This window comes from Ulvibacterium sp. (genome assembly GCF_028285715.1).
Taxonomy (GTDB): Bacteria; Bacteroidota; Bacteroidia; order Flavobacteriales; family Flavobacteriaceae; genus Ulvibacterium.
The window spans coordinates 230,687-288,357 of record NZ_JANQOO010000035.1 but is presented as its reverse complement, the minus strand read 5'-3'; the positions used below and the strand labels follow the sequence as shown (position 1 = coordinate 288,357).

The 57,671-nt window shown below is 42.4% G+C and carries 57 protein-coding genes (2 of these 57 running past the window's edge); 40 read left to right on the top strand and 17 right to left on the bottom strand.

The window, feature by feature from the left end; genetic code table 11:
- A protein-coding gene (locus tag Q0993_RS19145) for a heme-binding domain-containing protein (protein ID WP_299536243.1) crosses the window boundary here: on the bottom strand, nucleotides 1-52 show its beginning. 422 nt of this gene lie to the left of the window's left edge; 52 of the gene's 474 nt are visible here — the first part of the coding sequence; it begins with the start codon at nucleotides 50-52; its stop codon lies beyond the left edge, outside the window.
- Between the two features lie 37 nt (nucleotides 53-89).
- Between Q0993_RS19145 and Q0993_RS19140 the strand changes: the two genes are divergently transcribed.
- Complete coding sequence (locus tag Q0993_RS19140) at nucleotides 90-650, top strand: adenylosuccinate lyase (RefSeq protein WP_299536241.1); 561 nt, start codon at nucleotides 90-92, stop codon at nucleotides 648-650.
- 162 nt (nucleotides 651-812) lie between these two features.
- Entirely contained in the window at nucleotides 813-2,156 is a 1,344-nt protein-coding gene (gene purB, locus Q0993_RS19135) for an adenylosuccinate lyase (RefSeq protein WP_299536239.1), read from the top strand.
- A gap of 58 nt (nucleotides 2,157-2,214) precedes the next feature.
- Here the strand turns inward: purB and Q0993_RS19130 are convergent, their stop codons facing one another.
- The 6 genes from Q0993_RS19130 to Q0993_RS19105 form a co-directional block, all read right to left on the bottom strand.
- On the bottom strand, nucleotides 2,215-3,030 hold the full coding sequence (locus Q0993_RS19130) for a mechanosensitive ion channel domain-containing protein (RefSeq protein WP_299536236.1): 816 nt from the start codon (nucleotides 3,028-3,030) through the stop codon (nucleotides 2,215-2,217).
- Nucleotides 3,031-3,191: 161 nt separating this feature from the next.
- Complete coding sequence (locus tag Q0993_RS19125) at nucleotides 3,192-3,731, bottom strand: DUF4252 domain-containing protein (protein ID WP_299536234.1); 540 nt, start codon at nucleotides 3,729-3,731, stop codon at nucleotides 3,192-3,194.
- 49 nt (nucleotides 3,732-3,780) lie between these two features.
- The gene (locus Q0993_RS19120) at nucleotides 3,781-4,323 is read right to left on the bottom strand and encodes a DUF4252 domain-containing protein (protein WP_299536231.1); all 543 of its coding nucleotides are present in this window, start codon (nucleotides 4,321-4,323) and stop codon (nucleotides 3,781-3,783) included.
- Between the two features lie 31 nt (nucleotides 4,324-4,354).
- Nucleotides 4,355-4,921, bottom strand: coding sequence for a DUF4252 domain-containing protein (locus tag Q0993_RS19115; RefSeq protein ID WP_299536229.1), 567 nt, complete (start codon nucleotides 4,919-4,921; stop codon nucleotides 4,355-4,357).
- Between the two features lie 10 nt (nucleotides 4,922-4,931).
- Entirely contained in the window at nucleotides 4,932-5,363 is a 432-nt protein-coding gene (locus Q0993_RS19110) for a hypothetical protein (protein ID WP_299536227.1), read from the bottom strand.
- Complete coding sequence (locus Q0993_RS19105) at nucleotides 5,350-5,859, bottom strand: RNA polymerase sigma factor (RefSeq protein WP_299536225.1); 510 nt, start codon at nucleotides 5,857-5,859, stop codon at nucleotides 5,350-5,352. The genes Q0993_RS19110 and Q0993_RS19105 overlap by 14 nt, the downstream gene beginning before the upstream one ends.
- A 227-nt stretch (nucleotides 5,860-6,086) precedes the next feature.
- Here Q0993_RS19105 and Q0993_RS19100 point away from each other — a divergent pair, with 227 nt between their 5' ends.
- The 5 genes from Q0993_RS19100 to Q0993_RS19080 all read left to right on the top strand — a co-directional run bounded on the left by Q0993_RS19100 (nucleotide 6,087) and on the right by Q0993_RS19080 (nucleotide 11,847).
- Entirely contained in the window at nucleotides 6,087-7,598 is a 1,512-nt protein-coding gene (locus Q0993_RS19100) for a S41 family peptidase (RefSeq protein ID WP_299536222.1), read from the top strand.
- 18 nt (nucleotides 7,599-7,616) lie between these two features.
- A complete protein-coding gene (locus tag Q0993_RS19095) occupies nucleotides 7,617-9,161 on the top strand; it encodes a S41 family peptidase (RefSeq protein ID WP_299536219.1) in 1,545 nt (514 codons plus the stop codon).
- Nucleotides 9,162-9,524: 363 nt separating this feature from the next.
- The gene (gene rmuC / locus Q0993_RS19090) at nucleotides 9,525-10,868 is read left to right on the top strand and encodes a DNA recombination protein RmuC (RefSeq protein ID WP_299536217.1); all 1,344 of its coding nucleotides are present in this window, start codon (nucleotides 9,525-9,527) and stop codon (nucleotides 10,866-10,868) included.
- Between the two features lie 26 nt (nucleotides 10,869-10,894).
- The gene (locus Q0993_RS19085) at nucleotides 10,895-11,260 is read left to right on the top strand and encodes a 6-phosphogluconate dehydrogenase (protein WP_299536215.1); all 366 of its coding nucleotides are present in this window, start codon (nucleotides 10,895-10,897) and stop codon (nucleotides 11,258-11,260) included.
- 41 nt (nucleotides 11,261-11,301) lie between these two features.
- Complete coding sequence (locus Q0993_RS19080; protein WP_299536214.1) at nucleotides 11,302-11,847, top strand: acyl-CoA thioesterase; 546 nt, start codon at nucleotides 11,302-11,304, stop codon at nucleotides 11,845-11,847.
- Here the strand turns inward: Q0993_RS19080 and pgl are convergent.
- Both pgl and zwf read right to left on the bottom strand, forming a co-directional pair.
- Nucleotides 11,828-12,553 carry a 6-phosphogluconolactonase gene (pgl, locus tag Q0993_RS19075; RefSeq protein ID WP_299536212.1) on the bottom strand — a complete coding sequence of 242 codons (726 nt, stop codon included), beginning with the start codon at nucleotides 12,551-12,553 and terminating at the stop codon, nucleotides 11,828-11,830. The genes Q0993_RS19080 and pgl overlap by 20 nt on opposite strands.
- Nucleotides 12,554-12,613: 60 nt before the next feature.
- The gene (zwf, locus tag Q0993_RS19070) at nucleotides 12,614-14,146 is read right to left on the bottom strand and encodes a glucose-6-phosphate dehydrogenase (RefSeq protein WP_299536210.1); all 1,533 of its coding nucleotides are present in this window, start codon (nucleotides 14,144-14,146) and stop codon (nucleotides 12,614-12,616) included.
- Between the two features lie 295 nt (nucleotides 14,147-14,441).
- Here zwf and gndA point away from each other — a divergent pair, with 295 nt between their 5' ends.
- The 15 genes from gndA (at nucleotide 14,442) to Q0993_RS18995 (ending at nucleotide 27,588) form a co-directional block, all read left to right on the top strand.
- The gene (gene gndA / locus Q0993_RS19065; RefSeq protein WP_299536208.1) at nucleotides 14,442-15,851 is read left to right on the top strand and encodes an NADP-dependent phosphogluconate dehydrogenase; all 1,410 of its coding nucleotides are present in this window, start codon (nucleotides 14,442-14,444) and stop codon (nucleotides 15,849-15,851) included.
- 64 nt (nucleotides 15,852-15,915) lie between these two features.
- Entirely contained in the window at nucleotides 15,916-16,575 is a 660-nt protein-coding gene (locus Q0993_RS19060; RefSeq protein WP_299536206.1) for a DUF5041 domain-containing protein, read from the top strand.
- 188 nt (nucleotides 16,576-16,763) lie between these two features.
- Nucleotides 16,764-17,378, top strand: coding sequence for a DUF1643 domain-containing protein (locus Q0993_RS19055; protein WP_299536204.1), 615 nt, complete (start codon nucleotides 16,764-16,766; stop codon nucleotides 17,376-17,378).
- Between the two features lie 123 nt (nucleotides 17,379-17,501).
- Complete coding sequence (locus Q0993_RS19050) at nucleotides 17,502-18,251, top strand: sialate O-acetylesterase (RefSeq protein WP_299536201.1); 750 nt, start codon at nucleotides 17,502-17,504, stop codon at nucleotides 18,249-18,251.
- An 11-nt stretch (nucleotides 18,252-18,262) separates the two neighbouring features.
- The gene (locus tag Q0993_RS19045) at nucleotides 18,263-19,222 is read left to right on the top strand and encodes an NAD(P)-dependent alcohol dehydrogenase (protein ID WP_299536199.1); all 960 of its coding nucleotides are present in this window, start codon (nucleotides 18,263-18,265) and stop codon (nucleotides 19,220-19,222) included.
- Nucleotides 19,223-19,244: 22 nt separating this feature from the next.
- The gene (locus Q0993_RS19040; RefSeq protein ID WP_299536197.1) at nucleotides 19,245-19,595 is read left to right on the top strand and encodes a ribose-5-phosphate isomerase; all 351 of its coding nucleotides are present in this window, start codon (nucleotides 19,245-19,247) and stop codon (nucleotides 19,593-19,595) included.
- Nucleotides 19,596-19,652: 57 nt separating this feature from the next.
- On the top strand, nucleotides 19,653-21,128 hold the full coding sequence (locus Q0993_RS19035; protein ID WP_299536195.1) for a pyridoxal-dependent decarboxylase: 1,476 nt from the start codon (nucleotides 19,653-19,655) through the stop codon (nucleotides 21,126-21,128).
- Nucleotides 21,129-21,209: 81 nt separating this feature from the next.
- Nucleotides 21,210-22,055, top strand: a complete 846-nt coding sequence (locus Q0993_RS19030; protein ID WP_299536193.1) for an ATP-binding cassette domain-containing protein — start codon at nucleotides 21,210-21,212, stop codon at nucleotides 22,053-22,055.
- The gene (locus Q0993_RS19025; protein WP_299536191.1) at nucleotides 22,045-22,791 is read left to right on the top strand and encodes a hypothetical protein; all 747 of its coding nucleotides are present in this window, start codon (nucleotides 22,045-22,047) and stop codon (nucleotides 22,789-22,791) included. Before Q0993_RS19030 ends, Q0993_RS19025 begins: the two co-directional genes overlap by 11 nt.
- 2 nt (nucleotides 22,792-22,793) lie before the next feature.
- On the top strand, nucleotides 22,794-23,174 hold the full coding sequence (locus Q0993_RS19020) for a GntR family transcriptional regulator (protein ID WP_299536189.1): 381 nt from the start codon (nucleotides 22,794-22,796) through the stop codon (nucleotides 23,172-23,174).
- Entirely contained in the window at nucleotides 23,161-23,703 is a 543-nt protein-coding gene (locus tag Q0993_RS19015; protein ID WP_299536187.1) for a DUF2807 domain-containing protein, read from the top strand. Before Q0993_RS19020 ends, Q0993_RS19015 begins: the two co-directional genes overlap by 14 nt.
- Before the next feature lie 108 nt (nucleotides 23,704-23,811).
- On the top strand, nucleotides 23,812-24,498 hold the full coding sequence (locus Q0993_RS19010) for a DUF4386 domain-containing protein (RefSeq protein WP_299536185.1): 687 nt from the start codon (nucleotides 23,812-23,814) through the stop codon (nucleotides 24,496-24,498).
- Nucleotides 24,499-24,559: 61 nt separating this feature from the next.
- Nucleotides 24,560-25,390: a DUF2306 domain-containing protein gene (locus Q0993_RS19005; RefSeq protein WP_299536182.1), complete on the top strand. Its 831-nt coding sequence runs from the start codon at nucleotides 24,560-24,562 to the stop codon at nucleotides 25,388-25,390.
- A gap of 80 nt (nucleotides 25,391-25,470) precedes the next feature.
- Nucleotides 25,471-26,619, top strand: coding sequence for an acyl-CoA dehydrogenase family protein (locus Q0993_RS19000; protein ID WP_299536179.1), 1,149 nt, complete (start codon nucleotides 25,471-25,473; stop codon nucleotides 26,617-26,619).
- The gene (locus Q0993_RS18995; protein WP_299536177.1) at nucleotides 26,620-27,588 is read left to right on the top strand and encodes an NAD(P)-dependent alcohol dehydrogenase; all 969 of its coding nucleotides are present in this window, start codon (nucleotides 26,620-26,622) and stop codon (nucleotides 27,586-27,588) included.
- 52 nt (nucleotides 27,589-27,640) lie between these two features.
- Here Q0993_RS18995 and carB read toward each other — a convergent pair whose 3' ends face one another.
- Together carB and rpmH are read right to left on the bottom strand one after the other, a co-directional pair.
- A complete protein-coding gene (gene carB / locus Q0993_RS18990; protein WP_299536175.1) occupies nucleotides 27,641-30,493 on the bottom strand; it encodes a carbamoyl-phosphate synthase large subunit in 2,853 nt (950 codons plus the stop codon).
- A gap of 109 nt (nucleotides 30,494-30,602) precedes the next feature.
- Complete coding sequence (rpmH, locus tag Q0993_RS18985; RefSeq protein ID WP_120711769.1) at nucleotides 30,603-30,761, bottom strand: 50S ribosomal protein L34; 159 nt, start codon at nucleotides 30,759-30,761, stop codon at nucleotides 30,603-30,605.
- A 166-nt stretch (nucleotides 30,762-30,927) separates the two neighbouring features.
- Here rpmH and Q0993_RS18980 point away from each other — a divergent pair, with 166 nt between their 5' ends.
- Nucleotides 30,928-31,812 (top strand): DUF6263 family protein, encoded by an 885-nt coding sequence (locus Q0993_RS18980; RefSeq protein ID WP_299536161.1) that lies wholly within the window; start codon nucleotides 30,928-30,930, stop codon nucleotides 31,810-31,812.
- An 8-nt stretch (nucleotides 31,813-31,820) separates the two neighbouring features.
- The gene (locus tag Q0993_RS18975) at nucleotides 31,821-32,336 is read left to right on the top strand and encodes a DUF2892 domain-containing protein (protein ID WP_299536158.1); all 516 of its coding nucleotides are present in this window, start codon (nucleotides 31,821-31,823) and stop codon (nucleotides 32,334-32,336) included.
- Here the strand turns inward: Q0993_RS18975 and Q0993_RS18970 are convergent.
- Complete coding sequence (locus Q0993_RS18970; protein ID WP_299536155.1) at nucleotides 32,333-33,298, bottom strand: lytic transglycosylase domain-containing protein; 966 nt, start codon at nucleotides 33,296-33,298, stop codon at nucleotides 32,333-32,335. The two genes, Q0993_RS18975 and Q0993_RS18970, sit on opposite strands and share 4 nt — an antisense overlap.
- A 43-nt stretch (nucleotides 33,299-33,341) precedes the next feature.
- On the bottom strand, nucleotides 33,342-34,004 hold the full coding sequence (locus Q0993_RS18965) for an alpha/beta hydrolase (protein ID WP_299536152.1): 663 nt from the start codon (nucleotides 34,002-34,004) through the stop codon (nucleotides 33,342-33,344).
- Between the two features lie 166 nt (nucleotides 34,005-34,170).
- On the opposite strand from Q0993_RS18965, the gene Q0993_RS18960 reads away from it, so the two are divergent.
- Complete coding sequence (locus Q0993_RS18960; RefSeq protein ID WP_299536149.1) at nucleotides 34,171-34,464, top strand: GNAT family N-acetyltransferase; 294 nt, start codon at nucleotides 34,171-34,173, stop codon at nucleotides 34,462-34,464.
- A gap of 31 nt (nucleotides 34,465-34,495) precedes the next feature.
- Here Q0993_RS18960 and mtaB read toward each other — a convergent pair whose 3' ends face one another.
- The 3 genes from mtaB to Q0993_RS18945 form a co-directional block, all read right to left on the bottom strand.
- Nucleotides 34,496-35,842 (bottom strand): tRNA (N(6)-L-threonylcarbamoyladenosine(37)-C(2))-methylthiotransferase MtaB, encoded by a 1,347-nt coding sequence (mtaB, locus tag Q0993_RS18955; RefSeq protein WP_299536146.1) that lies wholly within the window; start codon nucleotides 35,840-35,842, stop codon nucleotides 34,496-34,498.
- A 106-nt stretch (nucleotides 35,843-35,948) separates the two neighbouring features.
- Nucleotides 35,949-37,124: a GlmU family protein gene (locus Q0993_RS18950; RefSeq protein WP_299536143.1), complete on the bottom strand. Its 1,176-nt coding sequence runs from the start codon at nucleotides 37,122-37,124 to the stop codon at nucleotides 35,949-35,951.
- An 88-nt stretch (nucleotides 37,125-37,212) separates the two neighbouring features.
- Nucleotides 37,213-37,506 (bottom strand): type B 50S ribosomal protein L31, encoded by a 294-nt coding sequence (locus Q0993_RS18945; RefSeq protein WP_299536140.1) that lies wholly within the window; start codon nucleotides 37,504-37,506, stop codon nucleotides 37,213-37,215.
- A gap of 168 nt (nucleotides 37,507-37,674) precedes the next feature.
- On the opposite strand from Q0993_RS18945, the gene Q0993_RS18940 reads away from it, so the two are divergent.
- The 8 genes from Q0993_RS18940 to Q0993_RS18905 all read left to right on the top strand — a co-directional run bounded on the left by Q0993_RS18940 (nucleotide 37,675) and on the right by Q0993_RS18905 (nucleotide 44,909).
- Entirely contained in the window at nucleotides 37,675-38,196 is a 522-nt protein-coding gene (locus tag Q0993_RS18940; protein WP_299536137.1) for a DUF4199 domain-containing protein, read from the top strand.
- 41 nt (nucleotides 38,197-38,237) lie between these two features.
- On the top strand, nucleotides 38,238-39,212 hold the full coding sequence (locus Q0993_RS18935; RefSeq protein ID WP_299536134.1) for a glycosyltransferase family 2 protein: 975 nt from the start codon (nucleotides 38,238-38,240) through the stop codon (nucleotides 39,210-39,212).
- A gap of 27 nt (nucleotides 39,213-39,239) precedes the next feature.
- Entirely contained in the window at nucleotides 39,240-40,949 is a 1,710-nt protein-coding gene (locus tag Q0993_RS18930) for a phospho-sugar mutase (protein WP_299536131.1), read from the top strand.
- The gene (locus Q0993_RS18925; protein ID WP_299536128.1) at nucleotides 40,949-42,775 is read left to right on the top strand and encodes an ABC transporter ATP-binding protein; all 1,827 of its coding nucleotides are present in this window, start codon (nucleotides 40,949-40,951) and stop codon (nucleotides 42,773-42,775) included. Before Q0993_RS18930 ends, Q0993_RS18925 begins: the two co-directional genes overlap by 1 nt.
- 113 nt (nucleotides 42,776-42,888) lie before the next feature.
- Complete coding sequence (locus tag Q0993_RS18920; protein WP_299536126.1) at nucleotides 42,889-43,431, top strand: RNA polymerase sigma factor; 543 nt, start codon at nucleotides 42,889-42,891, stop codon at nucleotides 43,429-43,431.
- 32 nt (nucleotides 43,432-43,463) lie between these two features.
- Nucleotides 43,464-43,985: a hypothetical protein gene (locus tag Q0993_RS18915; protein ID WP_299536124.1), complete on the top strand. Its 522-nt coding sequence runs from the start codon at nucleotides 43,464-43,466 to the stop codon at nucleotides 43,983-43,985.
- Nucleotides 43,969-44,421, top strand: coding sequence for a hypothetical protein (locus Q0993_RS18910; RefSeq protein ID WP_299536122.1), 453 nt, complete (start codon nucleotides 43,969-43,971; stop codon nucleotides 44,419-44,421). Before Q0993_RS18915 ends, Q0993_RS18910 begins: the two co-directional genes overlap by 17 nt.
- Before the next feature lie 137 nt (nucleotides 44,422-44,558).
- On the top strand, nucleotides 44,559-44,909 hold the full coding sequence (locus Q0993_RS18905; protein ID WP_299536120.1) for a DUF6515 family protein: 351 nt from the start codon (nucleotides 44,559-44,561) through the stop codon (nucleotides 44,907-44,909).
- 49 nt (nucleotides 44,910-44,958) lie between these two features.
- Here Q0993_RS18905 and Q0993_RS18900 read toward each other — a convergent pair whose 3' ends face one another.
- Nucleotides 44,959-45,993: an oxidoreductase gene (locus Q0993_RS18900; RefSeq protein ID WP_299536118.1), complete on the bottom strand. Its 1,035-nt coding sequence runs from the start codon at nucleotides 45,991-45,993 to the stop codon at nucleotides 44,959-44,961.
- Between the two features lie 70 nt (nucleotides 45,994-46,063).
- On the opposite strand from Q0993_RS18900, the gene Q0993_RS18895 reads away from it, so the two are divergent.
- The 7 genes from Q0993_RS18895 to Q0993_RS18865 all read left to right on the top strand — a co-directional run.
- Complete coding sequence (locus Q0993_RS18895) at nucleotides 46,064-47,275, top strand: RsmB/NOP family class I SAM-dependent RNA methyltransferase (protein WP_299536116.1); 1,212 nt, start codon at nucleotides 46,064-46,066, stop codon at nucleotides 47,273-47,275.
- A gap of 124 nt (nucleotides 47,276-47,399) precedes the next feature.
- A complete protein-coding gene (gene purL / locus Q0993_RS18890; protein ID WP_299536114.1) occupies nucleotides 47,400-51,080 on the top strand; it encodes a phosphoribosylformylglycinamidine synthase in 3,681 nt (1,226 codons plus the stop codon).
- A gap of 7 nt (nucleotides 51,081-51,087) precedes the next feature.
- Nucleotides 51,088-51,543 carry a GNAT family N-acetyltransferase gene (locus tag Q0993_RS18885; RefSeq protein WP_299536111.1) on the top strand — a complete coding sequence of 152 codons (456 nt, stop codon included), beginning with the start codon at nucleotides 51,088-51,090 and terminating at the stop codon, nucleotides 51,541-51,543.
- A gap of 147 nt (nucleotides 51,544-51,690) precedes the next feature.
- The gene (locus Q0993_RS18880; protein ID WP_299536108.1) at nucleotides 51,691-53,463 is read left to right on the top strand and encodes a long-chain fatty acid--CoA ligase; all 1,773 of its coding nucleotides are present in this window, start codon (nucleotides 51,691-51,693) and stop codon (nucleotides 53,461-53,463) included.
- 235 nt (nucleotides 53,464-53,698) lie between these two features.
- Nucleotides 53,699-54,151, top strand: coding sequence for a MarR family transcriptional regulator (locus Q0993_RS18875; protein WP_299536106.1), 453 nt, complete (start codon nucleotides 53,699-53,701; stop codon nucleotides 54,149-54,151).
- Nucleotides 54,152-54,163: 12 nt separating this feature from the next.
- Nucleotides 54,164-56,569: a 3-hydroxyacyl-CoA dehydrogenase/enoyl-CoA hydratase family protein gene (locus Q0993_RS18870; RefSeq protein ID WP_299536104.1), complete on the top strand. Its 2,406-nt coding sequence runs from the start codon at nucleotides 54,164-54,166 to the stop codon at nucleotides 56,567-56,569.
- Between the two features lie 79 nt (nucleotides 56,570-56,648).
- Nucleotides 56,649-57,671: the 5' portion of an acetyl-CoA C-acyltransferase gene (locus Q0993_RS18865; RefSeq protein ID WP_299536102.1), read on the top strand. It continues 168 nt past the right edge of the window; 1,023 of the gene's 1,191 nt are visible here — the first part of the coding sequence; it begins with the start codon at nucleotides 56,649-56,651; its stop codon lies off the right edge, out of view.

Genomic DNA, 57,671 nt, shown 5'->3' with positions numbered 1-57,671 from the left:
TGGCTACAAAAATGACCAATAGCACTAAGGAAATTTTTTTTAACGTTTTCATGATTTTATATTTGAGGTAAAACGAAAATACAATTTTTGTGACCAAAACGGAATTATATCGATCTTTGGACTATGTAGATGCCACAAGGGAAAAACGTACCCGGATGGCATCACTGATTTTGATTGACCCTGGCTTAATCCATCCATTGCTCGAAATTATTTTTGAAGACGAGAATCCTGTTTCTCCCAGAGCTTCTTGGGTACTTGAGTTTACGCTCAAAAAAAAACTGCACTACATTTACCCCCATTTGAACTTTTTCACTACCCATGTAAGCGATGTTCGCCTTGACTCTTCCGTAAGACCCTTGGCCAAAATTTGTGAATTCCTTACAAAAGCCTATTTTTCAAAAATGAAGAACGAAGCGCAAGATGTAATGCGAGAGAAGCACTTGAAGGCCATTACTGCTGCGTGCTTTGATTGGCTTATCGGAGAGCACAAAGTAGCGGCAAAGGCTTACTCAATGACCTCTTTGCTTTTAATGGGGCAAAAATTCGATTGGATACATCCCGAACTAAAAATGATTCTGGAGCAGAACTATTCGGATGGAAGTGCCGCGTATCAGGCCCGGGCCAGAATGACGTTGGCCAAAATAAAATAAGAGCTCCCAAATAGTACTATGGCAAAAAAGAACTTCCAGGATTTACGGAACAAAATGTAAACCCTGCCCTTTGAATAATTTAACTTATAAAGTATAAACTTTTAAACTCCCTCGCATATAAGTATCTTTGCAACTTCCTTTAAACCACCAATTTTAGAATAGATGTCCTTGAATCCTTTAAACGCAATTTCACCTATAGATGGTCGGTATAGGGCCAAAACGGACGCTTTGGCCCGTTTTTTTTCTGAAGAAGCCTTAATAAAATACCGTGTACGGGTAGAAATTGAATACTTCATTGCTCTTTGTGAGATTCCCTTACCCCAGCTACGATCGTTCGACGTTTCCAAATTTGATAATCTAAGGGAAATCTATCAAAATTTTGAAACGGCCCACGCCGCCGATATTAAAGAGATTGAAAAAATCACCAATCATGATGTAAAGGCCGTTGAGTATTTTATCAAAAAGCAATTTGACTCCCTTGGATTGCAAGAATATAAGGAATTCATCCATTTTGGACTCACTTCCCAGGATATCAATAATACGGCTATTCCATTATCCATAAAGGAGGCCTTAAACGATGTATACGTGCCGCACTACCTGGAAGTATTTGAAAAGCTAAAGGAATTGGCCGAAGAATGGAAAACAATTCCCATGTTGGCACGGACGCATGGTCAACCCGCTTCCCCTACCCGACTCGGAAAGGAAATAGCGGTCTATGTAGAGCGATTAAAAGAACAGTTTAACCTGCTTAACGACATTCCCAGTGCTTCCAAATTTGGCGGTGCCACCGGAAACTTCAATGCCCATAAGGTGGCCTATCCCAAAATGGACTGGAAATTATTTGGAAAAGAATTTGTGCAGAACAAACTGGGGTTGCACTATTCCTTTCCCACCACACAAATAGAACACTATGATCACATGGCGGCTCTTTTTGATGGCTTAAAACGAATCAATACGGTGATTTTAGATTTGAACAGGGATTTTTGGACCTATATTTCCATGGATTATTTTAAGCAAAGAATCAAGGCAGGGGAAGTCGGATCTTCAGCCATGCCCCATAAGGTAAATCCCATCGATTTTGAAAATTCAGAAGGAAATCTTGGGATTGCCAATGCCCTATTTGAACATTTATCCGCAAAGCTTCCCGTTTCCCGATTGCAACGCGATTTGACGGATAGTACGGTTCTTAGAAATATTGGTGTGCCGTTCGCCCATACCATTTTGGCATTTCAGTCCACTCTGAAGGGATTGAACAAACTATTGCTTAACAAAGATAGATTTGAGCAAGATTTGGAGAACAATTGGGCCGTGGTCGCCGAGGCCATTCAGACCATCCTACGTCGTGAGGGTTACCCTAATCCCTATGAAGCATTAAAGGGATTGACCCGAACCAATGAAAGAATCAACCAGGGATCCATTGCCCAATTTATAGACACCCTGGAAGTCTCCGATACAATCAAAGTTGAATTAAAGGCCATTACCCCAAGTAATTATACGGGCATATGAAAAAATCCGGCCGTTTTACAGCAGCCGGATTTTACTTGATATTTGCGTATAGGTAAGGTTAGCCTTCCTTATGAATTTCAACAGAATGTGGATAAGGAATTTCAATACCTGCTGCATCAAGGGCCAATTTGGCTCCTTCATAAGTAGCGAAATATACATCCCAATAGTGCTCTGGCTTGCAATACGGCCTAACGGCAAAATTCACCGAACTGTCCGCCAATTCCATTACATTTACCGAAGGTGCCGGATCTGATAACACTTGGGGGTTTGAAGTAAGGACTTCCATAAGAACGGCTTTCGTCTTTTTAATGTCCTCCCCATATCCTACGCCAACAACGGTATCCACACGAATCTTGCCTTCTTCGGTATAATTGATAATGTTCCCATTGGCCATGGCCCCATTGGGGACAATGGCCAACTTGTTTTCCGGGGTAGTAAGTTTTGTAGTAAAAATTTCTATTTCCTTTACCACTCCCAAAACGCCTTGGGCCTCTATAAGGTCACCTATACGATACGGTTTAAAGATCATTATCAGAACACCCCCCGCAAAGTTGGAAAGCGATCCCTGAAGGGCCAAGCCTACTGCCAAACCTGCTGCTGCTATAACGGCTGCAAAGGTGGTGACGTCAACACCAAGCGTTGAAATAACGATAATAATGAGCAGCACCTTCAATGCCCAGGAAGCCATATTCAACAAGAAACGTTGAAGTGACTCGTCATAACTACTTTTACTCATTACTTTACGCGTGGTGCCGATAATCTTTTTAATAATCCAAGAACCAATAATGTAAATTAAGATAGCACCCAATACCTTGGGGCCATATTCAATGACAAAGTCCAATCCCTTGTTCATCCAAACTTCAGCTTCTTCCATAACGGTATAATTTTAGTTAGTGTTAATGGTGTTCAATATAGCAATTTAGCCCTGAAAAGAAAACGCTTTTATTAACTACCCACCCAAACTCGAGCTAGCATAAACAAAGACCGCTTTGGGAAATCCCAAAGCGGTCTTTGTTTACTGTGTTGAATACCGAATCAGCCTTTGAGAAAAGAACCAATATCCGCAAGGCCTTCTCCCCTATAGTCCGATTTTTCAAGGGCTTGAATGAACTGAACCAACTTGGCAGGGTTCATATTTTTTCCCAAGATACGAACCAACATAAATCCCTTTTCATCACTATCCCCATAAATAATAACTTCGTCAATGGCATCCTCATCGCCGAGATACTGCACCGTACCCTTCCCATAACTTGTATTCACCTTCATTAATTCGGTAAACTTGCCATTGCCCAGAATTGCCTTTACGTTGGCTTTTTCTATTTTATATTCCGCCACATTTTCAGTAGTCTTCTTAAATGCCAGAATATTCATCTTTCGCAAAGTTTCCAGTGCTTCGCGTTGCTCATCGTTTAGTTCTGTCTTCTCTACATTGAGTAGGCTTACCGGAAGGTCCACCGATAAAAAGTTGGGATTGTCCGCATTGTCAACATAATACTCTTGAAGGCTACGATTGGACGTACAGGCTGCCAAACCCAATAAAAGCGAAAGAACAAAAATTGATTTTATAATTTTCATAGGTATTAGTTTAAATGGCCTTGGCAAAGGCCTACTATTATTAATTTTTTCATTTTTCACTTACCTTGTTCAATTCATCCGGAAGGTTCATTTTCTTGGTAAGGGCACTAACTTTGTTCAAATCGATATCACCTGTGAGCGAAACCAAAATGGATTCAAATTTTCTACCGTCGATGTCCATGTGGGAATCGTCGATTCCCTGGACGAACATCAACAGTTCATATACATGATCGTCACTCCTTCCATTTTTGATATAAAACTTTACATTGGTATCCTTATCCTTTACGCGCATCAACTCTTCCAATGAAGAGGATTTTATGTACTTTCTAAGGGTTTTGTGCATATCCGTAGACACTCCCTTGTCCTCGGTAATGAACACTTTTATACCGTCTAGACCCCTTGCCAAATCCAAAAAGTCCTTGGCCTCCTTATCGCCATCGTCAATCTCAATTGAACTTACGAGATTGATCAATCCCTTGTTGATAACTACAGATCCCACGTTGTCCATGTCCTCGTATTTATCAAAGATCGATTGGGAAAAGCCCAGTAATGGTGCTACCGTAATTAAAAATACTACAACTACTTTTTTCATGATGATTGTTTTTGATTGATGAATGATTCTATTAATTTCCTTTTTTCCCAGCCTTGTTCAATTCCTCGGGAAGGTTCATTTTATTGGTAAGGGAACCTATTTTGTTCAGATCTATATCACCTGTCAAGGACAGCAGTACGGTTTCTATCTGTCGCCCATTGAGCTCCACATCCTTCATTTCTTCCCGGTCCTTTATCCCGGTAACGAACATTAAAAGTTCCCGGACATGGTCGTCATCCTTTCCTGGTCGTATATAAAATTTCACATTGGTATCCTTATCCTTTACGCGCATCAACTCTTCCATGGAAGCCGATCTTAAATATTTATCTACCGAAGATTTCATATCTGCGGAAATGTTCTTGTCTTCCGTAATAAATACCTTAAGGTTATTCAGACTCTTGGCGATATCCATAAATTCCTGGGCTTCGGGGTCATCTACCTCAACATCGATTTTGGCCAGGAGATTAAACATACTCTTATTCACCACTACGGCGCTCACATTGTCCAAATCCTCATATTTATCAAATAGGGACTGGGAAAACCCGATCAAGGGCAAAGCTGCAATTAGACTTGCTATAATAAATTTTTTACTGTTCATGATCTTAATTTTAATTGTTGTTGTAAATTTTTTGTTTTGTTTTTTCAAACTGATTTAAATAGGCCATTTTTTCGGTACCGCGACCAAAGTTCTCGGCCAAGAGGTCCAGTGCCTTTCTCGTTTCCTGATAGACAAATTCCGCCTCTTTTTGTTCTTGGTAATCCCTATGGCGATCGAGGCCAAAATAGATGCCAAATGCAAGAACTGCAACCGCCGCTACGGAAATCCACTTATAATAATTTTTTCTAGGTTGTAGAGGAACCGATTTGGTAAACCGTTCTTTTTTGGCATTGGAAAAATACTGGAACAAGGGGGTATACTGTTCAAGATGAGCTGGTATTTTTTCTTGGGAAAAATACACCTTTAGCATTTCCTCCTCGGCTACCGTAGTGGAAGCTTCAAAATACTTTTCCAATAATTTTTCAATATTATCCAATTCCATAACTATGTTTTTGCATCAATTTTTCCCTTACTGTTTTCCTAGCCCTGGAAAGGGCTACCCTAACCGTACTTGGTTTCATATCCAGCATTTCGGCAATTTCATCATAATCGTACTCTTCTACGTCCCTCAGCTGTAACACCATTTTTTGTTGTTCCGGCAATTCTACCATTATTTTTTGTACCCATAGTGCGCTATCCTTTACCTCCACCTGTTTTTGCAAGGGAGTGCCGGTCTCACCGTAATTGCTATGGACCAATTTTAAATTTCCTGCTTGTCTTGACTTTAATCGATCTAAACAGAAATTTTTGGTCATCGTCATAGCAAAGGCTTCTACGTTCTTATAACTCCCTATCATCTCATTTTTGGACCATAGTTTCAACAGAATCTCCTGGGTAGCGTCCTCGGCTTCCTCGGTAGAGACCAGTAAACGTTTGGCAAGCCTATAAAGCTTGTCTTTAAATGGCATTACCACATTCAAAAATTCCGATTGTCGCATTTTGGTTCGGTTATTGCTATTACTATGCCATAATGGATTACAATAGCAAGACGAGGCACCTTCAGTTTTGTTACAAAAAATTTTTTTTTGCCCAATATGTAAGTAATTTGGGCAACCATAAACTAATTAACTGCGTATATTATACGTAAACGTACAATATAAATCCAATATCTTTTGTTATACTAATTGGAATGATTATTGAACGGGAAATTGTTTAAAATAAAGCTATGAAAAGACTATTGTTCCTGTTCTTGGCAGGACTATTTGTATTGGTATCCTGTAAAAAGAGCGATGATACCATTATCCCTGAAACAGAGGGCCAACAGGGCGGGCCACCACTGGAAAGTACAAGGTCCCTAGCGGATTATCCTGCCCAAAATTTTATGTGGCAGACCATGAACCTCTATTATTTTTGGCAAGCGGACGTTCCGGATCTTGCGGATACCAAAATCGATGATATCGAAGCCTATGTGGAGTTTTTATCGTCAGAACCAGATCCGGCGGACTTTTTCTATAGTATATGCAACAATCACGAAGTAATTGTGGGAGAAGATGCAGCAATAGACCGTTTCTCCGTTGCCGTTGAAAATTATAGGAATTTAGTAAACAGCCTACAAGGCGTCTCTAGAAGTAATGGCTTGGAGTTTCAACTGTACCTATTTCAAGACAGTAATGACATTTATGGCGTGGTTACCTACGTAGCTTTGGATTCCGACGCTTCCACCAAGGATATCAAAAGAGGGGATATTTTTGTAGGGGTCAACGGTCAAAATCTGAATCTCGGTAATTACTTGGATCTATTATTTGGCAATGAGGATACCTACACATTGAACATGGCCGACCTTATTGACAATACCATAACCGACAATGGTAACGAAGTAACCCTAACGAAAATTGAGAATTTCGCCGAAAATCCAATTTTGGCCTCCAGGGTGATCGAGCAATCTGGAAACAAAGTAGGGTATCTCATGTACAATTCGTTTTTAGCGGCGTATGATGAACAGTTGAATGACGTTTTCGGTGATTTTAAAAACCAGGGCATTAATGAACTTGTTCTCGACCTGAGGTATAATGGGGGCGGTCGCGTTACATCGGCGATTCAAATCGCAAGTTCAATTTATGGGGCAAGGACCGATGAAGTATTTATACGGCCACGTTTTAATAGCAAATTACAGCCGGGCAATGGTCAACCGAACAATTTTACGGCCACTACCTTGGAAGGTACTGCAATTAACGAATTAAATCTAAACAGAGTCTTTGTAATTACCACGGGTGCCACGGCCTCTGCAAGTGAATTGGTCATTAACGGACTGGAACCGTATGTTGATGTCGTACAGGTAGGTACGACTACAGTCGGCAAGAACGAGTTCTCTAATACCTTTGTGGACGATCCCGAAAATGGAAATTTCTATGATCCCGATCGCGAAAACCGCATAAATCCAGACAACCAATGGGGTATCCAACCGTTATTGGGACGAAGTGAAAATGCCGATGGTTTTTCAGATTATACCGCTGGTTTATCTCCTGATTTCGAACTTGAGGAAGATATTGCTAATTTAGGAACTTTGGGAGACCCCTCCGAGCCCCTTTTAGCATTGGCCTTGAGCCGTATATCCAGCCAGAGCTCCAAAATAAGTTTGCAACCTGCCTTTACGGCCGAGGTGTTTTCAAATTCCATATGGTTTAAACCTACAAACAACAAAGCATTGATGGATGGCCTATTAGAGCCGCGCCACTAAAACCCCAACAAAAATTGTATGATATTTAATAATCGCCCCTTTAGCAAGAAACTTAAATTGTTTCTTTTCTTACCCATAGCCCTTTTGGGCATTTCCTGTAGTAATGATGATGGCACAGGAGGATTTGTACTTCCTAGGACCGCCACAGCGGACCAAAGCTTGGTAGAGGCCGATATTACGGTACAGAACTTCATGTGGAAGGCCATGAATTTTTGGTATTTCTGGCAGGCCGAAGTCCCTAACTTGGCTGATGACGCTTTCGCTCTCGACTCCGAAGGATCTAGATTGTATACCGAATTTTTAGCTTCAGAGGACAACCCTACCGACTTTTTCAACCGGCAGTTGCTCTTTAATCAAGACCGGTTCAGCTTCTTGGCCGAAGACTATGAAACCTTGACGAGATCCCTGGCAGGCATCTCAAGAAGCAACGGGCTGGAATTCGGACTAGTAAGTCTTTCGGATAATAATGAAATTTTCGGCTATGTTCGATACATAGTACCTAATTCCAATGCCTCCACCAAAGACATAAGCCGAGGGGACATTTTTACGGGTGTTGACGGACAGACCTTGAACAATGATAACTATACAGACCTGTTATTTGGGGAAAATGATACATATACCCTGAACATGGCCGATATAAATGGTGCTGTCGTTACTCCAAATGATAGGGAGGTCACCTTGACCAAACAGGAGAACCTTGCGGAAAACCCGGTCTTTCTTACTCGCTCCTTCGATATTAGCGGCGAAAAAATCGGGTATCTCATGTACAATGGTTTTACCAATGAATATGATGAGGACCTTAATAATGCCATGGGAGAACTTAAGTCAGCCGGAATTACCAATCTCGTACTAGATCTTCGCTATAATCCTGGGGGTTCGGTAAATACGGCTCGTTTGCTTTCCAGCATGGTCTATGGTACAAACACCAGTGATCTTTTTCTAAGGGCAAGATACAATGATAGGCTACAACCTTTGTTCAATGCAGGGGACCTTGAGCGCAATTTTACGGACAAATCGAGTGATGGCTCCGCGTTAAACAGATTAAATTTGAACAAGGTATATATACTTACCTCTAGAAGTACGGCATCTGCCAGCGAATTGGTTATCAACGGACTTGCCCCTTATGTTGATGTGATACAAATTGGGGAAACTACTCGAGGTAAAAATGAGTTTTCCGTGACTATGGTAGATGACCCTGACCATTCCGGAGCGCCCTACGTCTACAGCCCGGAACGCGAAAACAAAATAAATCCCAACAACCGATGGGCCATACAACCCCTTATCGGAAGGAATGAGAATGCTGATGGTTTTTCAGATTATACCTCAGGATTGGCCCCGGATATAGCGTTAACGGAAGACCTGACCAATCTAGGGGTACTCGGGGATCTTAACGAACCGCTGCTGGCTAGGGCCATCCAGGATATAACAGGATCTACATCTAAACGAAGTTTTAGCGTTAAAGTGCCGGCAAACGTGATAACCAGTTCCAAAATGTTCACTCCGGTCAAGGACAATATGTACGTGGATGACGTTCCCAAATTGGATTTGTCCCTTTTGGAGTAGTACTGCATTTCTAAAAACAAAAAGCAGCTTGCCAAAATCAAGCTGCTTTTTGTTTCCTAATTTTAGCGGTTATCCATTCTTTTCCCACATACTTCTGTTCCATCAACGCGATTAAAAATCAATATCCCTCCTGCAATAGCTATCCTACTTTATAATAAAACACGCACCAGGGAAAAGAAAGAAAACTGCCTTGGAAATCCCCGTAAACTTTTCAAATAAAAGGAATTCGAAAAATTGTTACCAACAAATACGCTAAGTTTTGATTCGTAATCCGGTTCCCTTCAGACAGAAAAAGTAGGTTTCGCATTATTCAAGTTTTAACATTCAAACCCGTATCTTTACTCTTGAGAATTAGCGAAAATAATGAGCGAATCTATAATATATCTTATAGTAGGGCTGGTGTGTTCAGGACTCGGTTTTCTATTGGGCCATTACATCCAAAACTTAAAGACAAAATCCAATCAAAGTGCATTGGAAGAACGTGAACAGCAGCTACGGAGCAATGTTACGGTTCTTGAGGGTAGATTGAACAATGTCGAAGAACTCCGCACACAACTACAATCCGAAAAGGAAATGTTAGGAAATCAAATCGTCCGCTATCAGGCTGATTTGGAAAACCTGCAGACAAAAAACTCTGAACAAAGGGAAGAAGTAGAAAAATTGCAGGACAAGTTCACCAAAGAATTCGAAAATCTGGCCAACAAGATCTTGGATGAAAAGAGCCTAAAATTTACAGAACAGAATCAAAAAAATATCAAAACCATCCTTAATCCCTTACAGGAAAAAATTCAGCTCTTCGAAAAAAAGGTGGAAGAAAGCCAAAAGGAGAATATCAGCATACACTCTGCTTTAAAAGAACAATTGTTAAATCTTCAAAATCAAAATCTTAAGATTACCCAGGAGGCTGAGAACTTGACCAAGGCACTAAAGGGCGATAGCAAAATGCAGGGTAATTGGGGCGAATTGGTCTTGGAAAGGGTTTTGGAAAAATCGGGCCTGGAGAAGGACAGGGAATATTCGGTCCAACAAAGCTTTACTTTGGATGATGGAACCCGGGTATTGCCGGACGTTATCATTCATCTTCCCGATGGGAAAAAAATGATCGTGGATTCCAAGGTTTCATTGACCGACTATGAACGATACATCAATGCAGAAGAAAATCTACGGGAAAAATTTCTTAAGGATCATATCAATTCTCTAAGAAAGCATGTGGACCAACTATCCGCCAAGAAATACGAAGACCTCTATGAAATGGAAAGTCCGGATTTTGTACTGATGTTCGTGCCTATAGAGCCTGCATTCGCTATTGCAATAAACCACGATAACTCCTTGTATAACAAGGCGTTTGAACAGAGCATAGTTATTGTTACCCCTTCTACCTTATTGGCAACTTTACGGACCATAGACAGCATGTGGAACAACGAAAAGCAACAACGGAATGCCATAGAAATTGCTAGACAGGCCGGAGCCCTGTATGATAAGTTTGAAGGCTTTGTTTCGGATTTGACCAAAGTGGGTAAAAAAATGGACGATGCCAAAACGGAGTACAAAGGGGCAATGAACAAGTTAGTCGAGGGTCGGGGCAATATTATTACCAGTATAGAACGATTGAAGAAAATGGGAGCCAAGGCCAAAAAATCCATTCCCGAACCAATTTTAAAGCGCGCCCAAGAAGACGATTTTGAAGAACCCAAGTTAAAATTGTAAACGATATCCTCCCGAAACCTATTCCTATGAAAAAAGCATTATTTATTACCCTAGGAGCTATAGTGGCCCTGTTTTTGATCGTATACGCCTTCATTTATTTCGTTCCTTATAGTCAGGGTTATCGCTCGGGCGAATTGATTAAATTCAGCAACAAGGGTGTATTGGTCAAAACGTGGGAGGGAGAAATAAGTCAGGGAATATCCGGAGCACAGATTTTTTCATTCTCCGTTTTGGATAAGGAAAAGGAGATTATTCAACAATTAAAGGACTATCAGGGCAGGTACGTTAAAGTAACCTATATGGAACGTTTTGCCACCTTTTTTTGGTTGGGCGATACCAAATACTTCATTACCGAAGTCCAAGAAGAACGGTCCCCTCATTTTAGAAACTAAATGGATTTAGGCAATTCAAACTTGTATTTTAAACGTTAACCATGGAATCATTTAAAACCGCCCGTGAATCGCGTGTGTCCATTACGGAATTAATGCTCCCCTCCCATTCCAATTTCGGAGGGAAAATACATGGTGGTCATATTCTAAACCTTATGGACCAAATCGCCTTTGCTTGTGCCTCCAAACATTCCCAAAGATATTGCGTTACAGCCTCCGTAAACCGGGTGGATTTCTTAAACCCCATAGAAGTAGGCGAGTTGGTTACCTTAAAGGCCTCCATTAATTATACGGGACGAACTTCAATGGTGGTTGGTGTTCGGGTAGAATCCGAGAATATAACAACCGGGAAGCGAAAGCATTGTAATTCCTCCTACTTTACTATGGTGGCAAAGGATGAAAAAGGCAAAAGCGTACCTGTACCGGGTTTAATCCTAGACGGAGAGCAAGGCATACGACGTTTTTCCCGGAGCAAAATCCGTAAGGAAGAGGCTTTTGAACGGGATACCCGATTTGACGAAGCCGCTTTTAAGCCGGAAGAACACCTTGGGCTATTGAAAGGTGAAAACGTTAAGATTGATCTGGGCTAATTCCTTGGGCTGCGGCCTGATCTAAAAACCACCTTAAGTTTCCTGAAGTGGGGGATACCAAACTTGCCGGGTAATTTGTGTAATTTCCCTCCCTTTGAATGATTTCCCGCACCTTTTCGGCCTTATTATTCCCGGTGACCAAGAAAGCTACTTCCTTCGCGATATTGATGACCTGACCTGTAATCGTAATACGCTTTTGTCCTGATTCAGGATGTGTTGCCACTACACAGTGTTCCGAAGCATCCCAAAGGCCAATTTCATGGGGGAATATGGAAGCCGTATGGCCATCATCTCCCATTCCCAAAATTACCAAATCAAATTGCGGAATGCCACTTATCCTGTCCAAATTGATTTCCAAGAGATTGGCATAGCGGTAAGCTTCCCGTAGTGGTTCTGCCTCACCCAAAATCCGATGGATATTTTCCTCGGCCAGCCCTATTTTTGAAAAGAGATGTTCTACGGTCATCTTATAATTACTCTGGTCATCCGTTGGCGGAACACAACGTTCATCACCCCAATAAAAATGAATCTTGGCCCAATCGATTCCGTCCGCAAAATCCGACGCCAAGACATCAAAGACTATTTTAGGGGTACTCCCTCCGGAAAGGGCAACATGAAAGATATCCTTTCCCTTGACCAAATCTGCCAGGAACTTCGAAAACTCCTGCGCAACTTCGTTTTTATCTTTGTAAATCTTCGTTTCCATATAAAATCGTATTCAATATCTATTACCGCTTTCAACCCATTATCCACCAACATCCGACATCTAACAAATCACACAGAACCCCGGATCATCGGCCAAATTTTCACTTGGATTGCGCCACATGCCTACACCATCTATAAGCTCATCCGCATTGGTAGGCCCCCATACTCCGGCAGAGTATCCATAGGTACGTACCTCCTTACCATTTTTCCAATAGTCCAAAATAGGATCTACGAATTCCCAGGCAGCCTCTACCTCATCCGCTCTTGCATATAAAGTCGCATCCCCTTGCATGGCATCCAATAAAAGGCGCTCATAAGCCTCCATCACACGGTTTTCCACCAAATTGGAATAGTAAAAGTCCAAATTGGCCCGTTCCACCTTAAAGCCCTGTCCGGGCACCTTAACCCCAAATTTTATCAACATTCCCTCGTCGGGCTGAATCCGAATAATCAACTTATTTTCTTTGTTAAAGGCCACCGTATCCTTAAAAATCTGATGATGCGGTGTCTTAAAATGGATGACCACTTCGGTAACTTTGGTAGGCATACGTTTGGCGGTGCGCACATAAAAGGGCACATCGGCCCAGCGCCAATTGTCCACAAAGAATTTAATGGCGGCATAGGTCTCGGTAGTCGATTCCGGATCTACCCCTTCCTCCTCCCGGTACCCCTTTACCTTTTCCCCGTTGATATCGGATGCCACATATTGGGCTCGTATGGTGTTATTATAGAGCGTCTCCTCGTCCTTCATTATACGTAAGGATTTTAGTGCCTTTACCTTCTCATTTCTGATTTCTTCCGCATCTGAGCCTATAGGTGGCTCCATTATGACCAAAGAAACAATCTGTAACAAGTGGTTCTGGAACATATCACGCAATGCACCGGATTTATCATAATACCCTCCTCTTTTCTCAACACCTACGCTTTCAGCGTTGGTAATTTCTACATGATGGATATAATTTCGATTCCATAGCGGTTCAAAGATGCTATTGGCAAAACGGGTCACCAACAAGTTTTGAACGGTTTCCTTCCCTAAATAATGGTCAATACGATATATCTGGGGTTCCTTAAAGTATTGCTGAAGTCCTTTGTTCAAATCTCGAGCGCTCCTTAAGTCATAACCAAAAGGTTTTTCCACAATCAAACGTTTCCAGCCCTGGGACTCATCATTGAGGCCCTTTTCCGCCAAATTCTTGGATACAATCTCGTAGAGGCTTGGCGGTGTAGAAAGATAAAAGATATAGTTATTATCAGTTTTGAATGCTACATTCAAATCCGCTATCCGCTGCGCCAAAGTGCCATAATCTGTATCATAATTACTACCTAAATCCTCATAAAAAAGCTTGTCCGCAAAGGCATTTACAAAATCATTTCCTTTATCCCCTATCCTATCCAATAAGTATTTACTCTCGGTCACCACTTTTTTGCGGAATTCTTCATCGGAGAGGTTGCTGCGGCTAACACCCAGCACTACAAAATTTTTGGGAAGATGCCCTCCTTTATGGAGATTAAAAAGAGCCGGTACCAATTTCCGGGCCGTCAGGTCTCCGGAGGCACCAAAAATGACTAGCATCTGATTTTCTGTTCTGTTCATGACTTAAATCTTCGTTTAATTTTAATCTGTTTTTGACATATTCCCAGTTTTGGAATCGACAAACATACCATCCTAATAATACAATAAGTGCACTCGTAGTCGGTAGTAAACACCGTCCTTTGGCTTATAATTCGGTATCATTCCAACGCACTTGCCATTGTGCGTTTAAATATAAGTATCCCGAGGGAGTTTCCAAGAAGAATACGGACAAAACCGGATAATTTCATTTATTTTTGAGTACATCCGATTTTCGGGTGGATTTTCTTTAAAAAACACCGACAACTATACATACTTCATGGAAAATAAATACGATTTTGGATTGATTGGCTTGGGCGTTATGGGCCGGAATTTTATTTTAAATGTGGCCGACAACGGCTTTACGGCCTTTGGGAACGATTTGGATGAGGAAAAGGTAAGAGCCCTTAAGGGAGAGGGCGGCGATTTGGCCAAGGTGAATGCCACCTCGGATGTAAAGACCTTTGTGGAAGGACTGGCAACACCTCGAAAAATCATGATGCTGGTCCCGGCCGGAAAAATTGTGGATGCAGTTATCGAAGGGGTACTGCCCTATTTGGATAAGGGCGACATTCTCATCGATGGGGGCAATTCCTTTTTTACGGACACTGACCGCCGTGAAGCCTATCTACAGGAAAGAGGTATCCATTTTTTCGGGGCCGGAGTTTCCGGGGGAGCGAAGGGTGCAAGATTGGGCCCCAGCATCATGCCTGGAGGCTCAAAGGAAGGCTACGCTCCTGTACAGCCCATTTTCGAGGCCGTGGCGGCCAAATACGAAGGGGAGCCCTGTGTGGCGTACTTGGGACCCAAGTCAGCCGGAAATTATGTGAAAATGGTGCATAATGGCATAGAATATGGTTTGATGCAATTGACGTCCGAAATCTATGACGTACTCAAAAAAGGAGGCAATTTCAACAATGACGAACTGCACACCACTTTTGCCCAATGGAACGCAAGCCGCTTACAGTCCTTTTTGGTAGAGATTACTTCCGAGATTTTTGAAAAGGAGGACGACTTAGGTAATGGCCGACTTGTGGATCAGATTCTGGACAAGGCCAAGCAAAAAGGAACTGGCAAATGGACTTCCCAAAATGCCATGGATCTGGGCATTCCCGTACCCTCCATTGATATTGCAGTAAGTATGCGGGAAATCTCGGCCCTAAAGGATGAGCGCATCAAGGCAGATGCCCTGTATGACCGGCCCATAGTCGAAAAAATGGACAAGGCAACCTTGGAACGGATGGCCGAAGAGGCCCTTTATTTTTCTTTTATCGTTACCTATGCTCAAGGACTACACCAATTAGCGGATGCTTCAAGGGAATATGGCTATGATCTGGATATCGCCACCATTGCAAAAATCTGGCGGGCGGGCTGTATTATCCGTGCGGGACTTTTGGCGGATATTACGCAAGCGTTTAAAGCGGATGCCGAGCTACCCAATCTGTTGCTCTCCCCTACCTTTGTGGAGAAAGTTCAGAGCACTGTGGATGCAGCGCGGAAATTGGTGGCCTATGCGGCTAAAAACGGGATTCCCGTTCCGGGGCTTTCCAATTCCCTCACCTATTTTGATGCCTATACATCTACGCGACTTCCCTTAAACCTCATTCAGGCGCAACGCGATTATTTTGGCTCACATACCTATGAGCGGCTGGATCGGGAAGGTATCTTTCATACGGAATGGGAAGAGTAACTGGGCATATAGATAAAGAACGTTGATTTATATTTATGATTTGCAAACATCTAAATTAACCGATATGAAGTCCTTAAAGCTAATTTTGTGCTCGGTGTTTTTAGTCTGGTGGAGTAGCTATTCCCAAAAATTTAAGATAGACAACCGTACTCAGGAACAAAAAGAGCACCATTCAGATATAGAGGGTATTGGATTGGCTGATTTAGTTGAAATGTTGAAATTTCAAGGAATAGAAATCAATAAATTCAAGCTGGGCAAATTTGATAGACGGTATGTACTGTACCTATTTGCTGATGAGTACTTGGATGGAAAAATGATTTCGTCCGACACCCTGCTAAACACCAGTAATACCTACGTATATTTTGAGTCTGAAGAACCATTGTATCACTATATTGACCAAATGACCATAATGACCAAGGACTTTCCCGAAGAAAAGAAAAGTCAAATTATGATTAAGACCTATGGATTTTCAACTACCACATCCATAGAAATGGATAATACAGAAAAGGAGAATGTACTTCATTGGAGAAAATACTTGGATACACAGTGGGAGTTAAACAAAAAAATCCCCTTGTTGATATATGCATCCTCGTGGTTGGATAAGAAATATAACGTTAGAAGGTTTTGTGGCGCAAAATATCTAAAGGAAAATGATGAGGGCACGAATGAACTCTTGAATTCCTCTCCGAACTATGTGAAAATCTCATATTTCGTAACCGAATAAAATGTTTGACAATGAAGGCCAAAATTTGGTACTATGGGCCAATTGACCAACATTACCGAAATTAAGCCGGAGTAAATGTTGTACATCTTGTTTTTTATTTAAACCTTATTTAGTAAAGACCCATTCTCAGAAACAGCACTACCAATGTACACTTTAAAGAATCAGGCTTGAGTAAGATTTCAAACCTAATGAAGCCAAGTAGAGAAGTAATTTGCTTTCCTGAAAAAGACAGTAAGAAGCGATTTGTACTTGGAAAGCCAGGGAAGCGAAATTTACTTTGTGTGGGCATCAATCCAAATACAGCTGATGGGGAACGGCTTGACCCTACTTCCCGAAATGTAGAAAAAATTGCGCTGAACAATGGTTATGACGGTTGGATTTTGGTCAATCTCTATCCCAGACGCACAAAAAAAGTAGCTTTTTTGGAAACTAAGCCAGACAGGAAATTGTTTTGGGAAAATCTGAAGCTAATTCAATCGCTGGTAAGCAAAAATCAATTCAAGTTTAACAAGATTTGGCTGGCCTGGGGAAACGATATTGATGCGCAACATCTTACGTATTTGAAGGATAGTGCGTACCATTTATGCACAACGTTGCAAGAATTTGATCTGGATTTTGTTTCCGTCGGAACCAATAACTCCGGACATCCTACACATCCAAGTCCACAGGCATTGGCCCAAAAGTTTGGAAAAAAATCAAAGGACGTGAAGTTTACCTATTTCGATGCTAGAAACTATACGGAAAAAATAAGGAAAGCAATAAAAGTTAATTCCAAGATTAGGATTGATAATATTGATTCTTAGTCCTTGTTACAAACGTGGAATGTCCCTATAAGTTTTTAATGGCTACAATATCCCTTATCTTAGCTCCGCATAGAAAGATGTTATAATCTACACTCCGCCTAATTCCTAAATTTAATCTAGTAGATGAAAAATACGTTCCAACGTATTTCGTCCGACTGTTACAAGATGAAATCACAACATACTATTATTGCAGTGCTGTTTACAATTTTGCTTAGCTCCTGTAGTCCTGATAAAGAAGGAAAACACCTCTTAATACTTTCAGGGCAATCGAATATGGTAGGGCTTCTCCCCGAAGAATCCTTTATACCGACTATTGAGGCCCAATTTGGAGCGGACGCTGTAATCATCGTAAAGGATGCACATGGCGGCCAACCCATAAGGAGGTGGTATAGGGATTGGAAACCTTTACAGGGCAATGAGCCCAAGGCTCAACCGGATTTATACGATTCCCTTTGGACCAAAACAAATACCGCAATTCAAAAAGAGAAAATAGCGACAGTTACTTTTATCTGGATGCAGGGGGAGCGGGATGCTCGGGAAGAACTGGGTAATGTTTACGAAAAAAGCTTGATCGGACTATACAATCAGCTCTCCGCGGACCTAAAACGGTACGATCTCAGCTTCATCATTGGGCGGTTAAGCGATTTTGATATGCAGAACGAGAAGTATCCACATTGGACACTGATACGGGATATTCAGGTAAGGGTCGCAGAATCCGATTCGCGTTTTGAATGGATAAACACGGATGACCTTAATGATGGCTACAACAGAAAAGGACAGAAAATCAACAACGACCTCCATATGTCCGAAGCAGGTTATGTAGAAATGGGGGAACGTTTTGCGGAAGAAGCTATACGACTCATTAACGATTAAAAAATCTACCCATGAAAGCCGCCGTCCGCCGTAGCTATGGTCCGCCTGAAAGTATCGTCATCGAGGATGTGGAAAAACCGATACCCAAGGATAATGAAGTTTTGGTTCGCGTAAAAGCCACCACGGTCAATCGGACCGATTGTGCCAATCTTAGGGCTGTGCCTTTTGTTATGCGCTTTGTACTAGGATTCCGAAAACCCAAAAAAATCATTTTGGGAACCGACTTTGCAGGCGATGTTGTAGCAATAGGAAAAGATGTAAAATCCTTTCATATAGGTGATAGGGTCTTTGGATTTGATGATATAGGGGTACAATCGCAGGCCGAATATCTAGTACTTCCCGAAAACGGCAGTCTATTCCCCATACCGGATTCCATAGGCTACAAACCGGCAGCTGCTGGTTTGGAAGGAGCACACTATGCCTATACATTTGTGCACAAGGTAAGTATACAATCCGGCCATAGCATCTTGATCAACGGGGCAACCGGGGCTATTGGCTCGGCACTGATACAGTTTGTTCGCCAATATAATGTACATCTAACCGCTACCTGTAACACAAAGAATATGGAGCTGGTGAAATCCTTGGGTGCCGATAAAATTTATGATTATACCCGGGAAGATTTCACCAAGGATACTGAAAAATACGACTTTGTATTTGATGCTGTAGGCAAAAGTACCTTTGGGAAATGCAGACCTATGTTAAAGCGCGGAGGTGTTTATATTTCTTCGGAACTAGGACCTTATGCCCAAAATGTAGGATTTGCGTTGCTCACCCCTATTTTGGGAAAGAAAAAAGTCATTTTCCCGATACCCTACCCTACACCAGAAACCATACCCTACATCATGGACCGGTTGACTACAAAAAAGTTCAGTCCGGTCATAGATCGGGAATATCCCTTACAGGAGATTTCTCAAGCGTATACCTATGTCCTTACCGGAGAGAAAACGGGAAACGTTATCATTACCCTTTAGGAAAACTAAAAAAACACCAAACATGCCCAAAACCCAATATTGCATCTATGTAGTGGAGCTATCCAAAAGGGTCTTCACGGAAAACAGGCGGTTTCGGGAAGCCAATCCACAATTCAATGGAGTATTGGAATGCCTCTATGTGGGCATGACCAGTAAGACGCCAAAAGAACGTTTTGCACAGCATAAAACAGGATACGTCAATAAAAAAGGGCATAGACTTTCTTCCTACTTCGTCCAGAAATACGGTAGCTACCTCCGCCCTAGCCTGTATAATCACATAAAGCCCATGGAGAATCGCGTTGAAGCCTTAAAAATGGAAAGGCAATTGGCCTTGGAATTGCGACGAAAACGATATGCGGTTTGGTTCAATTGAAATAACGAATGGAGTATCTTTACCATGGAAAAAACCTCATAACAAAGACCAATATTCATGAACAAAAACACTTCAGCCAAACCCTTCGAAACCTTGGATCCACAGGATTGGGAAAAATCAAGGGCACTAATGCACCAAATGGTCGACGATGCATTTGCGTATATCTCCAAGGTCCGGGAGCGAGAGATTTGGAAGGATATGCCACCTGAAACCCTGGATAGCTTTACCACTCCGGTACCACAAAAGCCCAATGATGCCAAAGCGGTTTACGAGGATTTCGTGCAACATGTGTTGCCTTATAACATGGGGAACCTCCATCCAAGATTCTGGGCCTGGTATATGGGCAACGGCACAGTTTCCGGAATTATGGGTGATTTTTGGGCCTCCGTGATGAACCCGAACTTAGGTGGGGGAAATCACGCGGCACACAAAGTAGAGGAGCAGGTCATAAACTGGATGAAGGAGATTATGGGGTTTCCTGCAACGGCCAGTGGGATTTTGGTCAGTGGAGGCTCCATGGCCAATTTTACAGGATTGGCCATAGCCCGTAACGCAAAATGTGGCTATGATATCCGAAAAGAAGGCCTACGACCGGAGGATTCGGGAAAAATGAGGGCATACGCCTCCAGTGAAATCCATAGCTGTAACCAAAAAGCCCTGGAGCTCTTGGGATTGGGATCGGATGGTCTTCAAAAAATTCCTGTCCATTCAGATTATACCATCAATCTGGATGCATTAGTTGCTCAAATAAAAAAGGACCGGGAAAACGGTCTACGACCCTTTTGCATTATTGGTACCCCAGGTACGGTCAACACGGGAGCTATCGACGACCTAAATCGCCTCGCGGATATTTGCGATGCCGAAAACCTTTGGTTCCATGTAGATGGGGCCATCGGTGCCATCGCCGTGCTGTCCCCAAAGGTAAAACCCAAACTTGCAGGCATAGAGCGGGCCAATTCCGTGGCCCTAGATCTGCATAAATGGTTACATATGCCCTTTGAATCGGGTTGTGTTCTTGTGAAAAATCAAAAAGCACATAAGGATACTTTTTCGTTAATTCCTGAATATTTGGCCAAAAATACCCGGGGCATTGCATCGGGCGATAACTGGTTCAGTGAATACGGCCTACAATTGTCACGCCGATTTCGGGCCCTAAAAATATGGATGTCCCTTAAGGAACATGGTACGGAACGCTTTGGGCGAATGATTACACGAAATGTGGAACAGGCCCGTTATCTGGGCTCCCTTGTCGATTCCCAAGAAAATTTGGAACTCGTGGCGCCCATTGGATTGGATATTGTTTGCTTTCGATACAACCCTGGGGGAATGGCCTTGGAAACATTGAACGCTATCAATAAGGAGATCAAATTGCAATTGGAAGAACGGGCCATTGCCCTACCCGGTTACACTACCCTTAATAAGAGCTATTGCCTTCGGGTGGCCATTGCCAACCATCGTTCTACAGACGAGGACTTCGAGGTCTTGGTAACCCACGTTCTGGAATTGGGACAGGAACTTCAACACTCCTATTGACTTCGTAAAACAAGATTCCATTTTTCAGTTCAAATTTTTTGTGTACATTTGTTGTGTACTAGTTAACTAATACACTAGGCTATGTTACAATTAAAAAGCTTGTCTTATCATTACCCAAAATCCAAAACGGTTTTGGACAATGTCTCCTTAACCTTTGCCGAAGGTACTATTTATGGGCTTTTCGGGAAGAATGGCGAAGGTAAAAGCACGTTAATGAAAATCATGTCAGGGCTGTTGTTCCCAAAGTCCGGTCAGTGTACGATTCTGGGTCAGCCTACTGCCAAAAGACTGGCGAGCAGTCTACAAAATCTGTTTTTGGTCCCTGAAGATTTTGAATTACCCAACTTGACTATAGCAACCTATGAGAAAATCTACTCCCCGTTTTATCCAGCGTTTTCAAGACATCTGTTTTATGAACTTTTACAGGAGTTTAAGCTCCATCACCAAGAAAAAACGGCGAGGCTCTCATTCGGCCAAAAGAAGAAAATACTCATTGCCTTTGGCATAGCCACACAAACCAAATTGCTGCTTTTGGATGAACCCACCAACGGTCTCGATATCCCTTCCAAAAGCCAATTCAGAAAAATAATGGCCGAAGCGGTGGATCAGGGAAGGAGCATCATTATCTCTACCCATCAGGTTAGAGATCTACATAGTTTGATCGACCAGATCGTAATCTTGGATAATTGCAAGGTGATCTTTGACCATTCCCTTTCTGAAATATCGGAAAACCTTTGGTTCGGACGCGCTTCCAATGTGCCCAACGAGGTCATCCTCTATACTGAAACCTCCTTTGGGGGCAAGGCGGTCATGAAACGCCTGGACCAAGAGGAAACCGAGGTAGATCTTGAGTTGTTGTTCAACGCTGTTCTGAATAATCCTAAAGGCATTCAATTGGCCTTAGAACAAGTATACCATGGAGTTTAATATCAAAAGGATAGGCTACGCGATACAAAAGGATATCATCCTTTTAAAAAATACAGGTTTTATGGCCCTGGCGGTTGCCAGTGGTATTCTTTTTATCGGTCTGTTTTTCATGACCCGAGGGGACGATTATTTGTCCGCTGATGAACTTATGGGCCTATTTGGTCTCTGCTTTGTTGTCTTGGGGGTGTTTTTCAGTTTTGCCGTTCTTCGGAAAAGTCATAATGTAAAATCCAACCATTTGTATTTCGCTTTGCCCATTTCCCCATTGGAAAGGCTCACGGCCATCTGGTTGACGACCACTTTCATACACACCCTTGTTTTTACGGTAATGGCACTTTTGGTGGGGCAACTGGCCATCATTATGGGAGGTATCATTTTTGGGTCGGGTTTTCATTGGGTATCCTTGTTTTCAGAAAGTTATGTAAAACTAGTCAAGGGATACTTCATCGTACAACCCATTTTTCTTTGTGGTGCCATGGCTTTTTCCAAAAATGGAATCGGAAAGACCCTTTTGACACTTTTATTGATTTTTATAGGAACGCTTTTTTATGGGCTTCTCCTTTTTTCGATACTCAACCATGGGTATGGGGTGTATCCCGGGGATTTGATAGCGGACCAAGCCTTTACTAAGGCGAGTAAGGATTTTTCTGGAGTAGGCACCTGGTTTTTTACCCTCCTATTCGGCCCGTTGATGTTATTGGTCACTTATTTTAAATTGGTTGAAAAGGAGGTATAACCATGGATTTCGACAACGGCAAGCCTATTTATTTGCAAATCGTGGATTTGTTTTATGAAAACATATTAATGAAAAAGTGGACGGAAAATGAACGCATCCCTTCCGTACGGGAACTTGCCATGATGGTGGAAGTGAACCCCAATACGGCCATACGGGCATTTAACCACTTACAAGAGCTGGGGGTAATCCATAACAAGAGAGGCATCGGATATTTCGTTTCGGAAGATGGGTATAAAAAGATAATGGATATAAAAAAAGGGGAATTCATGGAGGTAACCTTGCCCGATGTCTTTAAAAAAATGAAAATGCTGGATGTAGAATTTGAAGAAGTAAAGAACACGTATGATACATACAGAAACAAAACCGACCATGAAAAGAAGTAATCTCATGGTATTGGGTGCATTGGGAGCCCTCTTCGTTTTTATGACTGCACTTCAGGTGAGAATGAAGGGTTACGTAAAGGAGGAAGTACAACGGGATTATGGGAAGTTTATCCAAAACGCTAGGAAGGTATCGGAATTCAGGGCAATTGTGGTCGGCGATGGTATCCAAGTCGATTTTGAACAAACTCCCCAAACAACAATTCGCATTGAGGCCCGTGAAAACCTGATGTCCTTTGTACAAACCGAAATTATTGGGGAAACCTTGATTATTGAAAAAACCAAGGAAATGCGAGGAAAAGACTCGGTAAGAGTGTTCATTTCAAATGCCCACCTGGATTCTTTGAAGGTAGGCCCAGGGGCATCCTTTACTACTTTAGGGGCAGTATCCGGAGAGGATTTGAAGCTAATTTTCAGGGGTGAAAGCGAAGGAGATATGGAATTGAACTATGAATTGGTACAGTGTTCATTTTCTTCCGATGCCGAAGTAGGTATAACAGGAAACAGTAAAGAAATCAAATTCTCAAAATAATCCTAAAAATAGCTTAAGTCGATTTAATTTAAAAATCATCAATCATCAATCATCAATCATCAATCATCAATCATCAATCATCAATCATCAATCAAAAAACGAACAATCATGAAAAAAAATCAAAGAACAGGTAGGTTAATCGGTCTATTACTTTTATTAATAGTTGTACTCGGAATTCCCTCGGTAAATCTTAGAGGTTTGTCCACCTCTATGGCCGCTTCCCCTGAATTTTTAAATGAAGTTTTCCAGAAATCCGTACAGATGCGATTTGCAGTGTTATTGGATATCATCACAAGTGCTTTATGGCTTGTGGTTGCTGTGATACTTTTTCCTGTCATAAGACACTATAGAAAAGGATTGGCCTTAGGTTTTTTTGGTATCTGGGTGGCTTATTTGGCCGTTATCCTATTTAGCAATATCAGCCATTTGTCCTTATTGTCATTAAGCCACGAGTTCGTAAAAACAGAAGCCACCAACTTGGATTTTTTCAACACTTTGGGTCTTCTGAAAATCGAAGACTATTTCTGGGCACATTTTATCGCCATAATGCTCTATGCATCTGCAGCCTGGATATTCTACTATTTTTTGTTCAGGACCCAACTGGTCCCAAGATTCCTATCCGCTTGGGGGCTCGTCGCCATTTCATTGGCCTTTTTGGCATGTTGGTTAAACATCTTTGATATCAGCGTCAGTTTTTACTTCTTTCTCCAAAACGGGCTGCATATGATAGTGTTGTTGCTCTGGCTTCTGATGAAAGGTTTCAACACACCGAAAACTACTGGACGACTCGCCTAAACATAAATTTCATCATCAATCATTAATCTTCCTGCCCTAGGCGGGTTTAAAACATACAGTTATGAATTCTGAAAATCATCCTGTCTCCATTTCCCGGAGAAAAACTATGTTTCCCAATAAGGCTCTAAGATCAGCTGGCATTATTTGGTTCGTTACCGCGGTCCTGGGTCAGTGGATCTTTGCTTTTTATGTCGCTGCTTTTTACGGAGGTGCCGCTGTAAGCGGGGACTTTATGAAATGGAACCGAGTATTGCCGCACGGCTACATTGAGGGGGATAAGATAGGCAATACTGCGGTTGCCTTACATCTTATTTTTGCTGTTGTCATTATGCTGGGCGGACCTCTTCAGTTTGTCCCTCAGATTAGAAATCGTTTTCGCAAGTTTCATCGTTGGAATGGAAAATTGTATTTGATAACTGCCTTTGTTACTAGTTTTAGTGGTATCTATATGGTCATTACCAAAGGTACCATAACCGGAATCACGGGTGATATCAGTGTCAGTTTTAATGGGGTCTTGATCATGCTTTTTGCCTTGTTGGCATGGCGAATGGCTATGACCAGAAATTTTAAGGCACATGAAAGATGGGTACTTCGTTTGTTTTTAGTAGTCAATGGAGTTTGGTTTTTCAGGATAGGCCTTATGCTATCCCTTTTTCTGAATGAAGGGCCTTTTGGATTTGATCCGGAGACTTTTCGCGGCCCTTTCATCACCTTTTTGGGCATAGGGCAATACGTGATTCCCCTTCTGGTTCTGGAGCTTTATTTTTTTGCAAAAGACCAAAACGGTACGCTCGGAAAGTTGACCGTGGCCACCGCCCTATTTGTGACAACCATTTTTATGGGACTTGGAATTTTTGCCGCTACCACGGGCATGTGGCTTCCACGCCTTTAACCTGTTTAATGAATATCGTTTGTAACTAATTGGACAACGCGACTACCAATAGGAGCCATGTTCCACTAAAAATTGAAAAAATGAGCAACTCTGTTTTAGGAAATCGACCGATCCGGGAAAAAAGTGAATTGGAGAGCGCTTATGAAAAACTCCTTGAGATAGAACAAAGTAAAAAATACCCTCAGTTCTATACTTTTCTAAGAACGACCGGTCTCCCCTACATACCATGTTCGGAAGATGATGTGGAAGTCCTCTATCAAAAGTGTTTCGAGACGCTACATAAATTAGGCGAAGTTTCAATTCCGGTCTCGGTCGCCTTGTCCATGCATTATTACGTTTTGGCGTCCATCGCAACCTACCCATTTAAGAAAACAAGTACACAGTATTGGAAAAGGGAGATATTACTGAACAAAATTAAAAAGGAGCGACTGTTTATAGCCAATACGGGATCTGTACGTACGTATGACGACGTTTTGGGAAATAAGGCGCTAATCGCCATGAAAGAAAAGGATAACTATATTGTATACGGCGAGGCACCATTTATGTCCTTGGCAGGGATTGCGGATTATTTGGTTTTTACCGCGGAATTATCCGATGGAGGCAAGGCCGTATTTTTCGCCGCTTCGGACGCCACTCAGATTGAGTTTACGGATACCGCTTTTGACAATACCATGCAGGGGTCGTATACAAAGTCGGTAAAATTCAAAAACTTGCGGGTACCCGTTTCAAATGTCATAAAGTTGGATGCCAATACAAAAGAAGAATCTGAGCTTTTGATATATCAGAGATCATGGTTTCAAGCACTGGTATCGGCACCATATTTAGGAGCCTCCCAACGTGTTATCCATGAGGTAAGCGACTTTGCGCGGCAAAAAATCAAAAAAGGGAAAAGGCTATCCGAATCCGAAAACTTTTCTGATAACTTGGGAGAATTAATCTTAAAATCTAAAGGAGCCAGACAATTGTGTAAACAAGCTGGGCATAGCCTTTCAAAATTCAAAAGGGGCGACAAGGCGCTTCTGGAAACACTTTTTGAGGCTTCGGTATTGTCCAAGTATTTCGCCACACACTACGCAGAAGAAATTGTAACCCAGGCAAGACATATCATGGGAACCCAATTCTTATCCCCACGGTCCATCACCAATAAAATCTATAAGGAAATTGTTTTTGGCCCTTTACAACCTATGACCGATATTGATATAAAGGCCTATTTTAGCCAAAAACTATAGATGAGAGCCATACGTAATGAAAGATATGGTTTGCCCGATGTCCTGCAATTGAAAGAAGTGGAGCGACCAATGCCTAAACCCAATGAGGTATTGGTAGAAGTACATGCTACGTCCATAAACTCATGGGATTGGGATTACCTCACAGGAAAACCCCGTATATACAGACTTTTATTTGGCCTGTTTAAACCAAAACATAAGACTTTAGGAGCCGATATCGCCGGGCGAGTAATAGCCATTGGTAAGGCAGTAAAACTTTTTAGACCAGGAGACTTGGTCTATGGAGATCTATCGTCATACAATTGGGGTGGTTTCGCCGAATTCGTATGCGCTGATGAAAAGCTCCTGTCGGTAAAGCCAGGCAACCTAACCCATGAAGAGGCGGCAGCTGTGCCCCAGGCCGGTGTTCTTGCACTGCAAGGGTTGCTTTACAATGGAGCTATTCAAGAAGGGCAGCAGGTTTTAATCAATGGAGCCGGGGGCGGTGTTGGTACCTTTGCCGTACAACTGGCAAAACTTTGGGGCGCAGAAGTGACCGCTGTAGATTGTCTCGAAAAGCTCGAAATACTTCGCGAATTAGGGGCCGACCATGTCATTGATTACCGACAAGTGGACTTTACGAAAACCGAAGAGAAGTATGATTTAATAATGGATGTTATTGCCCAAAGACCACTTTCCCGCTATAGAAATGTTTTAAGCCCCAACGGTGCCTTGGCCGTTGTGGGAGGTTCGGTAACATTCCTATTGAAACTGGCCCTTACGTCCGTATTTTCCAAGAGCTCCAACAAAAAACTGGGAATCGTAATGCACAAACCAAACCGAAAGGATTTAAAAGTACTACAGGAACTTTTGGAATCCGGAAAACTAAAACCCGTTTTGGATAAATGCTTCCCTTTGGCTAAAACCTCCGATGCCTTTGTATATTATGGAAAAAATCTTGCGAAAGGCAAAATTGTGATAACCATCCCTTGATTTAAGCGATTAGCTTAGAATTGAACAATTTAAAGAAAATCCAGGTCCAACACTATTTGCTCAAATACATCTTTCTACGTCCATATAAATCGTAAAACTCATCATCCTTCAAGCTATCGATAAATAAGATGCTTTCTCCAGTACTTTTCATTTCCGGGCCCAAATTTTTGTTGACATTCGGGAATTTATTAAAAGAGAAAACCGGTTGTTTTATGGCAAACCCTTCCAAATGGGGGTTGAACTTAAAATCCTTGATCTTATTTTCACCCAACATCACCTTTGTCGCGTAATTCACATAAGGCTCTTTGTAAGCCTTGGCAATAAAGGGTACGGTTCTGGAAGCTCTTGGGTTGGCCTCTATGATATAGACCATATCATCCTTAATGGCAAATTGGATATTGATCAATCCAACCGTGTTCAAGGCCAAGGCAATTTTCTTGGTGTGGTCCTTTATTTGCTGCATTACAAACTCACCTAAATTAAAGGGGGGAAGTGTAGCATTCGAGTCTCCGGAATGGATACCACAAGGCTCTATATGCTCCATAATCCCGATAATATAAATCTCTTCACCGTCGCAGATGGCATCGGCTTCGGCTTCTATAGCTCCATCCAGATAATGGTCCAAGAGGAGTTTGTTATTTGGGATTTTACGTAATAAGTCTACCACATGAGCCTCTAGTTCCTCTTTGTTGATAACGATTTTCATACCTTGACCACCCAACACATAAGAAGGTCTCACCAAAAGCGGGAAGCCTAATTCATCAGCCAAATGCAGTGCTTCATCCGCGGTTTCGGCCACCCCAAACTTGGGGTAAGGAATGTTATTTTCTTTAAGCAAGGTTGAAAAGCTACCTCGATCCTCGGCTAGATCCAAGGACTTAAAGCTAGTGCCTATAATCTTGATACCATACTTATCTAACTTTTCTGCAAGCTTTAAGGCAGTTTGTCCTCCCAATTGAACGATTACACCTTCTGGTTTTTCATGACGGATGATATCATAAATATGCTCCCAGAAAACAGGTTCAAAGTAGAGTTTATCAGCAGTATCAAAATCTGTGGAGACTGTTTCCGGATTGCAATTGATCATGATGGTCTCGTATCCACATTCGGCAGCGGCCAACACCCCATGGACACAACAATAGTCAAATTCTATCCCCTGCCCTATCCTATTGGGACCGGAACCCAGGACCACTATTTTCTTTCGGTCGGTAACCACACTATCATTTTCTACATACCGTTCTCCGTCTGCCATTTCGATTTCGGCTTCAAAAGTAGAGTAATAGTAAGGGGTCATCGCCTTGAATTCGGCCGCACAGGTATCCACCAATTTATAAACACGGTTAATGCCCATTTCGGCCCGTTTGTTATAGACTTCACTTTCCCAGCAATCCAACATATGGGCAATCTGTCGATCGGCAAAGCCTTTTTGTTTGGCTTCCAACATTAGCTCTTTGCTCAAAGTGGCTATGGTATAGGTAGAGATTTCCTTTTCCAACTGGTAGAGTTCCTCGTATTGTTTGAGGAACCACATATCTATTCGGGTTATGTCATGGATTCTACTTAGGGGAATCCCCATTTGAATAGCGTCATAAATTACGAATACCCGATCCCAACTTGGAATGGTCAACTTGCTTATAATCTGATTGTAGTCCGTATACCCCTTGCCATCCGCACCTAACCCGTTTCGTTTTATTTCCAGGGACTGTGTGGCCTTGTGCAATGCTTCCTGAAAGGAACGGCCAATGCCCATCACCTCTCCAACAGCTTTCATTTGCAAGCCCAGTGTACGATCGGAACCTTCGAATTTATCAAAGTTCCATCGTGGTATTTTTACGATTACATAGTCCAGTGTCGGCTCGAACAAGGCAGAGGTAGATTTCGTAATCTGGTTTTCCAATTCATCCAAATGGTACCCAACGGCCAACTTGGCTGCTATTTTGGCTATGGGATAACCTGTGGCCTTGGAAGCCAATGCCGATGATCGGGAAACCCTGGGGTTGATCTCAATGGCAATGATATCCTCCTTTTCATCCGGGCTTACGGCAAACTGTACATTGCAACCTCCAGCAAAATCACCAATGCTCCGCATCATTTTTATGGCCATGTCACGCATACGTTGGAAGGTCCTATCCGAAAGTGTCATGGCAGGGGCCACGGTAATGGAATCCCCGGTATGGATACCCATAGGGTCCATGTTCTCTATGGTACAAATGATAACCACATTATCGTTCTTGTCCCGTAAAAGTTCAAGTTCATATTCCTTCCAACCCATCATGGCCTTGTCAATCATGACCTCATGAATTGGTGATACCTCGAGCCCACGACTTAAGAGCTCATCAAAATCCTCAGGCCTATATACAATCGAAGCTCCGGCGCCACCCAAGGTATAGGATGCCCGAATAACCAAGGGAAAGCCAAATTCCTGGGCAATTTCCTTTCCCTTTAGAAAAGAAGTTGCGGTAGCTTGTGGGGCCATGCCTACCCCTATTTCCATCATTAGTGCCCTAAACCGCTCCCTGTCCTCGGTAATATCGATTGCGTCGATATCCACACCGATAATCTCAACATCAAAATCCTCCCAAATGCCCTTTTCGTCAGCTTCGATACAAAGATTCAATGCGGTTTGCCCTCCCATTGTCGGCAATACGGCATCTATTTGCGGATGTTTTTTTAAGATTTCGAGAATCGATTTTGTGGTCAATGGTTTGAGATAAATATGATCCGCCATGACCGGGTCCGTCATAATAGTAGCTGGATTGCTATTGATCAATATGGTCTCTATTCCATCTTCCTTGAGGCTTCTTAAGGCTTGGGATCCGGAATAGTCGAACTCACAGGCCTGGCCAATAATTATGGGTCCAGAACCTATTATCAAAATCGATTTTAAATCTTTTCTCTTTGGCATGTTGTATGTAAGGTTTAATCAGTTGTAACCGAAACAAGTTCGGCTTGGACAAAAAAAAGGTGCTACTTCCGAAAAAGTAACACCTTGGTATTGTTAAAATGTTCAATCATTATTTTTTGTGTCTCGGCTCTGAGGATACGGATAATTTTTTTCTTCCTTTGGCCCTTCTTCTGGCGAGTACCTTTCTGCCATTCGCAGTAGCCATGCGCTCCCTAAACCCATGTTTGTTCCTTCTCTTTCGTTTGGATGGCTGGAATGTTCTTTTCATTTTTGAGCCTTTAAAAACTTATTATACGTTGCAATGGACATTTTGCCCTCAAAATTCTGGGCGCAAATATACGAAGAGTTTTTGCTTTGCCAAATGTAAATATAAAAATGTTTTGGATTGTTTTTATTACTTTTGCCGCATTCGATAACTTGTATTTTCCCCACCTATGAAGAACATTTTGTCCCTCTCATTCTTACTGTTTTTCAGCGCCATGACCGTACTAGGTCAGGTAAAATTGGAATATAAGTTGGAAAAAGATGATGTATTCACCATAAAACAGGAAGCCAAACAGATAATTACCCAAAAACTTGATGGTGCCGAACACGAATTGACCAATGAAATAGACGGTGTTTTGGAATTTAGGGTTCTGGGTGAAGAAGATAATAATTATGAGATTGCGTTGACCTTTAAGGATCTTAATCTTAAAATGATATCTAGTATACAAGGAGAGTTGATGAATGTGGCCGCAAAGGAAATCGTAGAGGGTGATGTGCAATCCAATGTTTTCAACAGTCTCTTGGAACATCCCATACAGATGACCCTATCGCGAAATGGACATATCCTTAAGGTCAAGGGCGGCGATAGTTTGGTGGCAAAGATGGCCCAGGCTTCTGGGTTGGAAGATGAGTTTTCCCTGAATATGATGAAAAAATCCTTGGAAAAGGAATTTGGATCGGAGGCCTTGTCCAGTAGCTATGAGCAAATGACCTATCTCTATCCCCAGCAACAGGTTAAACCCGGAGATACTTGGGAGAATGAGTATTCTGGAAAGTTGAGCACAAAAAATACATGGACCTTGGAAACTATTAAGGATACCAGTGCGGAAATCATGGGGAAGGCCGAAGTAACCATGGACATTACTGAAGCTGCAACCACTATGAACCTAACCGGAACCCAGGATACCCACATTACCACCGATTTAACGTCCGGCTTTATAAAGACAATGAAGGTAGAGGGGAAATCCCAGGGCACAGGTACCATGGCACAACTTGGCGATCAAAAAATCCCGACTACTATCAAGTCCACCATTACATATGAACGAATCAACTAAGAATAAATATGTTCCACAAGAATATTAAACTCGTCATTGCCGGACTGATCATAGCTTATGCCATTTATCAGTTTACGGAAGGGTACATAGGTAATGGTATTACCTTGATTTTGTTTTCACTCATTTTCATCTTCCTATACTTCAGAAACGAGATGATTCTGTTGGCTTTTTTACGGATGCGAAAACAAGATATGGAGGGCACTCAAAAATGGTTGGATAAAATAAAAAACCCGGAGGCCGCATTAATCACCAAACAGCAAGGGTATTACAATTATCTTCACGGCATCCTGCACTCCCAAAAAAACTTGACCCAGGCCGAAAAATACTTTAGAAAAGCACTGAAATTGGGGCTTACAATGGACTATGATGTGGCCATGGCCAAACTAAGCTTGGCAGGGATAGCCATGCAAAAACGTCGTAAAAGGGAAGCCACTACCCTACTTCAAGAAGCTAAAAAGCTGGACAAGAACAATATGCTTACCGAGCAGATCAAAATGATGCAGCAACAGATGAAGAGAATCTAGGGATTACCGGATACCTTGTAGTAGCCTTTATTGGGAATTTCTATAATGTATTTTTTCTTGGAGGCATTATTAAGATGTGGTTCCCTCAGCCATGGATTATGACGCTTTAAAATCTTATAGTTTATTTCGTATTCTTGGGCGAAATCGGCAAAGCTTAAGACCGGCTCATCCACCTCAACCTTAAATGTAGGAACAACGGTGTACATGTCCTCTTGCTCTATTTCAAAACCATATTTTTCCGGATGGGATAGGATTTCTTTGATGGCCATGATACGGAACACATAACGTCCCGTTTCCTCTCCTAATAAAAGGTCATAATAATCCTTAACCTGCTGTATTCCCATAAATTTGTTGATAGATCCAGGGCCGGCATTGTAAGCAGCGGCGGTTAAAGTCCAACTTCCGTATTTCTCCTTCCACTTTAGCAGGTATTTACAAGCGACCTCTGTGGATTTTTCCAAATGATATCGCTCATCAACATTTTTGTTTACTTCAAGCCCATATTCCTGTCCGGTTCTTTTCATAATTTGCCAAAAGCCAGTGGCCCCGGCATGCGAAACCACGTTTTGAAGTCCACTTTCCGCTACGGCCAAATACTTAAAATCATCCGGAATCCCATTTTTGGCAAGGATGGGCTCTATTATCGGAAAGTATTTATGGGCCCGTTTCATCAACAAAAGGGCATTGGACTGCCAATAGGTGTTGACCAAAAACTCCCGGTCCACGCGTTCCATTACCTCCGGATCATTTTGCGGTACAGGCTCGCCGGCAAAATTCAAATCCTCAGGGATATCAATGGCAGATATTTTATATTCCTCGGCAACGTTCTTGTTGGGGTTGTTTTCTGCCATATCCATAGAATCTTCGCTTTGTTCTTCTACGGTATTTTGCACCGCAAATACCAATGTACTTATTACAAAGAACACTCCTAAAAGCATCAAAACGTTCTTTATTATCCTCATATTCCCAGATTTGTTGTTATTCAAAGGTATTAATACAACTCCCTTATTCCAAAATAATTGTAGGCAGATGTTCATTGAACCACTTGGCCCGATGAATGATCATGGTATGGGTACCATTTTTTACACTAATGCAATCCGTAATGTTTTCAATAGGGAATACTGGATCTTTTTCACCATGGATATGGACCAAGCGCTCTGGACAGTTTTGTTGCTCCCAATTTATGATTTGATCCAGGGACCAGTCTATATAATACTTATCCCTAATGGAAAGATATTGTTCATATAGTCTTAGCCGTTTGGTCAGGGTTTCCCCAAATGCATATTTGGCCAGAAGCTCTACATTATTGACCAGACCGGTGGGAAGTAATTTATGTGCTTTGGTGTATTTTGCAAAAACCATCTTCTTGGGCAATTCCGAAGAACTTTTTACACTGGATACTATGATCGTTTTTTTTACAGGAATATGTTTGGCCATTTCCTGAACGAGCATTCCTCCAAAGGACACCCCTAAAAGCACGGGGTTTTCATGAACGATTTTTTTGTTCATTTCAACGGCATACTCGGACAGCGTCATGCCACGTTCGGGAATAAACCATTCCAATAAATGCTGTTCAAATCTATCTTTGGGAAGTGCTATGTTTTCAAATATAGAGGGATTCGCGGCCATCCCAGGCATAAAATAAACATGGGTTTTATAGTAGGGCATAATGGCCTGACTTTGTGTTTTACTAGGAAAGTTCTATTTTTTTCCCTAATTTTGTACAATCATTGGAAGTTATCCCCAACCTCTCAATTTCAAAGTAAAAATATAAAATTACGATTGTAGAACATCGTGATTTTTTTGTCTAAGACCAACATTAAAATCAAACTATATGAACGAAATGGAAATCAAGGACAATAGTTTCTTGCGCCAATTTGAAACTAGGCTTAATGGACATCTTGCCAAAATCGAATACTCCTCGCAAGAAAGAAAGGTCTTTTTGACCAAACTGGTAGTGCCCGAAGAAATTACTAAGGAAGGTTTTAAAGAAGATTTTATAAAATCCGTCCTTAATCATATTCAGGAGCAAAATCAAAGAGTTGTTCCAACCAGCCCGCAGATAGCTGGTTTTCTTAGGAAAAATAGACAATACAAGGAGATGTTACCGGTAGGTATCAGAATCTAGAAAATTAAAATCCCGCGATTAGCGGGATTTTTTATGCCTCCACCTCACTTTCAACAAATTCAAATCGCACTAATCCGTCCCCATCGATTTTGGTCAATTCAATTTCATGTAGGGTATTTACCAATTCAGGATCCCAGGGCGTTTTTACCTTTATGTAGTTTTCGGTAAACCCATGAATATAGCCCTCCTTGTTTTCCCCTTCGAATAACACGGTTCGTACACTTCCCAACTGGCCTTCATAAAAAGCACGGCGCTTTTTGGCCGAAAGTCCTCGTAGCATTTTGCTTCGTTTGTTCCTGATATTTTTAGGAACAGCTCCATCCATACGGGCTGCGGGGGTGTTGTCCCTTTCCGAATAGGTAAACACATGTAGATAGGAAACGTCCAATTCGTTCAGGAAATGATAGGTTTCCAAAAAATGGGCATCGGTCTCTCCGGGAAATCCCACGATAACATCTACGCCTATGCAGGCATGAGGCATTGCCTCCTTTATTCGTTGCACCCTCTCCGTGTAGAGATTTCGTAAATAACGACGTCGCATCAGTTTCAAGATCTCGTCACTACCACTTTGTAATGGAATATGAAAATGAGGCACAAAGGAATTACTGTTCGCAACAAAATCAATCGTTTCGTTTTTTAACAAGTTGGGTTCAATGGAAGATATCCGAAGCCGATGAATTCCCGACACTTTGTCCAAGGCTTTGATCAAGTCCAAAAAAGTGTGCTCGTGTTTTTTATTTCCAAATTCCCCTTTGCCATAATCCCCGATGTTCACGCCCGTCAGTACAATTTCCCGAATTCCCTGGGAAGCAATTTGGGCGGCATTGCCCAATACATTATTCAGGGTATCACTTCTTGAAATACCACGCGCCAAGGGAATGGTACAATATGTACATTTATAATCACAACCGTCCTGTACCTTTAAAAATGCGCGTGTCCTGTCTCCTATGGAATAACTACCGACATAAAAATCGGCCTCCTCTATTTCACAGGAATGAATTTGAGCCACACCTCGATTCTGTCCCGGATGGCTATTCAGAAGATCATATATGTAATCGGTTATCTTAAACTTTTCTGTGGCCCCCAAAACCAAATCCACACCGTCGACAGCCGCCAGCTCTTCCGGCTTTAATTGGGCATAACAACCAATGGCAGCTACAAATGCCTCAGGATTATTTTTCAGGGCCTGACGTACAATGGTCTTAAAGCGCCTATCCGCATTGTCCGTAACGGAGCATGTGTTTATAACGTACATATCCGCCGGTTGCGAAAAGTCTACCCGCTCAAATCCTTCCGATACAAAACCTCTAGCAATGGTTGAGGTTTCGGAGAAATTTAGCTTACAACCCAGTGTATAAAAAGCGACTTTCTTTTTCATTTTTTGGACTGCAAATATAAGATAAAGTTGTTTTAGTCCGTGTAGTTCTCAAGTCTAAGCATATCAGTACCAACCTGAAATTGAATAACGAAACAGCTAAAGTTTCTCAATAGTTACGCCATTTTTGGGTCAGTTCAAAAACGTGGTTTAGGATATTGGCCTCCTTTTCATCAAACTCCACATGTCTTCTTGCCATCATCACCTTGGCCGCCTCAAACGCCTTTCTAGGCAAATAGGTACTAAAACCCGAAGCTCCGCCCCAGCTAAAACTAGGAATAAAATTACGAGGGAAACCCGGTACATAAATATTGGAGTTTACCCCTATTACGGTACCGGTATTGAACATGGTATTAATGGCCGTTTTACTGTGGTCTCCCATCATAAGACCGCAAAACTGTAACCCTGTCCTTTCAAATCGTTCGGTGGCATAGTTCCAAAGCCGTACCTTGGCGTAGTTGTTCTTTAGGTTGGAGTTATTACTGTCTGCCCCTATATTGCACCACTCGCCCAATACCGCATTACCGAGATAACCTTCATGCCCCTTACTGGAATAACCAAAGATTACCGAATTACTTATTTCACCACAAACTTTGCCATATGGGCCAACCGTAGTGGGACCGTATATCTTGGCTCCCATTTTTACCACGGCATTGTTGCACAGGGCAAATGCTCCTCGAATAAGATTACCTTCCCAAACTTCGGAATCCTTTCCCAAATAGATAGGACCTTCCTTGGCATTCAAAATACTATATTCCACTGTTGCCCCTTCTTCCAGAAATATGTTTTCCGGGTGTATTAATTGATTTGTATGAGAAATCGGTGCACTTTTTCTTCCTTTGGTGAGAAAATCGAAATCGGCCTTCAAGGCCTCCCCATTTTTGGAAAAGATGTCCCAGGTACGCTCAACCCTTAGCACCTCCCCTTCAAAGGCTACTTTTTTAAGAGTATAGAGTTCAGTACCCTGCCTAATTTGGTTGGCGCAATAAGCTATAATCTCATCCTTTAGATAAATCGCTTCATTCCGTTCTAGTCCTTTTACCAAATTGGCCAGTTCTGTATTGGGCAAGAAGGAGGCATTGATGAAGATATTCTCCTCCTGAAGAACAAGCGGAAATTTTTCCTGTAGATAATCCTCCGTCCTGGAACTTGTAATGGTACCGAGATAACGCTCCCACTTCTCCCGAATGGTTAAAATTCCGATACGGATGTCGGCTACTGGTCGTGTAAAGGTAAAGGGGAGTAAATGGTTTCTAACGTCTCCGTCAAAAAGGACATAATTCATTGTAGGGATGGTTTGGAACAAAATTAAAAAAATTACGCCCCCGATTTTGGTCGGAGGCGCTAACTATTTTTCCTACTAGGGTAAACCCTTACTTTTTGTCCGTTGAGGCGTCCTTTTGTTGGGCGACCGGTTTCTTTTTGAACTTATCGTATTTGCTCTTAAACTTATCTATACGACCTGCCGTATCCAAAAATTTGGCCTTCCCGGTGTAAAATGGGTGTGACGTTCTGGAAATCTCCAATTTAACCAATGGATATTCCACTCCGTCCACTTCTAAGGTTTCCTTGGTATTAGCGGTGGATTTGGTGATGAACACATCATCGTTTGACATGTCCTTAAAAGCGACCAATCTATAGTTTTCTGGGTGTATCCCTTTCTTCATCAGTACCGTACTTTAAAATACTTTTCGTAAAAGTGGTGCAAATTTAGACAATTTTCAGAAACCTACAATTTTAATCCTTAAAAAAAGAGAAACAAAATATTGTATCTTTAAATGTAACAAAAATGTGAAAAAGTATACTAAAGTAACGACAACCTAAAACATATAAACATGGAAGAAAATCAACCAAAAACTGGGAAATATGCACTTCGTTTTGGATTATTGCTAGGCCTTGTATCCATTGTTTTTTCAATAATGCTTTTTACAATGGATATGCATTATGAACAAAACACAATGGTACAAATAGTTTCCTTAATCTTGGCAGCTGCGGCAATAAGCTTGGGAGTTTCTCAATTTAAGAAAGATAACGGGGGATTTCTAAAGCTTTCCGAAGCCTTAAAAATAGGAACCGGTATAGCCCTGGTTGCCGGAATTTTAGGCTTGCTCTACTTTTTCATTCAGTCGAGCATTATTGAACCGGACTATTGGGACAAAGCCTATGAAATAGGAAAACAAAAGGCACTGCAGGACAATCCATCGCTTACGGAAGAACAGGTAGATCAAGGCATAGAAATGCAGAAAAAATTCAAATGGTTGTTCTACCCCATTGGCCTTATTATCAACATTATTGTGGGATTAGTATTGGGATTAATCATTGGATTAATCATGAAGAAGCAAAAACCCTCTTATTGATAGCAAAATTGTATTTTTGGGCAGATGCTTAGCCGTTTTTTATGAATCTGTCCATTGTAATCCCCTTGCTCAACGAGGAAGAATCCCTTCAAGAACTCCACGATTGGATCATAAGTGTCATGGAATCGAACGGTTTTTCCTATGAGATTATCTTTATTGATGATGGTAGTACCGATGGATCCTGGAAGGTGATTTCCAAGCTGTCCGAAAGGAACGATTATGTGAAAGGGATACGGTTTTTAAGAAACTTTGGAAAGTCCCAAGCCTTACATGCCGGGTTTAGGGCGGCTTTGGGCGATGTGATTATTACGATGGATGCAGATTTACAGGATAATCCGGAGGAAATCCCTGAATTGTATCGTTTAATTACCACTGAGGGATTCGATTTGATCTCTGGGTGGAAGAAAAAAAGATACGACGCGCTACTTTCAAAAAACCTACCTTCCAAACTTTTTAATTGGGCGGCTAGAAAGACTTCGGGAGTAAAGTTGCACGATTTCAACTGCGGGTTAAAGGCCTTCCGAAAGGCCGTTGTCAAAACTATCGAGGTCCGTGGGGAAATGCACCGGTATATCCCCGTTTTGGCCAAAAATGCAGGTTTTTCGAATATCGGCGAAAAAGTGGTACAACATCAGGCCCGCAAATACGGTAAAACCAAATTTGGAATGGAACGATTCATCAATGGATTTCTGGATTTAATAACTATTTGGTTCGTATCCAAGTTTGGTAAAAGACCGATGCACCTTTTCGGAGCACTTGGTGTTTTAATGTTTATTGTAGGTTTTGGGTTTGCTGCCTATTTAGGAATTGACAAACTTTTTATAAATCCATCTGGCCGTCTGATTACGGATAGGCCACAATTTTTCATTGCTCTCACTGCAATGATTTTAGGAACCCAATTGTTTCTTGCTGGTTTTATCGGCGAGATTATGATCCGTTCCAAAAAAAATGAACCGCGTTACACGGTTTCGGAAGAAATCAACTTCGCCCGGCAGGAAGAACAATATTCTTCGTAAATTTATGGCCTAAATACACATGCCTAAATGGACGCAATTCTAGAATCCGCCAAAAGCTGGTTGACCGATTTTTTTGATCCTTCCGTAAAAAAAGAAATTCAAGATTTAATTGAAAACGACACTGACGAACTTCAAGATCGTTTCTATAAGAACATGGAGTTTGGTACGGGCGGAATGCGAGGTATAATGGGCGTAGGCACCAACCGTATTAACAAGTATACTTTGGGCAAAAGTACCCAAGGCCTTAGCAACTACCTCAAAAAAACTTATGCTAATGATAGCCTTAAAGTAGTGATCGCCTATGACTGCCGTCACAACAGTGATACCTTGGCCCGCACTGTGGCCGAAGTATTTTCGGCAAACGGCATCCAAGTATATTTGTTTTCGGCCCTGCGCACTACCCCAGAGCTTTCCTTCGCCGTACGTTATCTAAGCTGTCATGCCGGGGTAGTGTTGACCGCTTCCCACAATCCACCGGAATACAATGGCTATAAGGTCTATTGGACTGATGGCGGACAAATTGTGCCCCCCCAAGATGGAGAGATTATCGCCGAGATCAATGCGCTTTCCTTTGAAGATGTCAATTTTAAGGCAGATGAAAACTTGATAGAACTTATCGATACCAAGGTGGATGAAGCATTTATGAAGGCTTCCGTAGCCAACGGGAATTTTAATACGTCGGGGAAGGATAATTTTAAAATTGTTTTTACCTCCTTACACGGCACCTCAATAACCGCCATTCCGGAAGTCCTTAAACGTTCCGGGTACAACAATGTGACCATAATCGAGGAACAGGCCACACCAGATGGGAATTTCCCTACCGTGGAGTCGCCCAATCCCGAAGAACCGGAAGCGCTTTCAATGGCCATCAAAAAAGCGGAGCAAATCCAGGCCGATATGGTGGTCGGAACTGATCCGGACAGTGACCGTTTGGGTATTGCCGTTCGAAATCTTGAGGGAGAAATAGAATTGCTCAACGGCAACCAAACTATGGTCCTGATGACAAAATTTCTTTTGGAAAAACAAAGGCAGAAAGGCTTCAAAGGAAATGAATTTATTGCTACGACCATTGTCTCCACTCCTATGTTGGAAAAAATGGCGATGGCCTATGGAGTTGAATATAAGACTGCATTGACCGGGTTTAAATGGATCGGTAAGATGATAAAAGATTTTCCGCAACAACAATTCATTGGTGGTGGTGAAGAGAGTTTTGGTTATATGGTGGGCGATTTTGTCCGGGACAAGGATGCCGTTACCTCTACCCTATTGGCCTGCGAAATTGCCACCGATGCCAAGGCAAAAGGTAGCTCGTTCTACAAGGATTTAATCGATTGCTATGTAAACTACGGTTTCTACAAGGAGAAATTGGTTTCCCTGACCAAGAAGGGAATGGAAGGGGCAGCAGAAATCAAACAAATGATGATCGATTTTAAGGAAAATCCTGTCAAGGAAATAGATGGTTCCAAGGTTATCGTTGTGGATGATTACAATACATCAACTTCCAAAAATATGACGACCGGGGAAGTATCGGAAATTGATATTCCAAAATCGAATGTATTGATCTATACCGCGGAAGATGGTACGCGAATGGCAGCAAGACCTAGCGGAACGGAACCCAAGATTAAATTCTACTTCAGCACTAACGCCCCTTTGGACAAAGCGGAAAATTTCAAAAAGGTAAATCAAGAGTTAGAGGCCAAAATAGGCCGTATCCTGAGCGAATTCAATTTAGGTTGATGGAATATTTCAAAAAAATCCTTCGCTTTGCGAGGCCCTACAAGAAATATGGTTTCCTGAATATTTTCTTTAATATACTCTATGCCCTGTTCAGTGCGCTCTCCTTTGCCGCCCTGATTCCGATGCTCAACGTCCTGTTCGACAAGACCAAGCAGCTCAGTGAACCACCGGCTTTTCAAGGAATCGGAAAGGCAAAGGACTATTTCATGGATTATATGAACTACCGGGTTACCCAGTATTCCGGCGATAACGAGATGAAGGGATTGGTGCTGGTCATTGGTCTGGTATTGTTTCTTTTTTTGTTGAAAAATGTGTTCAACTATCTGGCCATGTACTTCATCACTTTTCTCAGAAACGGTGTTTTAAAGGATATCCGAAACAGGATGTACCAAAAAATTACGGAATTGCCCGTCTCCTACTATTCCGAAAAGCGAAAGGGCGATGTCATTGCCCGTATTACTTCGGATGTATTGGAAATCCAACATTCCTTCCTTTCGATCTTGGAACTTATTGTTCGGGAGCCCTTGACTATCGTTTTTACTATTATCATAATGTTTCTCATTAGTGTGAAGCTTACGCTTTTTGTCTTCATATTTATCCCTATTGCCGGAGCGCTTATTTCCCGTATCGGAAAGTCCCTGAAAAAAAAGTCGGATCGCGTGCAAAAGGAACAGGGTGAATTCCTATCCATAGTAGAGGAAACCTTGGGCGGACTTCGGGTAATAAAGGCCTTTAACGCGGAATCCCGCTTTTATAAAACATTCAAATCATCTACCGATCGCTTCTTTAGGTTTTCGAATACGCTATTGAACCGTCAAAATCTGGCCTCGCCTACAGGCGAGTTTTTGGGCATTTTGGTCATCGGGGTATTGCTTTGGTTCGGGGGTAAAATGGTATTGGTAGATGGGACCCTGGATGCTGCTTCCTTTATTGCCTATATGGGGTTGGCATATAACATATTAACTCCGGCCAAGGCCATCAGCAAGGCCTCATACGGGGTAAAGAAGGGTAACGCTGCAGCGGAACGGGTATTGCAGGTCTTGGAGACCGAAAACCCGATTATGGACAAATCGGATGCTCTGGAAAAAGCAGATTTCAATACCGGTATCAGCTTGGAAAATATCTCCTTTAAATATGAGGACGAATATGTGCTGAAAGATTTTAATCTATCTGTGCCGAAGGGGCATACGGTAGCCCTGGTCGGGCAGTCCGGCAGTGGAAAAAGTACCATTGCCAACCTTGTAACCCGGTTCTATGATGTAAACGAGGGTGAAATCTCCATTGACGGGACAAACATAAAGGACTTGACCAAAAAATCCCTACGCAATCTTATGGGCTTGGTTACCCAAGATTCCATTCTGTTCAACGATACTGTAAAAAACAACATTTCCCTGGGTAAGGCAGACGCCACGGACAAAGAAATCGTGGAAGCCGCAAAGATTGCCAATGCCCACGATTTCATTATGGAATTGCCGGAAGGATATGACACTAACATTGGAGATAGTGGCAATAAATTAAGTGGAGGACAAAAACAACGTTTGTCTATTGCAAGGGCGGTTTTGAAGAATCCACCTATCATGATTTTGGATGAGGCTACCTCCGCACTGGATACGGAGAGCGAACGTCTAGTGCAGGACGCGCTGGAAAAAATGATGCGGAACCGTACCTCCATTGTTATTGCGCATAGGCTTTCCACCATTCAAAATGCGGACAGTATCGTGGTACTTCAAAAAGGAGAAATTGTAGAGCAAGGTTCCCATTCCGAACTGCTTTCCAACAAGGGAGTGTACAAGAAATTGGTAGAAATGCAATCCTTGGCTTCCTAGATTCTAGGAAGTTGGTAAGGTCACTCTCTTTTGTCTTTCGAAAAACCATTTGGAGATAAGCTTAAACCTTTTCCTATTTTTATAGTCCAAAAGACATATCGAAGAGAATTAATTTGATTTCGGAAGAGACCTTAGTCCAGCAACTAAAACAAAAGGAAACCCAAGCCCAGTCCTTTGAAGTGCTCATTAACACCTATAAGGAACGGCTCTATTGGCATATCCGAAGGATTGTTTTGGATCATGATGATACGGACGATGTATTGCAAAATACCTTTATAAAGGTTTTTAGAAATATTGAAGGGTTTAAAGGCGACAGCAAATTGTATTCATGGATGTATCGCATAGCAACGAACGAAGCCTTGACCTTTTTAAAGTCAAAATCAAAAAAAATGGGGCTCAGTGATGTTGAATTACAGGACAGAATGATAGGAAATCTAGAAGCCGATGTGTATTTTGAAGGTGATGCGATTCAATTGAAATTGCAAAAGGCCATTGCTGCCTTACCGGAAAAACAGAAACTGGTCTTTAATATGAAGTATTTTCAGGAATTGAAGTATGAGGAAATCTCCGAAATATTGGAAACCTCTGTGGGTGGATTAAAAGCCTCGTACCACCTTGCGGTAAAAAAAATAGAGGCCTCCCTAAAGGAGGATTAAACGTTTTAAGCTCCGAAAGTCAAAGTAAAGGCATGGACAAAAAATATAAAAAACAAGATTTTAAAACCCCTGAGGGCTATCTAGACCACTTTACCGAGAGGATGAGGCAAAAGTTGTCAGAGGAAGAAATCCATTTACCGGAGCAGGATGGTTTTGAAGTGCCAAAAGACTACTTTGAAAATCTCAATGAAAAAATAGTTCAAAAAATCCAGGACAACGAAACCAAGGTCGTAAAACTAAATCCTTATAAAAAATACTTTTACGCCGCCGCTTCAATTGCTGCTGTGCTTTTAGTAGTTTTCGGATTACGTTTAAGTAAAGAAGAGGAGTTTACCTTTGGGGATTTGGCCAATTCTGATTTGGAGAACTATTTGGAAAACAACGATTTGGGCCTAAGCTCCTATGAAATAGCCGAGGTTGTTCCTGTTGAGGAATTGGAAATCAACGATATACTAGAAAATCAAATCAACGATGAGAACATCATAGAGTATTTGGACAATACCGTGGATGATGTAGATGAACTAAACATAGAATTTGATGAATACGAACAATAGCATACGGATATTGATTTTGCTACTCCTGGCAACTACAGTCTTTTATGGACAGAATAGGCCGGTTAGAGACAAAATCAAGACACTCAAAGTAGCTTTCATTACAGAACGTTTGAATTTGACTTCCGAGGAGGCCCAGGTTTTTTGGCCTATCTATAATGAACACGAAGAAAAAATTGAAGCCCTTAAAAGAAAGGAAAGACGGGAAATTCGTGCCAGACTGCTAGATTTCGACGAATTGTCCGAAAAGCAGGCAGATGCCCTCCTTAATGATTTAATCGCCTTGGAGGACGAAAAACACCGGCTAAACGTTGCCTTCTTGGAAAAAATGAATAGGGCCATAACTGCCAAAAAAACATTTCTCCTTATAAAAGCCGAGGAGGACTTTAAAAAGCGGTTACTGAAAGAAATGCGGGACAGACGGCGCAGTGGTGGCTAATATGGGGACAAAGAATTCGACAAAAGGCAAAAAAGGGCGCTCTATAGCGCCCTTTTTCATTAAACCTTCCCTTCCTTGATCAGTCAAAAAGATGTAACCAGGCTCGGTAAATTAATCCAAGTCGTAAAATTTATGTTATGAAGAATCTAAAGTCAATTTTACTTATTCTGATATTGTTCGGAACCTTATCCGCCGTAAACGCCCAAAGGAGGGTCGTTAAGGTATACCCTAGAATCGGTACGGTAGTCTCCACCGTTCATCAACCTAGACTAGTGGTGCATAGGGGCGTTAATTTTCATGTCTCCAATGGGGTTTGGTATCGATTTAGAGGAGGAAGGTATGTGGTCAGTGCGGCTCCAGTAGGCATCCAGGTAAGGCACTTACCGAGAGGGAACAAAGTTGTTCGCATTAATGGAAGGAAACTATACAGATACCGAGGTGTTTGGTATAAAAAGTATGGTAGGGGCTATATGATAGTGAATGTGTAATTGATAGTTCATTCCGGCAAAGTGAGGTCTGGTAAATGATAAGCCGTTCTCATTTTGCCAGGAATGATAATTTTGCCACTCTTCCCTTTCCTGCGGCATAGGCAATGGAATCATTCAAAAAACGAACGGTGTAAAAAGGTTCATCGGACATTGTCTTCCAAGTCTTCCCCGAATCGAAGGAATACGATATTCCCGTAAAGCCAAGGGCCACGATTTCTTTTCCTTTTGAATTGGGAACGAACTGTACGCAACTTTTATACGATGGGTTTTGTCCATCAGCTAACAATTGCCAGGTTTTCCCACCATTTTTGGTAATGGCCTTATTAGCCAGATTGCCTTCAGGCTTGGTGAAATCTCCACCAAAAACCACACCTACACTTTCATCATAAAAATCAATGGAGTAAATTCCTTGGGTAGGTTCCGCACTCTGTATTGGTGTCTCATATACCTTCCAGGTCTGCCCTTTATCCGGTGAAAAATAAATACGTCCTTCCGTTGTGGCAATCCAGGTTTTGTTGCCTAAGGTTGCTATATTGGAGTTGCTGGCAGCAAAGGCACCTTCACCTACAATACCTTGTGGCAGAAGGTTACAGGCCAGTTTATTCCAAGTACTTCCCCCGTCCCTTGTAATGATTATGGCAAGGCAACCTCCCACACTATCCCCAATGGCAATCCCCTCCAAATCATTCCAGAAGGTCATCGCATCATAGAAAACTCCATCGCCTTCTTCCCTATAGACAAGTTCCATCCTCCCTTTATCACCTGTTTTGTACAGCAATGCGGGGCTACCAACGGATAGCATAAAAAAATCCGTGGCCGTATGCGTTATGGCCCTAAATTCTGGGATTATGGAATCAAAGTGCTGTACATTGGTCCGTATAGTACCTGAGGAGAGGTCAATGGTGCCAAAGGTTCCCTTATTTGCGGCAAACGCTAAACTGTTACCCATAATTTCTATCGCTCGAATGCTAAGGGAATCTTCATAGATCACTTCTATTTCGACGGATGAGAACGGGTCTCTTTCTTTGTCCTTGGAGCAGGAAGTCAATAACAGAAAAATTAGAGCCAAAGGGATAAATCGCATAGCGATAAAGTTTATCAAAATTAAACGGATTGCCTCTAAAACAATACCTTTGCAACCTTATTTTTTCTGGATGAAACTGCATAGAAATTTAGTTTTTGCTGTAATCGATGCCCTTAACTTGATATTTACCGAAGGCCAATATGCGGATAAAGTGGTTGAAAAGATATTGAAAAGGGACAAACGATGGGGTTCCCGTGATCGCGGTTTTATTGCCGAAACTACCTATGAGATGGTTCGCTATAAACGTCTCTATGCAAAAATTTCGGAGGTAAATGAACCTTATAGTAGGAGCAACCTATTCCGAATGTGGGCTGTTTGGGCGGTACTAAAAGGAATTCAGCTACCCGATTGGAAACAAATAGCGCCTACCCCGGAACGTCGTATTAAAGGTAGGTTCGATGAGTTTTCGAAAATCAGGAAATACCGAGAATCCATTCCGGATTGGTTGGACGCTCTCGGGGAAGGGGCTTTAGGTGAAAGACTATGGACAAAAGAAATAGCGGCCCTAAACCAACAGGCCGAAGTTGTTTTAAGGGTCAACACCCTCAAGACCACTAAGGATAAGTTGCAGAAGGAACTTATGGATGGAGGAGTTCTTACCGACCCTCTAAAGGGTTACCCCCTGGCCTTGAAGCTACGGGAACGTTCCAATGTCTTCAGCTCGGATTCCTTTAAAAATGGATGGTTCGAAGTCCAGGATGCTTCCTCCCAGTTGGTCGGGGATTTTTTGGATGTTAAACCGGGGATGCGGGTGGTGGATGCCTGTGCCGGTGCAGGAGGCAAAACCTTGCATTTGGCCGCGTTGATGGAAAATAAAGGACAGCTTATAGCATTGGATATCTATGCCAATAAGCTTAAGGAATTGAAAAGGCGTGCTCGGCGAAATAGTGCCCATAACATAGAACCCAGGATAATCGAATCCACCAAGGTCATTAAAAAACTACATAACAGTGCGGACCGTGTCCTAATCGATGCCCCGTGCACCGGATTGGGCGTTCTACGCCGTAATCCTGATGCAAAATGGAAATTACAACCGGAATTCCTGGAAAAAATTACAAAGACCCAAAAGGAAATACTTTTTGGCTATAGCAAAATGGTAAAGCCGGGAGGTAAATTGGCGTATATAACCTGCTCCATTCTTCCAGTTGAAAATGAAAAACAGGTACAGGGTTTTTTAGAATCTGAGGAAGGTAAAAACTTTGCTCTAGTGGATGAAAAACATATCTATGCCTCCAAAAGTGGGTTCGATGGATTTTATATGGCCTTAATGGTCAAAAAATAAAGGTGCCATTTGCTCACCGTTGATTATCAACAATCCCAATACAACCTGTTAACTTTTACCTGAAAAACTTAGCATAAAAAGGTGTAAATTTGTGCTTTCTTAAATCAAACAACTTTAAAGTTCAATGATTCACTTTTTCGGAGAGGTCAACGCAAAAATTTTTGCGGTCCAGACCAAAAAGGAACTTTCTCAACAGGATATAGAAAGATTAACCTGGTTGTTCGGGAACAAATCCAAGGTAAACATGGCGTCGATTGACGCCTTTTTTGTTGGTCCCCGTGCGGCAATGGTAACGCCCTGGAGTACAAATGCCACTGAAATTACCCAAAATATGGGAATATCCGGGATAATCCGGATCGAGGAATTTTACGCTGTTGAAGCCGATTTCACAAATTTTGATCCCATGCTTTCCCAAAAATTCAATGGGTTGGGACAACATATTTTCGATATCGACATTGTGCCGGAACCTGTTTTGGAAATTGATGATATTTCCGGTTATAATGAAGAGGAAGGGCTTGCTTTGAACGAAGAAGAAGTACAGTATCTAGAAAAACTTTCCAAAAAAATAGGTCGAAAATTAACCGATTCCGAAGTTTTCGGCTTCAGTCAGGTCAACTCTGAGCATTGTCGGCATAAGATATTCAATGGTACCTTCATTATTGATGGAAAGGAGATGCCTTCCTCCTTATTTAAAATGATAAAAAAGACGTCACTGGAAAACCCGAACGACATAGTTTCGGCCTACAAGGACAACGTCGCTTTTGTTAAGGGGCCCAAAGTAGTTCAATTTGCACCTAAAGTAGCGGACAAACCGGATTATTATCGTGAAGAAGAATTTGAATCCGTGATCTCCCTTAAGGCAGAAACCCACAACTTTCCCACTACCGTGGAACCCTTTAATGGCGCTGCCACGGGATCGGGAGGGGAAATACGGGATCGATTGGCCGGCGGAAAGGGCTCTCTGCCTTTGGCCGGGACAGCGGTATATATGACGGCTTATTCCAGATTGGAACAAAATCGGCCTTGGGAAAAAGCTTTTCCGGCCCGAAAATGGCTCTACCAAACACCTATCGACATTTTGATAAAAGCCTCAAACGGCGCTTCGGATTTTGGTAACAAATTTGGGCAACCCCTGATTTCTGGATCGGTCCTGACTTTTGAACATCAGGAAGACACAAGAGGACTCGGTTTTGACAAGGTAATTATGCTTGCCGGAGGTATCGGGTACGGAAAAGCAGATCAAGCCCTTAAGGAAACGCCGAAAAGAGGCGACAAAATTGTTATTCTCGGTGGGGATAATTACCGTATCGGTATGGGAGGTGCAGCCGTTTCCAGCGCAGATACCGGGGAGTTCAGTTCGGCCATAGAGCTTAATGCAGTACAACGTTCAAATCCTGAAATGCAAAAAAGGGCCTCTAATGCTATTAGAGGTATGGTGGAAAGCGATCAAAACCCTATTGTTTCCATTCACGACCACGGTGCAGGCGGACATTTGAATTGCCTTTCCGAGCTTGTAGAGGATACCGGCGGCATAATTGACATGGATAAATTGCCTATTGGCGATCCTACCCTGTCATCCAAGGAAATCATAGGTAACGAATCCCAGGAGCGTATGGGATTGGTCATCGGGCAAAAGGACATTGATTTGTTGCAACGTATCGCTGAACGGGAGCGGTCCCCCATGTACCAAGTTGGCGATGTTACGGGCGACCATAGATTTACTTTTGAATCTAGCATCAAAGGCGAAAAACCCATGGACATGGATTTGAGTGCCCTTTTTGGAAGTTCACCAAAGACCATAATGGAAGATACTGCCCTTAAGAGAGAATACACAGATTCCATATATACTTTGGAGAACTTTCACGACTATTTGGAACAGGTATTGCAACTGGAGGCCGTTGCCTGTAAGGACTGGTTGACCAACAAGGTAGATCGCTGTGTGGGGGGCAGGGTCGCTAAACAACAATGTGCCGGCCCACTTCAGTTACCTTTGAACAATTGTGGGGTAATGGCATTGGATTTTAAGGGAACCGAAGGCATAGCTACCAGTGTAGGCCACTCCCCTATTTCCGGATTGATAGACCCTGGGGCAGGAAGTAAGAACAGTATTGCCGAAGCTCTGAGCAATATCATTTGGGCACCCTTAAAGGACGGACTAAATTCGGTTTCCCTTTCTGCCAATTGGATGTGGCCTTGTCGCAATGAGGGTGAGGACGCCAGATTATATGAAGCCGTCCAAACCTTATCGGATTTTGCCATTGCATTGGGTATCAATGTGCCCACAGGAAAGGATTCCCTTTCCATGAAACAAAAATACCCTGACGGGGAGGTAATTGCACCGGGAACGGTAATCGTATCCGCAGCGGGACATTGCAGTGCCATCTCCAAAGTAGTGGAGCCCGTTTTACAAAAAGATGGCGGTCCTTTATACTATATCAATCTTTCGGGAGATGATTATAAGTTGGGCGGTTCCTCTTTCGGACAAATACGAAATGTGATTGGAACCCATGCCCCGACCATTAAGGATGCCTCCTATTTTAAACTGGTTTTCAATTCAATTCAAACTTTGATCAAGGAGGGTCAAATCCTTGCAGGTCACGATGTTTCCTCAGGAGGGCTAATAACCACACTCTTGGAGTTGTGCTTTGCGGACGTGGATTTAGGAGCTAAGTTAGACCTCAGCGACCTAAACGAGAACGATACTATAAAACTTCTTTTTTCAGAAAACGCAGGTATCGTTTTTCAATTGGACTCAAAGAATTATCTAGCTGTAGAACAACAATTAAAAAATACAGGGATTACATTCCGTAAAATCGGAAAGGTAGTTTCCGAAAGCACGCTCTCCATTAAAAATGGAGATGTACAAATGGGATTGAACGTGATTTCCCTAAGGGACACTTGGTTTAAAACATCCTATTTATTGGATGACAAACAAACGGCCAGCGGACTGGCAAAAGCGCGCTATGGAAATTACAAAAAGCAGCCTTTGCACTATCAATTTCCGAACCAATTTACAGGAATTCTGCCAGAGCATGCTGCTGCTCACGGCAGACCTAAAGCGGCTATCCTCAGGGAAAAAGGAAGCAATTCCGAACGGGAAATGGCCAATGCCATGTTCTTGGCCGGGTTTGATGTAAAGGACGTGCATATGACCGATTTAATCAGTGGCAGGGAAACCCTTGAGGATATACAGTTTATTGGAGCCGTAGGGGGCTTCTCCAATTCGGATGTGTTGGGTAGTGCAAAAGGCTGGGCCGGTGCCTTTAAATACAACGAAAAGGCCAACACCGCCTTAAAGGCTTTCTTTGCCCGTCCCGATACCCTCTCCGTAGGCATTTGCAACGGCTGCCAGTTATTCATGGAATTGGATTTGATCAATCCCGAACATGGGAAACAACATGGAAGAATGACCTATAACGACTCTCATAAACATGAGAGCAATTTTACGTCAGTACAAATTATGGAGAACAACTCGGTAATGTTATCCAATATGAAAGGTTCCACTCTGGGTGTATGGATTTCCCACGGTGAAGGTAAATTTAGCTTGCCACTTGCTGAGGAGAACTATGACATCGTTGCCAAATACGGGTATTCAGAATATCCTGGAAATCCTAATGGAAGCGATTACAACACGGCTATGTTGTGCGACAAGACAGGCCGACATTTGGTTACCATGCCCCACATGGAACGTTCTATCTTTCCCTGGAATTGGGCAAATTATCCCAAGGAAAGGGAAGATGCGGTTTCCCCATGGTTACAGGCGTTTGTAAATGCCAGGAAATGGGTAGAAAAAAACGGACAGTGACTACGGTATGAATATTCGTCTTGCCGTCAAAAAGGACCTCTTGGATATAGTATCCTTGCTCGCCAACGACAAACTGGGTAAGTTACGTGAGGATTTTCAGGATCCGTTGCCTAAAACGTATGATGATGCGTTTGACAGGATAAACTCCGACCCCAACCAAGAGTTGGTGGTTATCGTGAATGATTATGATACAATTATCGGGACCCTGCAATTAAGTTTCATCCCCTACCTAACGTATCAAGGTGGCATTCGCGCACAAATTGAAGCGGTACGCGTGCATGAAAAGTATCGTGGTCAAGGTATTGGACAACACTTATTTGAATGGGCCATAGAGCGTGCAAAAGAAAAAGGCGCACATCTGATACAATTGACAACAGATAAAAAAAGACCTGAAGCCTTTAATTTTTATAAGAGGTTGGGTTTTATCAATAGTCATGAGGGAATGAAACTTCACTTGTTGTAGATACCAATAAATTAGTTCCGGTCTCCAAAGTTTAAGCACAAGTTCGCGAATTCAAGAAGGATGCTTTTGAAATATTTTGCACAAAGCACCGAATTTTAATATCCCGTCTACTTTCGTTATTTTGCAGTAACCTTGGAGAAACTAACTATGCAAAACATTACTAGACTATTCGATTTTCCATATTACCAATTGGAAAAATATAATATGGAAAAATGCCTGGTCACAAAATATGACGATAAGTGGGTAGCCACATCTACTAAGGAATATATCGATAAGGCCAATGCCATTAGTCGGGGTCTGTTACGTATGGGGGTTGAGTCGAATGACAAGATTGCCTTAATCTCCATGTCCAATCGTACGGAGTGGAACATTATGGATACAGGCATTCTACAATTAGGTGCACAGAATGTACCCATCTATCCTACAATTTCCGAGGAAGATTATGCCTATGTGCTCAATCATTCCGAATCTTCGTATTGTTTTGTTTCCTGTGACGAGGTGTACCAAAAAGTAAAGGCTGTTAAAGATGAAATACCAAGCCTTAAAGAGGTGTATTCGTTTGATGAGCTATCGGATTGTAAGAACTGGAAGGAGGTCTTGGAATTGGGGAAGGACGAGTCCAATCAGGAAGAGGTACTAAAACGTATGGAGGCGGTAAAACCAGAAGATTTGGCAACCTTGATATATACGTCGGGGACAACGGGAACGGCCAAAGGTGTGATGCTATCGCACCAAAATGTGGTTAGTAATGCTTTGGAAAGCTTCAAGCGGCTGCCCTTGGATTATGGTAATGCAAAATCGCTTAGTTTTCTACCGGTATGTCACATTTACGAACGGATGCTTATGTATCTGTACCAATATGCCGGGGTGACGGTTTATTTTGCCCCAATTGATCAAATCAGTGAATTTATTAAGGAGGTGGAGCCACACGTGATGACTGCCGTACCTAGACTATTAGAAAAGGTGTACGATAAAATAATCGCCAAAGGAGCCGAATTGACCGGTGTCAAGAAAAAACTATTCTTTTGGGCTGTGGATGTAGGCCTAAAATACGAACCGTATGGCCAAAATGGATGGTGGTATGAGCAGAAATTAGCTCTGGCGCGTAAATTGATATTCAGCAAATGGAAAGCAGGTCTAGGTGGCAATCTCAGTCTGATTGCTTCGGGAAGCGCTGCTTTGCAGCCCAGGTTGGCACGGATATTTAACGCAGCCGAATTTGGGGTTATGGAAGGTTACGGGCTTACGGAAACCTCACCTGTAATTTCCGTAAACGATATGCGTGATGGCGGATTTAGAATCGGAACGGTCGGGAAGTTATTATATCGTACGGAGGTAAAAATAGCTGATGATGGGGAAATCTGCATAAAAGGTCCCCAAGTGATGATAGGATATTATAAAAACCCGGAACTAACCGCTGAAGTACTGAAAGATGGCTATTTTCATACCGGGGATATTGGGGAAATCGATTCCGATGGTTTTCTAAAGATTACGGATCGCAAAAAAGAGATGTTCAAGACCTCTGGCGGTAAGTATGTTGCTCCCCAATTGTTGGAAAATAGGTTAAAACAATCCCGATTTATTGAACAGGTTATGGTGGTTGGTGAGGGAGAGAAAATGCCGGCTGCCCTTATACAGCCCGATTTTGAATTTTTGCACGAGTGGGCCGGAAGGCATCAAATTACCATTCCGGAAAATTCGGATATCGTACTGAACGAAAAGGTACTGGCCCGCTACGAGGAGGAGGTCAATCTGGCCAATGAGAAGTTTGCCAAATGGGAGAAGGTAAAACAGTTCCGACTAACCCCAGATGTTTGGGGCATTGACAGTGGTCACCTTACCCCAACTATGAAGCTCCGAAGAAAAATCATCAAGGAAAAGTATCTGGACTTGTACAAGGATATTTATGGCAATGATTAGTGGAAATTGGGATATCCAAAAAGGCTCCTTCAGTTTCTAATAAATCGACTTAATTGGATGCCCATTTCATTTCTTTGACCAATTACCCTCACAGATTCTCTTGTTTTTCCAAAAAGCTTTTTGTCTTTTGAGTAATAGCTCGGCAATCTTCTGAAAAGAGGAAATATTTTCCATTTTTATTATGCACGCATAGTAAATTTTTGTATCTTTGAGAACCACAAACAATAACCACCAAATGAAGGAAGTTACCATAGATTATGCCCTGCGAGCCACTTGGCAGGCAGTTGCAAGAATGTACAATGAAGAGGCCAAAAAATTTGGATCTACCATGGCGGTGGGTTTTACCTTACTGAGCATAGATCCCAAAACCGGTACACCCTCTACAGCATTAGGCCCTAAAATGGGTATGGAGGCCACAAGTCTATCCCGTATTTTGAAAAGTATGGAAGAAAAGGGGCTAATAGAACGGCGGCCTAACCCCAATGATGGCAGAGGTGTTTTGATACATTTGACGGATTTTGGCCTTGAAAAGAGAAACGATTCCAAAAATGCCGTACTTCGGTTCAACGAGGCGATACGCTCAAGTGTTTCCGAAGAGAAATTGGAGTGCTACTTTGAAGTAATGGGCACCATAAATCAATTGATAACAGATAAAAAGATTTATTCCGAGGAATCAACCAGTAAATAGAGCCCATTCCCTATGAACAAACACATCAATAAAGTTGCGGTTATCGGATCCGGTATAATGGGCAGTGGAATTGCCTGCCACTTCGCCAATATAGGTGTTCAGGTGCTGTTGTTGGATATTGTACCACGTGAACTCAATGAAAAGGAAAAGGCCAAAGGACTGTCCTTAGAAGACAAAACAGTGAGAAATCGCTTAGTAAATGATTCTTTGGCCGCAGCCCTAAAGTCCAAACCCTCCCCTATTTACCAAAAGCAGTTTGCCAAACGCATCCTTACCGGAAACTTGGAAGATGATATCGCCAAGGTCTCGGAGGTAGATTGGATAATTGAAGTAGTTGTGGAACGTTTGGATATCAAGAAACAGGTATTTGAAAACCTTGAAAAACATCGCACAAAAGGCACTTTAATTTCTTCCAACACTTCGGGTATCCCTATCCAATTTATGAGCGAAGGCCGAAGTGATGATTTTCAGGAGCATTTCTGTGGAACCCATTTCTTTAATCCTGCCCGTTATCTGAAATTGTTCGAGATTATCCCTGGACCTAGGACGAAACCTGAGGTATTGGATTTCCTGAACGGCTATGGTGAAAGATTTCTAGGTAAAACCGCCGTGGTAGCAAAGGATACCCCGGCTTTTATAGGAAACCGTATTGGTATCTTTAGCATTATGAGCCTGTTCCATATGGTAAAGGAATTGGGCATGACCATAGAAGAAATCGATAAATTGACCGGACCTGTGATTGGTCGCCCAAAATCGGCCACTTTCCGCACCGTTGATGTGGTAGGTTTGGATACCTTGGTGCATGTAGCCCGTGGTATCCACGAGAACTGCCCGGACGATGAACGACACGACCTTTTTAAATTGCCCGATTTTATCGATACCATGGTAGATAACCAATGGTTGGGCAGCAAATCCGGACAAGGGTTCTACAAAAAAATAACAGGTAAGGACGGAAAAAGAGAGATTCTCAGCTTGGACATGGATACCATGGACTACCGGTCCAAGAAGAGTGCCAAGTTCGCCACACTGGAACTTACCAAAACTATAGATAAAGTCATAGATCGATTTGCCATTTTAGTCAATGGAAAGGACAAGGCTGGCGAGTTCTACCGAAAGAGTTTTGGACATTTATTCGCCTACGTATCACATCGAGTTCCCGAGATTACCGAAGAATTGTATAAAATCGATGATGCTATGAAGGCCGGTTTTGGTTGGGAACATGGACCCTTTCAAATTTGGGACGCTATTGGTATCGAAAAAGGATTGGAATTCATAAAAGCCGAAGGGCAACAGGCGGCCGATTGGGTGCATCAGATGCTGGCTTCAGGTCAGCAATCCTTCTACACAGTTAAAGAAGGAGCCACCCACGCTTTTGATATTCCTTCCCAATCCATTAAAAAAATCCCAGGACAGGATGCCTTCATCATTTTGGACAACATTCGTAAATCCAATGAGGTCTTTAAGAATAGCGGTGTCGTTATCGAGGATTTGGGCGATGGTATCCTAAATGTGGAGTTTCAGTCCAAGATGAACACCATTGGCGGAGATGTCCTTGCCGGGTTAAACAAGGCGATAGATTTAGCTGAAAGGGACTTCCAGGGACTGGTCGTGGGCAACCAAGCGGCAAATTTCTCGGTAGGTGCCAACATTGGAATGATATTTATGATGGCCGTAGAACAGGAGTATGATGAACTGAATATGGCCGTAAAACTTTTCCAAGATACCATGATGCGCATGCGGTACTCCAGCATTCCCACAATCTCCGCACCACATGGAATGACCCTGGGTGGTGGGTGCGAACTCTCGCTACATGCAGATAAGGTGGTTGCAGCGGCCGAAACCTATATCGGTTTGGTAGAATTTGGTGTTGGTGTTATTCCCGGAGGCGGTGGCAGCAAGGAGATGACCCTCAGGGCTTCGGATACTTTTAGGAAAAATGATGTGGAACTGAACGTACTTCAAGAATATTTCTTGACCATTGGAATGGCTAAAGTGTCCACCTCGGCATACGAAGCCTTTGATTTGGGAATCTTACAAAAAGGGAAGGATGTCGTGGTCGTCAATAAAGATAGGCAAATTGCTTCCGCAAAGGCCTATGCCAGGCTACTGGCTGAACAAGGGTATACCAAACCCATCCCAAGAAAAGACGTAAAGGTTTTAGGCAAACAGGCCCTGGGCATGTTTTTAGTGGGAACCGATTCCATGGAGGCCGGGCATTATATTTCCGAACACGATAAGAAAATAGCGAACAAACTGGCCTACGTCATGGCAGGTGGCGATTTGTCCGAAGCCAGTTATGTGAGCGAACAATACCTATTGGATTTGGAAAGAGAGGCATTTTTATCCCTCTGTACCGAAAGAAAGACCTTGGAACGTATTCAGCACATGTTGAAGACAGGTAAACCGTTGAGGAATTAGACGTACAGATTATCAGATTTCTAGATTATTAGATTTCCAAGTAATCTAATAATCCAAATATTAAAAAAACGAGAAACAAATGAACACAGCATACATCGTAAAAGCATATAGAACCGCAGTGGGCAAGGCGCCGCGGGGGGTATTCCGTTTTAAGCGACCCGATGAATTGGCCGCGGAGACCATTGAACATATGATGAACGAAGTTCCGCAATTGGATAAGAAAAGGATTGATGATGTCATTGTCGGCAACGCAATGCCCGAGGCTGAACAAGGCCTTAATGTGGCTCGATTGATTTCCTTAATGGGACTGGAAATCGAGGATGTACCAGGAGTTACCGTGAACCGATATTGTGCGTCAGGAATAGAAACCATAGGAATCGCTACGGCAAAGATTCAAGCCGGTATGGCAGATTGTATCATTGCAGGAGGGGCCGAGAGCATGAGCTATATTCCCATGGGCGGATACAAACCCGTACCGGATTATTCCGTAGCCAAACAAGGAAATGAAGATTACTACTGGGGCATGGGATTGACCGCCGAAGCCGTGGCGGAGCAATTCAAGGTGTCTCGGGAAGACCAAGATGAGTTTGCCTTCAATTCGCACCAAAAGGCACTAAAGGCCCAGGCAGAAAATCGTTTTCAGGACCAAATCGTGCCCATTGAAGTGGAGCATACTTATGTCAACGCTTCCGGGAAAAAGGAGACCAAGACCTATACCGTAAATAAGGATGAAGGGCCGCGTACCGATACGTCCAAGGCGGCTTTGGCCAAATTACGGCCCGTCTTTGCGGCTAATGGAAGCGTTACTGCAGGAAACTCTTCGCAAATGAGCGATGGTGCGGCCTTTGTTTTGATTATGAACGAGGAAATGGTAAAGGAGTTGAATTTAGAACCTATTACCCGTATGGTGAACTATGCGGCCGCTGGAGTAGAACCCCGGATTATGGGTATTGGACCTGTAAAAGCTATCCCAAAAGCACTTAAGCAGGCGGGGTTGAAACAAAAGGATATTGAATTAATTGAATTGAACGAAGCCTTCGCATCGCAGTCCCTTGCGGTCATCCGCGAATTGAATTTGAACCAAGACCTTGTCAACGTAAAT

Bases quoted from the DNA above. Each gene is read 5' to 3' on its own strand.
- Q0993_RS19085 (WP_299536215.1), top strand. From the start codon at position 10,895: ATGAAAAAAGCATTATTTATTACCCTAGGAGCTATAGTGGCCCTGTTT.
- Q0993_RS19095 (WP_299536219.1), top strand. From the start codon at position 7,617: ATGATATTTAATAATCGCCCCTTTAGCAAGAAACTTAAATTGTTTCTT.
- Q0993_RS19015 (WP_299536187.1), top strand. From the start codon at position 23,161: ATGAAAAGAAGTAATCTCATGGTATTGGGTGCATTGGGAGCCCTCTTC.
- Q0993_RS18995 (WP_299536177.1), top strand. From the start codon at position 26,620: ATGAGAGCCATACGTAATGAAAGATATGGTTTGCCCGATGTCCTGCAA.
- Q0993_RS19050 (WP_299536201.1), top strand. From the start codon at position 17,502: ATGAAAAATACGTTCCAACGTATTTCGTCCGACTGTTACAAGATGAAA.
- Q0993_RS18900 (WP_299536118.1), bottom strand. From the start codon at position 45,993: ATGCGATTTATCCCTTTGGCTCTAATTTTTCTGTTATTGACTTCCTGC.
- Q0993_RS19105 (WP_299536225.1), bottom strand. From the start codon at position 5,859: ATGCGACAATCGGAATTTTTGAATGTGGTAATGCCATTTAAAGACAAG.
- Q0993_RS18915 (WP_299536124.1), top strand. From the start codon at position 43,464: ATGGACAAAAAATATAAAAAACAAGATTTTAAAACCCCTGAGGGCTAT.
- Q0993_RS18870 (WP_299536104.1), top strand. From the start codon at position 54,164: ATGAACAAACACATCAATAAAGTTGCGGTTATCGGATCCGGTATAATG.
- Q0993_RS19060 (WP_299536206.1), top strand. From the start codon at position 15,916: ATGAAGTCCTTAAAGCTAATTTTGTGCTCGGTGTTTTTAGTCTGGTGG.
- Q0993_RS19040 (WP_299536197.1), top strand. From the start codon at position 19,245: ATGCCCAAAACCCAATATTGCATCTATGTAGTGGAGCTATCCAAAAGG.
- Q0993_RS19020 (WP_299536189.1), top strand. From the start codon at position 22,794: ATGGATTTCGACAACGGCAAGCCTATTTATTTGCAAATCGTGGATTTG.
- Q0993_RS19030 (WP_299536193.1), top strand. From the start codon at position 21,210: ATGTTACAATTAAAAAGCTTGTCTTATCATTACCCAAAATCCAAAACG.
- Q0993_RS18880 (WP_299536108.1), top strand. From the start codon at position 51,691: ATGCAAAACATTACTAGACTATTCGATTTTCCATATTACCAATTGGAA.
- Q0993_RS19110 (WP_299536227.1), bottom strand. From the start codon at position 5,363: ATGGAATTGGATAATATTGAAAAATTATTGGAAAAGTATTTTGAAGCT.
- zwf (WP_299536210.1), bottom strand. From the start codon at position 14,146: ATGAACAGAACAGAAAATCAGATGCTAGTCATTTTTGGTGCCTCCGGA.
- Q0993_RS19100 (WP_299536222.1), top strand. From the start codon at position 6,087: ATGAAAAGACTATTGTTCCTGTTCTTGGCAGGACTATTTGTATTGGTA.
- purL (WP_299536114.1), top strand. From the start codon at position 47,400: ATGATTCACTTTTTCGGAGAGGTCAACGCAAAAATTTTTGCGGTCCAG.
- Q0993_RS19035 (WP_299536195.1), top strand. From the start codon at position 19,653: ATGAACAAAAACACTTCAGCCAAACCCTTCGAAACCTTGGATCCACAG.
- Q0993_RS18960 (WP_299536149.1), top strand. From the start codon at position 34,171: ATGAACGAAATGGAAATCAAGGACAATAGTTTCTTGCGCCAATTTGAA.
- Q0993_RS18895 (WP_299536116.1), top strand. From the start codon at position 46,064: ATGAAACTGCATAGAAATTTAGTTTTTGCTGTAATCGATGCCCTTAAC.
- rmuC (WP_299536217.1), top strand. From the start codon at position 9,525: ATGAGCGAATCTATAATATATCTTATAGTAGGGCTGGTGTGTTCAGGA.
- Q0993_RS18940 (WP_299536137.1), top strand. From the start codon at position 37,675: ATGGAAGAAAATCAACCAAAAACTGGGAAATATGCACTTCGTTTTGGA.
- Q0993_RS18935 (WP_299536134.1), top strand. From the start codon at position 38,238: ATGAATCTGTCCATTGTAATCCCCTTGCTCAACGAGGAAGAATCCCTT.
- mtaB (WP_299536146.1), bottom strand. From the start codon at position 35,842: ATGAAAAAGAAAGTCGCTTTTTATACACTGGGTTGTAAGCTAAATTTC.
- Q0993_RS19000 (WP_299536179.1), top strand. From the start codon at position 25,471: ATGAGCAACTCTGTTTTAGGAAATCGACCGATCCGGGAAAAAAGTGAA.
- Q0993_RS19130 (WP_299536236.1), bottom strand. From the start codon at position 3,030: ATGGAAGAAGCTGAAGTTTGGATGAACAAGGGATTGGACTTTGTCATT.
- Q0993_RS19010 (WP_299536185.1), top strand. From the start codon at position 23,812: ATGAAAAAAAATCAAAGAACAGGTAGGTTAATCGGTCTATTACTTTTA.
- Q0993_RS18875 (WP_299536106.1), top strand. From the start codon at position 53,699: ATGAAGGAAGTTACCATAGATTATGCCCTGCGAGCCACTTGGCAGGCA.
- Q0993_RS18905 (WP_299536120.1), top strand. From the start codon at position 44,559: ATGAAGAATCTAAAGTCAATTTTACTTATTCTGATATTGTTCGGAACC.
- purB (WP_299536239.1), top strand. From the start codon at position 813: ATGTCCTTGAATCCTTTAAACGCAATTTCACCTATAGATGGTCGGTAT.
- Q0993_RS18945 (WP_299536140.1), bottom strand. From the start codon at position 37,506: ATGAAGAAAGGGATACACCCAGAAAACTATAGATTGGTCGCTTTTAAG.
- Q0993_RS18910 (WP_299536122.1), top strand. From the start codon at position 43,969: ATGAATACGAACAATAGCATACGGATATTGATTTTGCTACTCCTGGCA.
- Q0993_RS19025 (WP_299536191.1), top strand. From the start codon at position 22,045: ATGGAGTTTAATATCAAAAGGATAGGCTACGCGATACAAAAGGATATC.
- rpmH (WP_120711769.1), bottom strand. From the start codon at position 30,761: ATGAAAAGAACATTCCAGCCATCCAAACGAAAGAGAAGGAACAAACAT.
- Q0993_RS18930 (WP_299536131.1), top strand. From the start codon at position 39,240: ATGGACGCAATTCTAGAATCCGCCAAAAGCTGGTTGACCGATTTTTTT.
- gndA (WP_299536208.1), top strand. From the start codon at position 14,442: ATGGAAAATAAATACGATTTTGGATTGATTGGCTTGGGCGTTATGGGC.
- Q0993_RS18885 (WP_299536111.1), top strand. From the start codon at position 51,088: ATGAATATTCGTCTTGCCGTCAAAAAGGACCTCTTGGATATAGTATCC.
- Q0993_RS19125 (WP_299536234.1), bottom strand. From the start codon at position 3,731: ATGAAAATTATAAAATCAATTTTTGTTCTTTCGCTTTTATTGGGTTTG.
- Q0993_RS18950 (WP_299536143.1), bottom strand. From the start codon at position 37,124: ATGAATTATGTCCTTTTTGACGGAGACGTTAGAAACCATTTACTCCCC.
- carB (WP_299536175.1), bottom strand. From the start codon at position 30,493: ATGCCAAAGAGAAAAGATTTAAAATCGATTTTGATAATAGGTTCTGGA.
- Q0993_RS18980 (WP_299536161.1), top strand. From the start codon at position 30,928: ATGAAGAACATTTTGTCCCTCTCATTCTTACTGTTTTTCAGCGCCATG.
- Q0993_RS19080 (WP_299536214.1), top strand. From the start codon at position 11,302: ATGGAATCATTTAAAACCGCCCGTGAATCGCGTGTGTCCATTACGGAA.
- Q0993_RS19115 (WP_299536229.1), bottom strand. From the start codon at position 4,921: ATGAACAGTAAAAAATTTATTATAGCAAGTCTAATTGCAGCTTTGCCC.
- Q0993_RS18970 (WP_299536155.1), bottom strand. From the start codon at position 33,298: ATGAGGATAATAAAGAACGTTTTGATGCTTTTAGGAGTGTTCTTTGTA.
- Q0993_RS19045 (WP_299536199.1), top strand. From the start codon at position 18,263: ATGAAAGCCGCCGTCCGCCGTAGCTATGGTCCGCCTGAAAGTATCGTC.
- Q0993_RS18965 (WP_299536152.1), bottom strand. From the start codon at position 34,004: ATGCCCTACTATAAAACCCATGTTTATTTTATGCCTGGGATGGCCGCG.
- pgl (WP_299536212.1), bottom strand. From the start codon at position 12,553: ATGGAAACGAAGATTTACAAAGATAAAAACGAAGTTGCGCAGGAGTTT.
- Q0993_RS18975 (WP_299536158.1), top strand. From the start codon at position 31,821: ATGTTCCACAAGAATATTAAACTCGTCATTGCCGGACTGATCATAGCT.
- Q0993_RS18925 (WP_299536128.1), top strand. From the start codon at position 40,949: ATGGAATATTTCAAAAAAATCCTTCGCTTTGCGAGGCCCTACAAGAAA.
- Q0993_RS19120 (WP_299536231.1), bottom strand. From the start codon at position 4,323: ATGAAAAAAGTAGTTGTAGTATTTTTAATTACGGTAGCACCATTACTG.
- Q0993_RS19005 (WP_299536182.1), top strand. From the start codon at position 24,560: ATGAATTCTGAAAATCATCCTGTCTCCATTTCCCGGAGAAAAACTATG.
- Q0993_RS19055 (WP_299536204.1), top strand. From the start codon at position 16,764: ATGAAGCCAAGTAGAGAAGTAATTTGCTTTCCTGAAAAAGACAGTAAG.